Below are 57,671 nucleotides of genomic sequence, written 5' to 3' on the forward strand. Positions count from 1 at the left end.
AGAAGCTACAGATCGTGGAAGCGCTCCAGCGGCGCAACCAATACGTGGCCATGACCGGCGATGGCGTCAATGATGCCCCTTCGCTGCGAAAGGCGAATATCGGCATCGCCATGGGCATCACCGGCACCGACGTGAGCAAGGAAGCGGCGCACATGATCCTGCTCGACGACAACTTCAGCACCATCGTGGGGGCGATCCGCGAAGGACGACGCGTGTACGACAACATCCGCCGCTTCGTCAAATACATCATGACCTGCAACACCGCCGAGATCTGGACCATCTTCCTCGCGCCGCTGCTGGGTCTGCCCATACCTTTGCTTCCCGTACACCTGCTCTGGATCAACCTCATCACCGACGGGCTTCCCGGGCTCGCCCTGTCGGCGGAGAGCGCGGAGCGCAACGTGATGACCCGGCCGCCACGGCCGCCCGGCGAAAGCCTTTTTGCACACGGCAGCGGCTTGCACATCCTGTGGGTGGGCCTCCTCATGGCCGCCCTCGCGCTCGGTACGCAGGCCATCGCCTTGCAGCACGCGCTCCCCCACTGGCAAACGCTGGTGTTCACGACCCTTTCCTTTGCCCAGCTCGGGCACGTGTGGGCCATCCGCAGCGAGGAAGAATTCATCTTTCGCAAGGGCTTTTTCTCCAACCACCCCCTAACCGCCACCCTGGCGCTCACCGTAGGGTTGCAGCTGTGCGCCGTGTACCTGCCGGTGGCTAACAAATTGCTGCACACCCAACCGCTGACGCTGATCGAGCTGTCGGCGAGCGTGGCCGTGGCCGCCCTGCTTTTTCACGCCGTGGAGCTCGAAAAATGGATGAGACGCCTGCGCAGAACCGCCCGGCACAAACGGTAACCACAATCACTGTTTTCCTTTGCCCGCCGTCAGTATTGGACCCCGGCGGAGCGGATAGATTTGGACCATTATGGAACAGATCCTGATCCTGCTCAATGCCAACCGGCCCTCCGCATCCTGCATCCAGTTTGCCTGCACCGTTGCCGGCATGAACCACGCACGGCTCTGCGGCATATTCGTGGAAACCATGCCGAGCGAAGGGTATTATTCGGCTAACGACATCTTCCTCGCGGGGGCGAAGCCGGCACAGGGGTCGGGAGTGGTGACCATGGATCCCGAACAGGCCATCCGGGTATTCACCGACACCTGCCAGCGAGAAGGTGTGCAATCGGAATCCGTACTGATCGATGCCGGCCCGCTTCCTTACGCGGTGCGCGAGAGCTACTTCGCCGACCTGCTCATATTGAGTCCGGACACGGGCTTCACCGGCGACGAGGAAGAAACACCCTCGTCGTTCACGCGCGACCTGCTGCGCACGGCGGCCTGCCCCGTGCTGCTTGCGCCGCTGCAATTCGATGCGTTCAATGAAACCATTTGCTGCTACGACGGAAGTCCGTCCGCCGTCTATGCGCTGAAGACCTGCAGCTACCTGTTTCCGGAGCTGGCGAAAGAGCGGCTCACGATCCTTGAAGTGACGCGCGCTACCGACGCTGTCTACGACGAAAAGCACGGCCGCCTCCTGAAGTGGGCGCGCTGCCATTACGATGAAGTGCTGTTCCAGCCGCTTTCGGGCGATACGGAAGAAGAACTCTTTGATTACCTGTTCCGGAAGCGCGGCAAGCTGGTGGTGCTTGGCGCCTATGGGCGCTCCCTCCTGTCGATGCTGTTCCAGGAAAGCACCGCCGACCGTATCAGCCGTGCGATCGACCTGCCCCTGTTCATCACGCACCTCTAACCGAAATGAAAAAATTCATCGCCGCTTTCGACAGCCTGCAATTCCCCGAAAGCACCCTGGACTACAGCATCAACCTGGCCCGGGACGCGGGGGCGCACCTTGTGGGGGTGTTTCTCGAAGACCCCAACATACATAGCTACGGCGTGACGGAGATGACCGATTATTCGGGTAAAAGTTTCGATCGCCACGTGCAGGAACTGAATCGCATCGACCACCAGAAGCGACAGGAGGGCGTCGATCGCTTCCGCGCTGCCTGCGGCGCCGCCGGCGTCACCTGCTCGGTGCACCGCGACCGGCACGCCCCGCTGCGCGAGCTGCTGCACGAATCCATTTATGCCGACCTGCTGCTGACCGCCAACGACGTTACACCCGGCACGGCCGCCACCGCGGCCCCGACGCCCTTCGTGCGCCACCTGCTGCAGGAAGCCCAGTGCCCCGTCATGCCACTGCCCCCGCACTTCGCACCTATCGACCGGGTGACGCTTTTGTACGATGGCGCACCCGCCTCCGTGCAGGCCCTGCGTGCCTTCAGCTACCTGCTGCCCCACTTGAAGGAACTCGACACCGAAGTGGTCACCGTGAAAGGCTCCGACGACGACGGGCACCTCCCCGACGGTCGGCTGATCAAGGAGTTTGTAAAAAGACATTTCCCGCAGGCACGCTACACCGTGCTGAAAGGCCCGGCCGACGAGGAACTCGTAGCACACGGCAAGCGACAGCCCGGCCCCGGCATCATCGTGCTCGGCGCCTACCGTCGCGATGCCTTGTCGCGGTTGTTCCGTCCCAGTACGGCCGATGTGCTGATGCAGCACCTGCAGGCGCCACTGTTCATTGCCCACTATTAGCCACTTCCAAATGAAAAACCATGGCCACATTCATCAGGTATTATTCAGAATTGGGATTGGCGGATGCGCCTTCCGTCGGCAGCAAGAATGCTTTCCTGGGCGAGCTGTTTCAAACGGTCACTACGCCCGGCATGCAGGTGCCCGACGGCTTCGCCATTACGGGCGACGCCTTCCTCGAGTTCCTGCGCGTCAATAACCTCGAGCCGAAACTGCTGCAGATCCTCGACAACCTCGACCGCCTGTCGTTCGGCAACCTCGCCCGCACCGGCGAAATTGCCCGCACGCTGCTGTTGCAGGCAAAGCTGCCGGAGACGCTCGCCCACGAAGCAATACTAGCCTACCGCGCTCTTGCCGACGGCGACGGGCCCGTGGTAGTGCGGAGCAGCGCCCTTTCCGACGACGATCCGGCGGCCAACTTCGCGGGGCTACACGACTCCTTCCGCAACGTCCGCGGCGAAGCCGCCCTGCTCCAGTCCCTGAAGGCCTGCTTCGCTTCTGTGTTTAACAACCGCGCGATCAAGTACCGCCAGGAAAAAGGATTCCTGCAGGAAAAAATGTCGCTGGCTATTGGCGTGCAGCGGATGGTCCGGGCCGACCTCGGCGGCTCCGGCGTAGCCGTCACCCTTGATCCGGAAACAGGCTTCCGAAATGTCGTGCACATCAGTGCCATCTGGGGCCTTGGCGAGAATATGACCCACGGCTCCGCCACTCCCGACGAATACCGGGTGTTCAAACCCAACCTGGCGCGGGGTTACGACGCGCTGCTCCAGAAAGCACTGGGCGCCAAGGAACACAAGCTTTTCTTCGACAGCGCAGGCACAGCCCGCAACACCCCAACGCCCGAAGCGGACCGCGCGCGCTACGTGCTTTCCGACGAAAGGGCCGAAGAACTCGCCCGCTGCTGCGTGGACATCGAAGCGCGCGTGGGCAGGCCGATGGACATCGAGTGGGCCATCGACGGCAGCGACGACATTTTGTACCTGCTCCAGGCACGGCCTGAAACAGTGCAGTCGGCGCAGAACCCGCACGTCTTTACCGACTACCACCTGGAGCGGAAAGGCCTGTCGCTGATCTCGGGGCAAGCCATCGGCATGAAAGTGGTGTCGGGCAAAGCCCGCATCCTGCAGTCGCAGCGCGAACCGGAGCTGCAACCCGGCGAGATCATCGTGACCGACCTCGTACATCCCGACTGGGAACCGGTGCTCGAACTGGCGGCGGCCATCGTGACCAACAAGGGCGGACGCACAAGTCACGCCTCCATCATGGCCCGCGAGCTCGGCATTCCTGCCGTGGTGGGCTGCGGCGACGCCACTGAACGCATTACCGACGGCGAGTGGATCACGGTGTCTTGCTGCGAAGGCAGCACCGGCAATGTATACCGCGGCGTCATTCCGTATGTTTTGCTGGAACACGATTTTTCGGGTACGCGCCTCACCGCGAAAACGCGCGTCAAGCTCATCGCCGGCGATCCCGACAGCGCCTTCCGGCTTTCGTTTTACCCCAACGACGGTGTGGGACTCATGCGCCTCGAATTCCTCATCGGGCATTTTATCCGCATCCACCCGATGGCCCTGGTGCGCTACGAGGAGCTCTCCGATACCGAACTGCGCCGGCTCATCGATGAACGCACAAAGGGTTATACCGACAAGAAGGAATACTTCGTGGACCAGCTCGCACAGGGAATTGCAGTGATGGCCGCAGCATTCTACCCGAAGGAAGTGATTGTACGCACCAGTGACCTCAAAACGAACGAGTATGCCGGACTCATCGGCGGATCGGCCTTTGAACCGCAGGAAGAAAACCCGATGCTGGGCTTTCGCGGCGCCGCGCGGTACTATCACCCGCTGTACGAAGAAGGCTTTGCCCTTGAATGCGCCGCCATCCGGCGCGTGCGCACGCGGATGGGTTTGACCAACGTCAAGGTGATGGTGCCGTTTTGCCGGACCGTGGAGGAAGCCGCGAAAGTGGTGTCGGTGCTGGCAGGCAATGGCCTCGACCGCTGCGTGGACGAAAGTCTTCAGCTGTATATGATGGCCGAGATCCCCGCCAACGTGCTGCTGGCCGGCGAGTTTGCGCGCCACTTCGATGGCTTCTCCATCGGCTCGAATGACCTCACCCAACTCACCCTGGGCATCGACCGCGGCTCCGCCCTGGTGGCCGGCCAGTTCAGCGAACAGAATGAAGCTACCCGCCTGCTGATCAGCCAGATGATCGCCGCCGGCCACAAGGCCGGCAAGACCGTAGGGCTGTGCGGGCAGGCGCCCAGCGACGACGCCGATTTCGTACGCTTCCTGGTCGAGCAGGGCATCGACAGCATCTCCTTTAACCCCGACAGCCTGCTCAACGGCATCGGCTACGTTGCGCACGCCGAAGCGATGCGTGGGGAACACGATGGGCCCGGCGACCCTTCCCGAATGCCCGGCGGCAGGCGCAAGAAAGAGCAACCCGAACCCTAGTCCCATTTGGGGCGCGGCATTTGCGGCGAAAAGAGCGGCGCTCGCACGCAACAGGTCATCCGGTTCGCGTCCGAAGCTCCTGCTAACCTAATCAACCGAACACCATGTCGCCGCAATCCTTGCCGGATCCGCTCTACCAATTGCCTCCACAGGGAACGCAACGGAACAACTACCTGTCCGAACTTCTCTCCATTGCCGCGCACGAATTCCGGACGCCACTGACCACCATACTTTCCAGCGTGGACCTGATTGAAATCTGCGCACAGCCCGATCAGCAGGCGACGCGGGAAAAGCACCTCGCGCGCATCCGCAATGTCGTCCTGGAACTCAACGGCTTCATCGACGACCTCCTCTCGCTCGACCGCCTCGAACAGGGCTGCGTGGAGGTGCGGCCGGAATTGTTTAACCTGGAAAACTTCCTGCGCGAACTCGTAGCCGAATCCGGCGGTATCGCAAGCAGGAACGGGCAGCAGATCTGTCTTTCCTGCAACGGCGCGCCGGGTATCTGCCAGGACCCGCAGCTGCTGCGCCTCATCCTGCGCAACCTGCTTTCCAACGCACTGAAGTACTCGCGCGAAGGCGGACAGGTGTGGCTGCGCGCCCATGTAAGTTCCCGTGGCTGCCGCGTTTCCGTGGCCGACGAAGGCATCGGCATACCGACCGGAAGCCGGAAGTTGCTGTTCGGCAGGTACTTCCGCGCCGAAAACGCAGTGCATATCCCGGGCACGGGGCTGGGTCTCAGTATCGTAAAGCGCTACGTGGAGCTGCTGGAGGGCCGGGTATCGTTTCGCAGCGTCGAAAACAGGGGCAGCGATTTCGTTGTGCAACTGCCGCACCGCCTGCGCGCCTAAAAAAGATCGACCGTATTTCTACAGCAAGCCCACCCGGAAAGGAGGAGAACCATACAATGAAAAAGATCCTGCTCATCGACGACAACCCGCACATCCGCGAAAACATCGCGGAGCTGCTGGAGCTCTCGCGTTACCGCGTGGTGACGGCCGGTGACGGACGGTCGGGCATCGAAGCGGCGATCGCGGAGAAGCCTGATCTTATCCTGTGCGACATACTCATGCCGGGCATCGACGGCTACGGCGTGCTGCACCTGTTGCAACGTCGTCCCGAGCTGCAGCAGATCCCCTTTGTCTTTCTCAGTGCCAAGTCGGACCAGGCCGAGATCCGGCAGGGCATGTCGCTGGGCGCCGACGACTATATCACGAAGCCCTTTGATGCTACCGACCTGCTGAAGACCGTGGAAAGCCGCCTGCGCAAATCGGAATTGCTGCGCCACAGCCGGACCGCGGGCCTCGACGGCGTTGACGAGCTCATCTCGGTATCGGCCGGCGACGAGGTGCTCCAGGGCTTTGTGCGCGACCGCCACCTGGACCGCTACAAGAAAAAGCAGCGCATCTTCACCGAGGGCAACCATCCCGTGCGGCTCTATTACGTGCAAAAAGGAAAAGTGAAGGTGTACAAGACCAATGAAGAAGGTAAAGAGCTGATCCTGAAGATCGCCAACGAAGGCGACTTCTTCGGGTACATTTCACTGTTGGAGAACACCGTATACCGCGAAAATGCCACGGCGCTGGAAGACTGCGAGATCGCCGCCATCCCGCGGAGCGAGTTCGAGGAATTGATGAATGCCAACCCGCAGGTAACGCGCCGCTTCATCAGCCTGCTTTCGAAAGACGTGCGCGAGAAGGAAGAACAGCTATTGAAGATCGCATATAACTCCCTGCGCCGCAAAGTGGCCGATGCACTCCTGAGCGCACAGGAGCGCTTCCGCGTGGGAGGCGAACGGCAGCCGATCCACCTGACCCGTGAAAACCTCGCCGCCATTGCCGGCACCGCCACCGAATCGCTGATCCGGACGCTTACGGACTTCAAGACCGAAGGCCTCATCGACATTCACGACGGAAGCATCAGCATACTCGACTACGACAAGCTCGAGCGGCTGGTCAACTGAGCAGGGTGGCGCGACGCTCGTTCAGCCACAAATGCTGACCACGGTCAAGGTAGGTGCCGGCGGGCGTCAGCAGATCGGCCGCGGCGCCGTCGGAACTTGTACCCGGACCAAAAGCGAGCACCATGAAAAAGATACTGGCGGCCCTCTCGGAAGAAATTTTCCCGGAAAATGTGTTCCAGTTCCTGGCGGAGCTTCACCGGCGCGCGCCCATTCAGCTGACCATCGTCTTCATCGCCCCATCGATCATCAGCTCCTGGCCCGTCACCGGCGTGCCGCCCGACCCGGTGTGGTTCCCCGCTGTTGAAGAAGTTGACCCGGTGCTGGCGGCGCAAACGCGGCGGCAGGTTTCCGAGCGTTGCCTCGCCCTCAACATTTCATTCCGCATGCACGAACGCACGGGCGACGGCGACATCGGGCAGTTGCGCAAGGAGTCCCGCTTCGCCGACCTGCTCATCGCCGACCATGCACTCTTCTTCGGCTCCACCCATCCCGGCTTCGAGTGGGACCATTTCGCTCGAACGGTACGCGAGCTGGAATGCCCGGTGATCGTGCTGCCGGAGGTCCGCCGCTTTCCCAAACAAAACATCATTGCCTACGACGGCAGCGCCTCGTCGGTATATGCGTTGAAGCAATTCTATTCGGTGCTGCCTGAGCTGGCGGAGAACTCCACCTACCTTGTTTATACGAAAGACGAACCCGGCAACCGCATCCCTGATCTCGATTTCATTGAAGAACTGGCGGCGCCCCACTTCCGGGACCTCGCCATCACCAAGCTGACGGGCACGCGCCCGCAAACCTTCCCCGAATGGATGAACCAGCATTCGGGCCCGATGCTGGTGTGCGGCGCCCTCGGCCGAAATGCGTTCTCCCGCCTCTTTCACCGGAGCTTCTCCTACCAGCACCTCGTGGAGCAAAAGGTGCCGGTGTTCATCGCGCATAAATGAGGCCTCATTGCCCACCTGCGCGCTGCGCCACCAGTGCATTCAGCGTTTGCAGGTTCGCCAGGGCCGCTCCCATCGTGTTATTGAAGTATGCATACACCGCCCTTCCTTCCTTCAGCCAACCCGCGATCCGGTCCGCTTCCCCGGCCAGGAATTCATCCGGATACGAGCCGCGATAGCCACCCTCCGGACCATGGTAGCGCAGGTAGACGTTTCGCTCTGACAGCTGCAGGGGCGGAGTAGCCGATGCCGGCATGTCGTGCGTAACCAATACGGCTTGATAATGTTGCAGCAGGCGGTACACGGAGCGTTCGTACCAGGAGTTGTCCCGTAGTTCTACGGCCAGGGTCCAGCCCGGGGCTTCTTCGCTGAGACTTTGCAGCACGCCCTCGAGTTCTTCATGGCGGTCCCGCTTTGCGGAAGGCGGCAGCTGCAGCAACAAGCAGCCCCTTTTGTCTGCTGCTTCGGCCACCACCTCGGCAAAGCGCTCGATGTCTTCGGAAGCGAATTGAAAACCCTTCGCGTGCGTGACCGTCTTCGGCACCTTGAACGTAAAGCGGAAGCCTTCGGGAACGCTCTCGCTCCACTTGCGCACCGTGGCGCCTTTGGGCAGCTTGTAAAAGGTAGCATTCACTTCCAGCGAAGAAAACAGCGAGGCATAGTACGTAAGCCGGCTGGCACCCCGGAATTCGGGCGGGTACTCCGATTGCCGGTGGGGCACCACGATGTTGCTGGTACCGGAGAAATACGGGAGCATGGGGCGCGCTGTCATGACCATGGCCATTGCAAAAGCTTTGCCTGAAGGCAGTCTTGGTCCAAAGGTGCCCATTAACCGGTTCAGGGTCAAACCATCCCGTTCTGCTGCGCATACTTGATCAGCGTCAGCGGTGTGCGGGCACCGGTTTTCCGGCCGATGTTCTTCCGGTGGGTTTCTACCGTGAATTCGGAGATGAAGAGCGTTTTGCTGATCTCGGGTGTGGAGAGGCCCTGCACGATGAGGCGGATGATCTCCACTTCGCGTGGCGTCAGGCGGCTTTCGGCGCCGGCCGCCTGCTGCTGGCGAACGCTGCGCTGGTAAGCCACCTCGATGGAACGCTGCAGGTACTGCTCGCCCTTCATGACGCGGTCTATGGCCGTCAGCAGCTCTTCCGGCTTCACGTTCTTGAGCAGGTAGCCGCGTGCGCCGGCTTCGAGCAGCGAGCTGATGTGCTGGGTGCTTTCGTGCATCGACAGCACGATCACACGGATGAGCGGGAACCGCTCACCCAGCGTTTTGGTGAGCCATAGTCCCGATTGTTGGCCCATGCTGATGTCGGTCAGCACCAGGTCGGGCTGCAGCCGCGCAATGAGCGGCAGCGCCTCCTCGGCAGACGTTGCCTTGCCCAGCACGGATACCTGCGGGCGGTCCTCCAGGATAGAGCTGATGCCGTCGAGCAGGAGCTCGTGGTCGTCTACCAATACAATGGTCGTTCGTTCGCGGTTCATACGGAGGCCCCTCCTCCTTCGGTCGCTGCAGTTCTCCAAACGTGAATGATGGTCGTGGTTCCCTTTCCCGGGGTACTGTCGATTTGCACGTCTCCGTCGAAGAAGGCAATCCGGCTCCGGATGTTGCGGATGCCGAGGCCGGCCGCCGCCGTGGCGGGGTCGAATCCGCGCCCGTCGTCTTCCACGATCAGCTGCACTTCTTCGGCATCGGCCGACAACTGTATTTGTACAGCCCCGGCGCCGGCATGCTTCAGCACGTTGTTGCACAGTTCCTGAAAGGACCGGTACAGGGCCAGCGACAGCATATCACCAGGCAGTGGCCCCTCGATGTGCGTGAATAGCGTAAACGTGGTTTGCATACTGGCATCGTTCAGCTTCTCCACGGCCTGGGCCAGTGCTTTTTCGAGCCCAAAATGCAGCAGCAGTTCCGGCGTCACCTGGTGCGACAAGGCGCGTACTTCCGAACCTGCCTGTCCGAGCAGATCGTCCACCTTGTCTAGTGTGGCGCTGCCGTCGCGGGCTTTATTCAGCTGCATGGCGGCAGCGGCCAGGGTTTGCGTCACGCCATCGTGGAGCTCACCTGCGATGCGGCGGCGTTCAGCCTCTTCGGCCTCCATCACGGCCAGCGTGCGCCGCCGGTGTTCGCTTAGTTGTTCGAGTGCGAGGCGCGTGCGGTAGCGGCTTTTCATCAGCTTGGAGGCATACACGCCGGAGGCAGCCAGCAGCAACAGTCCGCCACCCAGGGCGAGGAGCCAGCGCTGCTGGTTGCTGTTGCGCAGCCGGGCCTCGAGGTTTTCCTTTTTTAGCCGCAGGTTTTCGGCCGTCTTTTTCTGGGTTTCAAACTGCACCTGCATTTCCGCGAGCGCTTTGCCATAATGCTCTTCGCGCAAGCTGTCGTTTTGCGCCAGCAGCTTCTTCAGGTAGGTGACGGCCATCGGGTGGTTGCCCACCTTTTCGTAGCTCCCCGAGAGCGATTCATAGGCCGCTTTCAGCTTGAGGCGGTTGCCCAGGGAATTGCTCAGCGCCTCCGATTTGCGGGCCCAAGCGATGGCCTGCAGCGGCGCGCCGGTGCGGTTATAAAGGTCGGCGAGCTCCAGGTAGTCGGAGGCCAGCATGCCGGGGTCGGCCACTTTTTCGCGCGTGACAGCGGCGGTGCGCAACATCTCAATGGCTTCCCGGAGACGTCCTTGCTGGTAATAGCTGCGTCCCAGAATGTTCAGCCCGTTGCCCAGGTCAAACTGACTGTTGCTGCTGCGGGCCGTGGCGATTCCTTTGAGGGCGAAGGATTCGGCGCTGCGGTAGTCGCCCAGCGTATTGTAGCAGGCGGCGATGTTGCACAGCAGCACCGCGCGGTAGTCGTATTTTTCTTCGGGATGCAGGGAGAGCACCTCGTCGAAAAAGCGGATCGCCTCGCGCGGCTTTCCATCTTCCATATAAGCCCAGCCGATGCTGATGAGCGTGCTGGTGGCGCTGGCCTTGTCGTTGCGCCTGCGCGCGATGGCTAGGGCCGTGCTGAAGGTCTCGAGGGCTTTGTCGAACTGCGCCTGCTTCACATAGCACTGGCCTTTGAGTATATAAAATTTCACCAGTGCCGTGTCGGTGCCGATGCCTTCGATCTGCTTCAGCGCGCTGTCGATGGAATGAATGACCGTTTCGGGCGGGTTGTGACGGTAGTTGAACCAGGCGTTGAAGAAAACGGACTGGATAATCCCGTGCCGGTGCTTTTCCGCCCGCGCCTTTTGGGCCAGCAGGTCGATCAGGCGGCGGGCCGCGTCGTCGTCGCTGCGCATCTGCGTCGGGATGGCGCGGATGAGCGAGTCGATCGATGGTTCCGCACCCGCCCGGGCAATGGCGCAGAGGCCCCCGGCGAGCAACAGCGACAAGAGCCAGCGCTTCAGGTGGGTACGGTAAGCAGTCATAGTGAACGGTAAGCCGTGGTATTCAGCATACAAAATAGAAAATTTTCCGCTTCCGCCGGGGCAAAGCTCCCGCGCAAGGCACCTAAGGCCAAAGCACTAGCCGCCGTGCGTTGCGGGAGGACCGCGCACATGACTGAACTTTTACACGAACGCCCTTGGCCCGGTTCGACCTTTGCCGGGCTTTTTTATGCGAACCACCAGCCCACCCCTCCCCTCCGCGCTACCGGCGGCTATCAGCATCCGGAATGTCAGCTTTCAACAGGTGCAGCACTACCTCGGGCTGCAGAACGAGCTTTTCTACCTCGCCGACTCCCGCGACCGCCCCGTGAACCGCGCACTGCTGCGGCCGTTCAAGCTGCAGGAATTCTCCGTGCTGTATGTCGACAGCGGCACGCTTACGCTGCGCTACGGCACCGAAACGCTGCAGCTTTCCTCCGGCTCTCTCCTGCTTCGGCTCAACGATTCCGTGCTCCAGGTGCGACAGTTCAGCGCCGACTGCCGGGTGCGGGTGCTGGGCTTCACGCGCGAGCTCGTATCGCGATCGGGGCTTCACAAAAAACACCTGGAAGCACTAGCTTTCCTGTCGGCGCAAGCGCACCCGCACCTTGTACTCACGGAAAGCGAGGCGACGGCCATTGGCGCACTGCTCGACATGCTGCAGGCCAAGAGCCGCCTCACCGGGAAACCGCCGTTCTATGAAGAAACGGTGGCCCACGCCTTTGCGCTCCTGGCGCTGGAATTGGCGGTCAGCCTGCAGCGCGTGCACGGGCGATCGCTGCACGGCACGCAGCGTAGCGGGCACCTCGCCCTGCAGTTTCTCAACCTCGTGCAGGAGCACGTGACGCAGGAGCGCAGCGTTCAGTTTTACGCAGCGCGCCTCAATGTGACACCCAAATACTTGTCGCGCTGCGTCAAGGAAGCCACCGGACGCACCTGCAGCGAGCAGATCGATGAGCTCGTGGTGCTCGAGGCCAAGGTGCTGCTCGACGACCCCGGCCTGAGCATTGCGCAGGTAGCCGACCGTCTTCATTTCAGCAATCCTTTCTACTTCAGCCGCTTCTTCAAAAGCCATACGGGGCTTACTCCGTCATCGTATCGTCATGCAAACTGACGTCGTTTAGCGAAAAGGGAAAAACCGGTATGTTTTGGCGACGTACAGGTATTTGCGCGGGCCTGTCCGCCCGTGAATTTTGCGGCATCAAATCAAAAGTCACGACCATGAAAAAGATGATGGCAGCAGCGCTCGCAGCAGCAGCGCTCACCGCAACGAACGCCCAGGCACAGAAAGGACTTTCCCTTGAAGTAAAAGGCATTCCCCAATTCAGCTTCCTGCAAAACAGCGACGACAACAACAAAAGCGGCATCGACCGCAAAGCGACCTTCGACGGCGCCTTCGGTGTAGGTGCCACCTACGGCATCAGCAGCAAAGCCGGCATTGGCCTTGACGTGCTCTACTCAATCCAGGGACAGAAGTACGAAGTGGCCAACGGAACCAACTTCTGGAAACTCAGCTACGTTAAGATCCCGCTGTATTTCACCTATACGGCCAGCCCCGCCCGCGCTGTATCGTTCACCGCCAAAGTAGGCCCGCAACTGAGCCTGCTCACCGGCGCGAGCATCACCAACGGCGAAGGCCATGACCTGGTCGCCGATATGAAAGACCGCTACGAAGGCGTCACCTTCGGAGCTGTAGCCGGCGCCGGCGCACGCTTTCGCCTCAGCAGCAACCTGTCCCTCAATACGCAGGTGCGCTTCGACTATGACTTCACCAACGCCGAAGACGAGAGCTACGCACAGTACCCCGCCGGCCGCGCCAAGACCTACAACAGCACTGCCGGACTCGAAGTGGGACTGGCTTACCGCCTGAAATAACGACCGGGCAAGGTTGGTAAGAAAGGTTGGCCTGCCACTCGTGTAGGGCATTAAGAAAAGGGAGCGAAAGCTCCCTTTTCTTTTTTCACAGAATAAATGGCACGAGGACAGGGAACCAGTTATTGCCAGCCGCCGCCGAGGCTGCGGTAGATCTGCACCACCGCGTCGAGCTGGTCGCGCTTCGTTTCCACGAGCTCCAGCTTGGCTTCCAGCACATCGCGTTGCGTCATCAGCACTTCGAGGTAGTCGGCGCGGGCGGAAGAGAAGAGCGTATTCGAAATATCGATCGAGCGGGTCAGCGCCTCCACTTCTTTCGACTTCAGCGCATAGCCCTGTTGCAGATTCTGTACCCGCGCCAGCTGCGTAGACACTTCGAGGTAGGCGTTGAGCACGGTGCGCTCGTAGTGATACAGCGCCTGCAGCTGCCGCGCGCTGGCGCTGTTGAATTCGGCACGGATCGCGTTGCGGTTGATCAGCGGGCCGGCGAGGTCGGCGCCGAGGTTATACAACAGCGATTCGGGAAACTTGACGAGGTAAGACGGCTTGAACGCCTGTAGGCCGATCGCCGAGGAAAGCTCCAGCGAGGGAAAGAATTCCTTGCGCGCCACCTGCACATCGAGCTTCGCGGCCGCCAACTCAAGCTCCGCCTGCCGAATGTCGGGGCGTGCGGCCAGCAGCTGCGCGGGGAGCCCGGCCTGCACGGGCGGCGTGCTGCGGTCCAGCAAGCTCACCGGCGCCCGCTCGATGGGCTGCGGGTAGTGCCCCAGCAGGAGGTGAAGCCGGTTCTCGGTTTCGCGGATCTGCTGCAGGATGCCGAACTCGAGGCTTTGCGTGTGGTACACTTCGGCGCTGAACTTCTGCACCGCCAGCTCGGTCACGCGGCTCGCTTCCTTCTGCACTTTCACCAGCTCGAGAGCATTGCCCTGCAGGGCGATGTTCTGCCGCACGATGGCCAGCTGGTTATCGAGCGCCAGCAGCTCATTGTAGGAGGCAGCCACTTCCGCCACGAGGTTCGTATAAAGGAAGTTCCGTCCTTCCACCGTAGACAGGTAGCGCAGTACCGCCGCTTTTTTGGCGGTGCGCAGCTTATTCCAGATGTCCACTTCCCAACGGGCATAGACCGACGCCGTAATGTCGGTGAGCGGGTCGGGAACTTCCTTTCCGTCCACGATCTCGGTGGAAGCGTCGCCGGCGCCCTGGCTGGTGTAGCGGCCTACCTTTTCAACGCCGAGACCGAGGCGCGCGCCTACGGTGGGGCGAAGCGCTCCCTGGCGGAAGAGGATATCGCTCTTGGCGATCTGGATTTCCTGGAAGGTGCTGAGCACTTCCTGGTTGCGCACCAGCGCGGTGTCGATGAGGCGCTGCAGGTAGGGATCGGTAAAAAACTGGCGCCAGCGCGTCTGCGCGCTGTTCGTTGTATCGTTGCCGCCGCCGGCATAGGCAGCCGGCACGGCGCGATTGGGTGTGACCTCCACGGCGGCGGGCACTTTACAGGCCGCTGCCGCAAGTGCCAGCGCGGCGATCGGTCCGTATTTCTTCAGTCTACGCATAGGTATCAACTTTCTCGTGGTGATGAGTAACTGCTTCGGTAACGGGATTTTCTTCCTCGTCGGGAACCATCGGCTTCTTCTCGGAAATTTTGGCGAACAGGTAATAAAGGCCGGGAATGATCAGCACACCGAAGAGGGTGCCGAAGAGCATGCCGCCCGCGGCTGCGGAGCCGATGGTGCGGTTGCCCACCGCGCCGGGCCCGGAGGCGAACAGCAGCGGGATCAGGCCGGCGATAAACGCGAAGGACGTCATCAGGATCGGTCGGAAACGCTGCGCCGATCCTTCGATGGCGGCCTGCAGCACCGACTCGCCCGAGCGGTGCTTCTGCACAGCAAACTCCACGATCAGCACCGCATTCTTGCCCAGCAGGCCGATGAGCATCACCATCGCCACCTGCGCGTATATGTTGTTTTCAAGACCCATCACCTTCAGCAGGAAGAAGGTGCCGAAGATCCCCGCTGGCAGCGACAGGATCACCGGGAAGGGCAGCAGGAAGCTCTCGTATTGCGCCGCCAGCAGCAGGTATACGAAGCCGAGGCAGATGAGGAAGATGTAGATCGCCTCGTTGCCGCGGGCTACTTCGTCGGCCGAAATGCCGGCCCAGTCGATGCCAAAGCCGCGGGGCAGCGCGGTCTTCGCCACTTCATTCACCGCGTCGATGGCCGTGCCGGAGCTGTAGCCCGGCGCGGGCGCACCACTGATCTCCGATGCGTTGTACAGGTTGTGCCGCGTGATCTCCGACAAGCCGTACACTTTTTCCAGGTGCATGAAAGCGGAGAACGGAACCATCTCGCCTTTGTCGTTCTTCACATACAGCTTGAGGATGTCTTCGGGCAGCGCGCGGTATTGCGGCGAGGCCTGCACCATCACCTTGTACTGACGATCGTACTTGATGAAGCTCGTTTCGTAGTTGGAGCCCACGAGCGTGGACAGCGTGCTCATTGCATTGTCGATGGTGACGCCCTTTTGCTGCGCCACGTCGTTGTCGATGCGCAACAGGTATTGCGGGAAGGAGGCGCTATAGAATGTAAACACCGACGACAGCTCGGGACGCTTGCTCAGCGCGGCCACGAAGTCGTGGCTCACCTTTTCCATCTTTTTATAATCGCCCGAGCCGCCCTTGTCGAGCAGGCGCAGCTCGAAGCCGCCCGCGGCGCCGTAACCGGGCACGGCCGGTGGCAGGAAGAATTCGATCGTGGCACCGGGGATGGCCGCGGCCTTGGCTTCGAGCGCCTCCATTACTTCGAGGGCGGAATGCTTGCGGGCTTCCCAGCTTTTTAGGTTAACGAGGCAGGTACCCGTGTTGGCGCCGGTGCCTTCGGAAAGGATCTCGTAGCCCGCGAGCGCAGACACCGACTGCACGTCGGGGATCTCCTCGGCGATCTTCTGGAGCCGCTCCGAGGCCGCGTTGGTGCGCTCCAGCGTGGAGCCCGGCGGCGTCTGGATAACGGCGTAGAACATGCCCTGGTCTTCGTTCGGAATGAAGCCGGCGGGCACGCGGCCGCTCATGAACCAGGTGCCGGCGCAGAAGGCGATCAGCAGCCCGAACGTGATCACGCGGCGGTTGACGATATAGCCCAGCACCTTGCGGTAGCGGCCCGTAACACGGTTGAACCAGCTGTTGAAGCCGTCGAGCGTGCGGTTGATCACGCTGCGGCGGCGTGGCTGGCCGTGGGTATTCTTCAACATCATCGCGCACAAGGCGGGCGTCAGCGTCAGTGCCACGAGGCCCGAGAGGATGATGGCCGTGGCCATGGTAATGGAGAACTGCCGGTAGAAGATACCTACGGGTCCGGACATGAAGGCCACCGGTATGAATACGGCCGCCATCACCAGCGTAATGGCGATGATCGCGCCGCTGATCTCGTGCATCGCTTCTTCAGTGGCCTGCAGGGGTGGCAGGTGCTTGATCTCCATTTTAGCGTGCACCGCCTCGATCACCACGATGGCGTTGTCGACCACGATACCGATCGCGAGCACAAGGGCAAACAGCGTGATGAGGTTGAGCGTAATGCCGAAGATCTGCAGGAACAGGAAAGTACCCACGAGCGACACAGGTACGGCAATGGCGGGGATGAGCGTGGAGCGCCAGTCGCCGAGGAACAGGAACACCACGATGCCTACGAGCAGGAAGGCCTCAACGAGTGTGTGGATCACCTTCTCGATGGAGGCGTCCAGGAACTTCGAAACGTCGTAGGAGATCTCGTAGTCGATGTCTTTGGGGAAAGAAGCCGCCTTGATCTCGGCGAGCTTAGCCTTTACGTCGGCGATGACCTGGCTGGCGTTGGAGCCGTAGGATTGCTTCAGCACAATGGCCGCCGAAGGGCGCCCGTTCAGGTTGGAGTAGAGATCGTACATCGACGAGCCGAACTCGATATCGGCCACGTCCTTCAGGCGAAGCAGCTCACCGTCGCCGCTGGCGCGGAGCACGATGTTGCCGTATTCTTCCTTCGTACTGTAGCGGCCCGGGTATTTCAGCACGTATTCAAATGCTTCGGAACGTTTGCCCGATGCTTCACCGGCCTTGCCGGGCGAGGCTTCGAGGCTTTGTTCGTCGAGGGCTTTCATCACTTCGTCGGCCGAGATCTTGTAGGCGAGCATACGGTCGGGCTTCAGCCAGATGCGCATGGCATACTCGCGGTTGCCGAGGATGTCGGCGTAGCCCACGCCGTTCACGCGCTTCAGCTCCGAGAGAATGTTGATGTCGGCGAAGTTGAAGAGGAACTTCTGGTCCATCTTCGGGTTCTTGCTGTACAGGTTGATGTACATCAGCATGCTCGACTCTTCGCGGGTGATCTTGACGCCTTCGCGCACCACCAGCGGCGGCAGTTTGTTCACCACCGAGGCTACGCGGTTCTGCACGTTCACCGCGGCGATGTTGGGGTCGGTGCCGAGGTTGAACACGACCTGGATGGTGGCTTCGCCGTCGTTGCCGGCGTCGGAGGCCATGTATTTCATGCCCGGCACGCCGTTGATGGCGCGCTCCAGCGGGATGAGCACCGCCTTGGTCATAAGCTCGCCGTTGGCGCCGGGGTATTCGGCCACCACGTTCACCTTCGGCGGCGAGATGGAAGGAAACTGCGTCACCGGCAGCTTCAGCATGGAGATCACCCCCAGGAACACAATGAGCAGGGAGATGACGATGGACAGGACGGGCCTGTGTATGAATTTGTTGAACATAGAATGTGTTTTTGCGTGAGGCGTGAACCGTGAGGCGTGAACCGTGAGGCGTGAACCGTGCGCCGCAAAGCGCTCACGCCTGACGCCTCACGCCTCACGAAGGGTTACTCCGCTTTCAGTCTCAGATCATTAATCACCTTGCGCGGCTCGACGTAATCCGCCTCGATCTTGTTGTCTTCCTTTACTTTCTGCACCCCTTCGAGCAGGATCTTATCTCCTTCCGAAAGGCCGCTGCTCACCACGTAGAGGTCGGGCATGGTGCCGGCCAGGGTGATGTTGCGGGCGTGCACGATGCCGCCTGCGTCGACTACGTACACGAAGGTTTTGTCCTGGATCTCGTAGGTGGCTTTCTGCGGGATCAGCAGCGCGCCGCGCAGCGGCACGGTCATGCGCACCTTGCCGGTCTCTCCGTTACGAAGCAGGCGCTCCGGGTTCGGAAAGCGCGCGCGGAAGGCGATGTTGCCGGTTTCATTGTCAAACTCGCTTTCGATCGTCTCTACCTGGCCGGCGTACTTCAGCGCCTCGTTGTTGGCCAGCAGCAGGTTCACGCGGGCACTGCCGCGGTTCTGCGTATTGCTTTTGTAATCGAGGTATTCAGGCTCCGACACGTTGAAGTAGGCAAACACCTGGCTGTTGTCGGAGAGGCTGGTGAGCAGCTGGCCCTCGTCTACAAGGCTGCCCAGCTTCAGCGGGAGGCGGTCGATGGTGCCGTCGAAGGGCGCGCGGATCTCGGTGAAGGAAAGGTGCAGCTTCGCCAGCGCCATCTCGGCGCGGGCGCCGTCCAGCTTCGCCTTGGCGAGCGACAGCTCGTTGGGCGAAACGATCTTTTTGTCGGCCAGCGTCTTCGTGTTCTGGTACTCGATGACCGCGGCGTCGGCCTCGGCTTTCGCCTTCAGGAATTCGGCCTCGTATACTTTGGGCATGATGCGGAACAGGAGCTGCCCGGCATGCACGGCCTGGCCTTCATCCACGAAGCTGCTCTGGAGGTAGCCTTTCTCCTGGGCGCGGATCTCGATGTTGCGCACCGAGCGGATCTGCGATACATATTCCTTCACGAAGGACGTATCCATCTTGAGCGGCGTGGTGACCGCGTATTTGGCGGTCTCTTCTTTTTCTTCTTTGACGGAGGAACAGGCGGTCCAGCAAAGCAGGACACACAGGCCCGGGAGCAGTGCAAGTTTTTTCATGATATGACGGGAGTTAAACGACGATACAGTGGTTCAGCCCGCGGCGGCCGGCGGGCGTGGCTACGCGCAGGGCGCGGCGGGGGGAGCAAAGTTGTCTTACAGGCGCAGGCTGCACAGCGCGAGGTAGCGCCGCGCATCGCCGCCAAGGAAAGGCGCGTTCGGCCGGATGGTCGGCCGGGTGCGGCTTCCGGCACGGGCAGCCAGCAACCCAAAGAAGCCGCCGAGGGAATAGCCCAGCAGCAGGAAGGCATCGGGATGACTGTCCTCCTCATCGTCTTCCAGGTCGAAAAAAGAGGAAGTGGAGGTATCCATTTCTGCCGAAAAAGCAGCTGCAAAAGCGGTTCGGGGGGAAAGCCGTTGGGCGGTGGTGGCCGTTCGGGTACCTGCAGAAGCCGAAGGCCGGAGCGCACGGGCCTCGCTCCTGCCGCACAGCAGGAACAGGAATAAACCGAGGCAAAAGTAGACGGCGGCTTTCATCGGCGGCCCAAAAGTAAATGTTCCCGTTGGCCGCCGCGGCAGCACACACCTTAACGCCCGGTTAATGACGTTCACTGGGAACGCTTGGAGTCGGTCTTTTTAACGCGAAGCAAATGAGAAAGGACTTCGACGCCGAGGAGACGAAGATGCAAACGACGCTTTATCCCCAGAATGGCCCATCTGCCGCTCACCGCAGGACGCATCCTGGTTCAGGAATGGTCAAAAGCCCTCAGCGACGGCTGCGGGCTTTTTTCTTTTTCAAGGTCGATTGGACTTTAGCACGGGGCGCCTTGCTGGCGGAAAGTTTCGGCGAGCCGTTCACATAGGGCAGCGGGTTCACCCAGTGGCCGCTTTGCTTGACGCCGAAGTGCAGGTGGGGCGGCGTGCTGCGGGCGTTGCCGGTATTGCCTACCGTTCCGATCACCTGTCCCTTGCGCACATGCTGGCCTTCGCGCACCAGCTGCTTGTCGAGGTGGGCATAGTAGGCGGTCCAGGGCTGGCCGGCGGGCTTCAGCCAGAGCGTCTTGCCACCTACCGGCATCCGCGCGCGCTCCGTGATGATGCCATCGGCAAGGGCCACCACCGGCGTGCCTTTGCGGGCGTGAATGTCGATCCCCTTGTGCCGGCGGATGCCGCCACCACGGCTGGCGCCCCACTTGTCGCGGATGCGGCTGCCGCCGGCCACCGGGAACACCAGCGAGCGGCTTACCGAGCTCCGGCGGGCCGTGCTCTTTTTCCCCGGCCTGGTGGTGAAGGACAAGGAAATGGCTGCGATCGCAAAAAGCGCGAGCAGGGGCAGGAGGGTTTTTCTCATCGGGGTGGATTTACCCCCATAACTGCCCGGCCGCCGATTTATTTTACGGCAGCTGCTAAAAGAATCTTAATACCGGCCTCAGGATCGGTCCACCAGCTTCCAGGACGCTTCATCGTATCGATCGCCCACATCCGGGTAGCGGTCCAGCAGTTCCTGCACGCGGCGCAGCTGCGCCGCATTCAGCTCCAGGTCGGGGGCGCCGGCATTGTCGGCCAGGTTTTTCCGCTTTTTGGTGCCGGGTATCGGGATGATGTGCTCGCCCTGCGCCAGCAACCAGGCCAGCGCCAGTTGCGCGGGCGTGCAGCCCAGCTCGGTGGCCAGCGCCGCAAAGGCCGCCGCCAGGCTTTCATTGTTCTGCTGGTGCGCCTCCTGGTAGCGGGGCAGCTTTTTACGGAAATCGGTATCGGGCAACTCCGACAGTTTCAGTGTGTTGGTCATAAGCCCACGGGCCAGCGGGCTGAACGGCACAAAGGCGATCCCGAGCTCCTTGCAGGTGGGGATCACGTCCCGTTCGGCATCGCGGGTGAGCAGGGAGTACTCGCTTTGCACGGCGGCAATAGGATGCACGGCATGCGCCTTCCGGATGCTGTTGGCGGAAACTTCCGACAGGCCAATGTGGCGCACCTTCCCGGCCTGCACCAGGCCCGCCATCGCGGTGACCGTTTCCTCTACCGGCACATTCGGATCGATGCGGTGGGCGTAATAGAGGTCGATGGTTTCGATCCCAAGCCGCTTGAGGCTGGCCTCGACTGCTTGCTGCATATAAGCCGGCGAACCGTCGAAGATCATCCCGCCGGGTGTTTGCGTGAAGCCGAATTTGGTGGCGATAAAAACCTTGTCGCGGTTGGGTGCCAGCACCTTCGAAAGCAACTCCTCGTTGCGACCCGAGCCATACACATCGGCAGTGTCCCAGAAGTTGATACCCAGCTCGAGGGCCAGGTTCAGCGTTGCGATGGATTCGGTGTCATCGGGTGTGCCGTAGGCATGGCTCATGCTCATGCAACCCAGTCCGATGGCGGATACCGGCTCGTTTCCCAACAGGCGCTTTTTCATATACAGGCTTTCACCAAAAGTAGCAGCGGGCCAGATGCCTTATCGCTGCACAGGTGCGCTCCGGAGGCCTTTTCGCGCCCGCCCTTTTTTCGCCGCTTCCCTAGCGTTCCTGATGCGTTTCCAGGTGCTGTTGTCGCTGTCGAACACCGTGTTGAGGCCCTGCTCTTCCATCGGCGGATCGCCCATATAGTCATCGCCGGGCTTCCAGAATACCTGCCCGGGAATGGGACGCGCGCTGCCGCCGAAGGCCCAGAAGTTGACGCCGGCAATAGGGCCGTCGCTGGCGGCGCTCCGCAGCCATTGGTCAAGCAATAACCCGAAGTACTGATCGCGCAGCCGGGTGCTTGAAGCGGGATCAAACGATTGCCCGTCGCGGGGCAGTCCGAACTCCTCCAGTACCAGCGGCTTGCGTAAACGGGTTGCGATCTTCCGGTGAGCGTCGAGGTAGGCCATCGTTTTATCGATCACCTGCCGGCGGTCTTGTTCCATACTGTCGGGCCGGAACCAGCCCCAGTTTTTAGGCCAGATATGAATGGTGAGATAATCCACGTTCGGGTCGCGGTGCACGGTTTCATAGAGCGCGGTATCCTGCGTGCCAATATAGCCTTCGTGGCCGAGCGTCACCAATTGCCGGGGCGCGCGCGCCTTGATAAAAGCAGCGGTTTCGCGGCACCACTGCACATAAGCTTCGTTGGAGGAGGGGCGCATCGGCCGCGGTTCGTTGGCCAGCTCCCAGGTCATGATCGTGGGGTCGTCTGCATAGCGCTTGCCGTTGATCCGGTTCGTCCGTCCAACTAAGTGGTCCACCTGCTGCTGATAGGCCGTAACGCACGGTGCGCAGGTATAGAAGCGGCTCACCTCGTCGCGCAGCTCGTCCCAGGAAAGCCTGCGCTGCAGCGTCGAATCGGGTAATCGTCCGTTCCAGTTCAGGTACTGCAGGAAGCCGCCGCTCCATTCCCAGTTATTGCTCAGCATGATGACGGCTTTCATCCCGCGCTTGCCCATTTCGGCCAGCAGCACATCGAGGCCCTCCAGCACCGCATCGTCGAAAACGCCCTGCTGCGGCTGGAGTGGCGGCCCCACGCGGCGTACACCATTCACCAGTCCGCTGCCTTCGGCGCCGCCGAGCAGGCGCAGGTTGGTCACGCCCCGGCTCCTTAAGAAATCGAGCTCCCTGCGCAGCCGTGCCCTACCCTGCTTCTTACCGGCACCCTGGCCCAGCAGGGAGCCATACCAGTAGTTGGCGCCCAGGTAGTAATACGGTTTCCCGCCATAATGCAGCTGGCCGTTGCGTGCCTGTACAAAAGACTGCGCGGGCAGGGAAGTGGAAATGGCCAGCAGCAGAATAACCGGCGCGCACGAAACGAGACGTGTAAGGAGGAACATGAACGGGAGCATTGAGTGCTCCCTAAAGGTGCCGGTTTTCCGGTGAAAAATCAAGCATTGACGATCCGGATCACGCGGAGCTTGTGCAGTGCCTTAATGATCGGGTAGCACAGGTCGAACTCACCCTTCTTTGTGGCGAAGTTGCTCCGCGACGGGTGCACGTGGTGGTTGTTGTGGTAGCCCTCGCCCATCATCAGAAGGTCGAGCTTGAAGAGGTTCTTCGAGGTGTTGTCGGTCTCGTAGTTCACATGCCCGTATTTATGTGCAAACCAGTTGATGATGACGCCGTGCAGTGGGCCCATCACTACCTGGAAGGGCAGCAGTAGCCAAAGCCACCAATGGTCGGCCCAAATGGCGTAAATCCAGACATATATGCCGATCCAGAGCAGGCGCGACACTGTACTGTTGGCCCACAGGTCGAAGGGGCGCCAGTCGGGCACGTTGCGGGTGAATTTCGGGTCGACAGCAATTTCCTTGTGAAGGATGCCCGAGTAGGTTTTCTTGGTGCGCCACATCATGGCCAGGAGCGTTTTGTCGTAGGCCGGTGAATGCGGGTCGAGCTCCGTATCGGTGTGGGCGTGGTGAATGCGGTGCATGATGCCGTAGGCCCAGGGGCTCAGGTAGGACGATCCCTGCGTGATGTACGCAAAGATGAAGAAAAAGCGCTCCCAGCCTTTGCTCATGGTAAAGGCCTTATGCGCCGCATAGCGGTGCTGCATGAAGGTTTGCGAAAACAGGGAGAGGTACCAATGGGCGACGAAAAAGCACAGGATCACGATCACGCGGGGGAAAATTTTCGGAAAGCTCGGTCATTGCGGCTCCGCCACCGCGCGCAGAGCTTCTTTTGGCGCGCTTTTGACCAAACTTTAGGAACAATCGACGAGCGCCGCGTAAGCAATCACCCGTAGAATTTGTGGTAATTTCCGGGCCGGATGACGACGCCCGAATGGCCCATCAGCAGCATCAACCAGTTGTATCGCTTCAGCTGGGCCCTCGAGGATTTCCTCGTGACCGACGAGCGCTACACGGTGCTGCGCGAGCGCGAAGCCTTTCGTGTAGACGGCTTTATCATCGGCATCTGCCTCGAAGGCAGCATCGAGCTCCAGGTGGATTCGGTCTGCTACAGCGGCGGCCCGGGCTCCATGCTCCTTGCGCGGCCGCTGCAGCTGCTGCAGTTCCTGCGCCTTAGCCCAGATTGCCGCCTGCGTTTCATCCTCTTCTCGCAGCGCTTCCTCGTTTCCAACAACATCCACCAGCGTGTGCTCCAGGGCTTCCGCTTTTCGCAGCCGGCGGCGCTGCCGGTCATCCGCATCACAGCGGCCGAGTCGGACCGGATCGTGGGGGAATTCGCCCATATCTGGGGCCGCTTCAACGATGTGCAGCATCCCTTCCGCAAGGAGTTGGTGGGCAACCTGTTGCTCGTGCTGCTCTACGATTTCGAGGCCATATACCGGCAGCACTTCGAGCTCGCCGGCACCGGCCGCAGCAGCGAACTCGTGCACCGTTTCATCGACCTGGCGCAAAAGCAGTTCCGCACACAACACGCCGTGGAGCACTATGCGCGGCACCTGCACGTGACGGCCAAATACCTGTCGGCGATGATCAAGGAGGCGACCGGCCGCACCGCCGCCGCCTTCCTGAATGAGCTCCTGTTGCTCGAAGCGCAATCGTTGCTGCAAACAGCCGGCAGCTCGGTAAAAGAAGTGGCGCATGCCCTCGGCTTTCCCGACCAGTCGACCTTCGGTAAGTTTTTCAAGCGCGCCGTGGGCCGCACGCCGCGGCAGTATCAAACCGGGCAGCAAGGCGCCGGCAACTGAGGAAAAGCTACTGTCCCGAATGGCATTGTTTTGGTGCGCCACCATCCAAACTCCGATTATGGCAAACAGCAACAACCGCGGCAATAACTCAAGCCGTGAAAACGAAGGCAACAAGCCCGGCTCGAAGAGTCGCAACGTCAGCAGCGGTCGTCCTCAGACCCCCGATACCGGCGGCCAGAGCGGCGGCGGCACGCCCCGCACCGAAGACCGCGACCTGAACACCGGTGGCACGCGCGGACCGAACAAAAAAAGCCGTTAAGAAACCGGCCCCGCCCTGCGGGGCTTTTTGTTCGGGGAAGGACACCTTGCGGGATCGATACGATCGAAGCAGCTCTTTTTAAAGCAAATCACAGCACTCCCGCTGATTGTATTTATACGATCGCCGGGTAAGAAACCAGTCAGTACAACTTATATGAGACCACACGTTACGTGCCATATGCTCGGCTCCGTTGACGGGCGCATCAAGCAAAACATCTGGGGCTACAAAGACGCCGCAAAGTATTTCGAAGAACCGGCATCGAAGATCAAGGCCGACGCCTGGCTCGTGGGCCGCGTGACCATGCAGGAATTCTCCAGCAAGAAAAAGCACCCGCGCAAGAAGGGCGCCCGCATCCCGAAAGAAGACTTCGTGGGCGAATACCGCACGAAGACCTTCGCCGTGGTGATCGACCCATCGGGCAAGTGCGAGTGGGACAGCAACATGACCTCCACCGAGCACGTCATCGAAGTGCTCACCGAAAAAGTGTCCAGCGGCTACCTGGCGCACTTGCGCGAAAAAGGCGTGTCGTACCTCTTCGGCGGCAAAAGTGAACTGGACCTGAAGCTGGTGCTGGAAAAACTGAACCGCCTTTTCGGTATCAAAACCGTGCGTATCGACGGAGGTGGCCACGTGAACGGCTCCTTTCTCAAGGCCGGCCTCATCGACGAATTCAGCCTCGTGCTCGCTCCCGTGGCCGACGGCACGATCGGCGCGCCTTCCCTTTTTGAAGCCGAAAAAGGCTTCGGACGCCGCAAGGCCACCCGCTTCAAATTAAAGTCGGTGAAGAAAATTTTCGACGACTTTCTCTGGATCCGGTACGAAGTGCTCCGGTAAAGAAAAGCAAGTGACAGTGCCCGCTTCACAAACGAAGGCAAGCGAAGGACTTGCACAGGAGCGTTAACCGCTGAATTTCGTCACTTCTCTTTCTTTCCAAAAATCTTCTGCAACCAGCGCCCGACACGGCTTTTCTTTTTAGGCGCCTCTTCCACCGGTGGCGCAGCCGTCGGCGGTGCAGCCGCGAGCGAATCCTCCACACGCTTGCGCGCGAGCGCATTGCGGTCGGTGTATTGCGCAGTGCCGTACACAAGCCGGTGTTGGGCATTGTCGCGGTACACGGGCTGCTTCGGGTTTTCAATCGTCACGGCTGCGCCGAGGGCGGCCTCCTGGTCAGGGTCCAGCCGGGGCTTGCGGTGCCACTGCTGCTCCACCGTATCGAAAAGCAGGTACTGGTGCTGGTCCTGGTCGAGGTACACGTTGCTCCGCGGGTAATACAGGATGCGGGACCCCTGTTCGTACCGCGCGTTACCCGGATCGCTACAGGCTGCCATCGTCAGCAGGAGCAGCAGCGAAAAGCAAAGGGGCCTCATGGGTTGTTCCCTCCACTGTTGCCGGTGCTGTCGCCGGCCTGGATCTCGTTGGCGAGCCGGCGCGCGGCTTCGTCGCCCTGAGCGGCTGCCTCCAGGAGGAGCTGCGTGCCTTTGTACACATTCCGGTCGTAGCTGCATCGGTTGTAGTTATTCACCCGCAGCGCTTCCGGGTTGTCGGCAAATACATACAGAAACCCAAGGGTCCGCTTGGCCGGAACATACCCTTTGTCGCTGGCCTGCATCACGAGCTCCAGCGCGCGGCCGCAGTCGATAGCGTTGTGCCGGCCCTGCAGCGCCAGGTTCCCGTATTCATACTGGGCTTCGGGTACGTCCTTACCGGCGAGGAATTGATACAGGAACAGCGCCTCCTGCAGCTGGCCGTTGTCGAGCTTGCTGCGGGCGTCGGCGAGCTGCCGGTCGATCTCCGCTGCGGTCAGCTGGGGCTCCGCGGCCTGTTGCTGTTGCTGCTGCGTATTCCATTCCTCGAGCGTCATCAGGTCGCGCTTGCGGAGCCAGCCCTTCGAGCGCTGCCCGCGGTTGTTGGTGAAGTCGGTGTAGACGAAGTCGTTTTCTTCCTTCGTCGTGTTCACCACGTCCGACGAAGGCACCATATAGGCGCCGCGGCGTTTCGTGGCATCGGGTGCATCATAGAAATAGGCACGCGCCGCCTTCACCATATACTGGCCGGCTACGAGGTTCGACGGACGCTCCGCTGACGGCTGTTCCTGCGACTTGCTGATGCCCGGCTTCCGGATCACGATCCAGGCAGCCACACCCAGCACGGCCAGCACCAACAGCACCGCCCAAATGTTTAGGCCGCGCTTGCGCGCCGGGGCGCGGGTCTCGGGAGCCGCCGCCGCGGCCAGGGGCGCAGGCTCACGTTCCTGCAGCACCTGCAGACGTTTGCGCAGCTGCTCGTTCTCCTGCCGCAGGCGCGTTACTTCGGCCTCCAGCGCGGGATCGGGCACCGGCACGAAGGCGGATGGCGCTTCGGACTTCTGCGTACTCCGTAAAATGATATGATCGTGCAGCATCGTACCGTCGGCGAAACGGCTTTGCGGCGCCTTTTGCAGGCAGATGTACACCGTGTCGATGAGCCATTGCGGCACCTGCAGCTCGCGCGCGCGCTTCTCTTCGCTCCAGCCCGCGGGCAGGTGCTTCCGCCGCAGCTCCATCAGGTCGGGCGGAGGCGTTTCGCGGTGGGCCAGCATCACCTGCGAGCGGGCCGTCTCCCCGCGCTCGCTGGGCGGGAAGGGCACTGTGCCGGCCAGCAGTTCAAACAGGATCACTCCGAAGCTGTAGATATCGGTTTGAAAAAGGATCGTGCCTTCGTTCTGCTCGGGCGCCATGAACTCGATGGCGCCGGCGTGCCGCAGGCTTGTGCGCCGTTGCTCGTCCGACATGATGGCCATGCCGAAGTCGAGCAACACGTAGTTGCCCGTCTGCACGTTATACTTGACGTTGTTGCTCTTCACGTCGCCGTGCTTCACGCCCACGCGGTGGCAATGCGCCAGTGCATTCGACAATTGATCGGCCACGCGTACCGCTTCCTTGACGGTAAACAACGGCTCGTGCGGTGGCTGCAACAGTTCCTCGAGGTCGGGGCCTTCGACGAATTCCATTTCAATAAACGGGAAAGACCCGCTCTCGGTAAGCCCGGAGCTGAGAATGCGCACCACGTGCGGGTTGGGCACTTCATTGACCTTGCGCAGCTTGGCTACTTCATTCTGAAAGGCCATGTAGTGCTTGTCCTCGGTTGATTCGGAATGGATCGGTGTCGGCAGCAGTTTCACCGCCGTGATGATCGCGCCGGTGCGGCGCCCCTTGTATACGGAGCCCTGGCCGCCGGTCTTCAGCGCGCCCATGTTCTCGAGGCCGGAGGTGATGGTAAAAACCTTACCCATGGACGCTGTTTTGTTCGGTGTTGAATTCCAGTAAGGCAGATGTGCCGAGCATGATCTGGTCGCCGTCGCGCAGCTGGTGCGGCACCTCGGCACTCTGAAGCTTTACGGCAACCTCCTCGCCACGGCCCTTGACCTTTGTCTTATTGTGAGGTGGCAAACCGCCCGCGTCGGCAAAAAGCAGGTATTGACCCAGGGCCGCATCATACCGGATGTGGGCATGCTGCCGCGATACGAAGCGGTTGGCCTCCTCTGGACTGTCGCCCAGGAAGGCGACCGTATTTATACGGACGAATCCGTCGGGAAGCTGCACTTGCCGCTCGCGGCCGATGGTGATGCGTTCTCCGCCGGGTTGAAGCGGGTAGTCGGCCTGTTCAGCCACGCCGCAGAGCACGCGCAGCCGCGCCTTTTGAACGGCCGGCGCCGAGCGTCGGCCCGCGGCGATCCAGATGCCGGCGGGATGTCCTTCCACCGGCGTCGCTTCGGCAGGAAGGGCAGCGCAAAACTCGGTGCGCAGGTCCCAGCCCGCGGGCAGTTCGAGGTGGTAATCTTCCGCCTGCCGCTCCACCTCCGCGCGGAAGCGCTTGGGCTCATGAGCTTGTATGGCGGCCTCGTACGCTGCACGCAGTGTATCGTCCGGCGCCAGGAAAAGCGTGATGCTCCGCAGCCCGCCTGCCTCGTTGCCCTGGAAGGCAGACAGGCGCGTCCTCAAGGCATAAAGAAGGTCGGCGCGGATGGATTTCGCGTCGGTGCTATCGTTCTTAAATCGGTCAAATAATCCCATGGTTGATTTATTGATTGGGCGGCAGGGGCCGGATGCGGATGACAGAATCGGTGGTCGCGCCTCCATCGCTGAAGCCGCGGATGTACCCGCGCCGCTGCAGCTCCGGTATTACTACCCGGCCCGCCAGCCGCACCGCGTCGCTGGAACCTTTCGTGGCTTCGATGCGGATGCAGCAAACGATATGTCCTGCGCCCTGTGCCGAAGGTGCAAAAAATACGTACCAGCCGTCATTGATGCGCTGCCCCCGCAAAATTCGCTCCGGAGTTCCGGTCTTGCCCGCCACCTGCAGGCCTAGAATGGATCGCTTGCCGGCACTTTGCGCTTTCATAAAACCGGTAAGCAGTGTGCTGAGCTCCGGGCTCCGCGCGATGGAAAGCGCCGCTTCCGGCAGCGTGGCCGAGTCGGCGATCTTCAGCACGTAGCGATGCGGCACGAGTTGCCCGCTGTTGGCGATGCCTGCGGCGAGGCGTGCTATGGACGCCGGGGTAGCCGTCAGCTCACCCTGGCCCCAGGCGGCGCCCGAAATGCCGAGACCGCGCGTGCGGCGGATGTCGGCCGGGTTGTAGCGGCGCAGGCTGGTGAACTCCGTCTTGCGCCAGAGCGCGCGCCAGGATTCCTCCCGAGCGTCGTTGTTGGCGGGCCGCTCGTAAAAGTAGCCGCCCACGCCCCGCCAGAACATGCCGGTCTGCAGGTAAAGCGTCGCCATCTCTTCTTCAAGTCGCTGCTCGTTGGCGAGCTTGATAAAATAACTGTTGTTGGAATGAACGATCGCCCGCTGCATATCGATGTAACCGGCCTCGTCGGGCTCGGCGCTCCGGATGCGGATAAGGTCCTGCGAACGGATGAGCAGTTTCTTTTGCGCCAGGTCGGCACCGTATTTATTCAGTCCGGCGAGTGCCGTGGCCAGCTTGGCCGTAGAGCCGGGTTGCGTGGCGTGGGTAAAGCCCAGGTCGCGGAGCGTAAGCCAGCCAGGGTGCCGCGAAGCCTCGCGGGAGGTCATCGTGAGCAACTCCCAATCCTCGGTGGGAGGCAGCGGCCAATTGGCGGAGGCCAGCACGTCACCGCTTTTGTCGGCGAGCACCACCACCGACACGCGCTTGTTGCGCAGCGAATCGTCGAGCGAAAAGGCTCGTTGCAGGGCCGTTTGCAGCGCCGCATCCATACTCAGCTGAACATCGCGGTTCCGTTGTTTGAACTCCGCCACTTGGTGGCTGTTGATGCCCGCCAGCAGCAGGGGCGCCAGCGCACTGTAGTCGCGGCCCACCACGGTCATCTCCCGTTCCGTCGAAGGCAGGTACCGGCTTTCGCGAAAGCGGTGCGCCGGCACATCGTAGGCGGTTTCCGGAGTAGCGAAGCCGCGCAGCTCAGCGCCCATCTCATATTCACCAAACCAGCCATTCAGCGCACCGGTGAATACACCGGTGTTGGCGTCACCGGTCCAAAAGAACAACTGGTCGCCATAGGGATAATAACGGTCCAGGCGGCGGTGCGACAGACGCGTGAGGTCGGTGCTGGTAACGCCGCCGGCGAGCAGCGTGTCGCGTTGCTGCAGCAGGCGCTCCTTGCGGCTCGTGGCCAACAGGCGGCCCGCGCGGTCATAAAGCGCGCCTGCCTCGAGGCGGTTCATCAGGATGGCAATACGTGGGTTGTAACTGAACATGCGTGCCCCGGCGCGGTCGGCCACCAACGCGGGCTGCACCACCCAGCGCGCCGGGTTAAACAGGTAGCGGCCCAGGTTAACCGAAAGCGCTACTACTCCAAGCGTAGCGACGGCCATTGCCGGCACGAGGTTGCCGTCCTGCCGCTTCCGCACATATTCCAGCTGTGCTTCCGAGCCGCGTACAAACGAAGCCGAAAGCAGGAAGCCGGCGGCCAAAAGATTGATGATGAGCGACGAGCCGCCGTAGCTGATAAAAGGCAGCGTGATGCCCGACAGCGGCAGCGCGCCGGTGGAGCCGCCGGCGATGAGCAGGAACTGCACGAAGGTGCTGATGCCGATGCCGGCGCAGAGGTAAAAAAGAAACGGGCGACCCGTTTGCCGGCCGATAAGGAGGGCGCGGTGCAGGAAGACAAGGAACAGCAGGAACAGGCATACCACGCCCGCCCAACCCAGTTCCTCCCCGATCGCCGGAAGGATCATATCGGTATGCGCTTCGGGAATGGTCTTGGCAAACCCTTCGCCGATGCCCTGGCCGCTGGGGCCGCCGGAGGCCATGGCCCAAAGCCCGTTGGCGATCTGGTCGCCGCCATATACTTCGTTGTCCCAGGGATTCTGCCAGATGGCCTTCCGGTCTACGAGGCGCTGCACGGGCCCGGGAAATACGCGGTCGAGCCCGGGCACCTGGTCGAGGAGAAGGAAACCCGCCAGCACTACGAGCGCCATCACCGACGATTCGGAAAGCCGCCGGTAGCCGAAACGCAGGTAGGCCGCCAGTAGAACTACGGTAACGCCGGTAGCGATCCATACGTTGCCCGCGATCCAGTTGGCGATTACATACAACGCCACGGTGGCGGCCATGACCCAGAAGTCGCCGCGTGAGAAGGAGAACAAGATGATAAAGGTGAAGCAAACCACCAGCGCGGGGCCGAGGTCGCCGAGCATCAGGAACAGGAGGATCGTGGCCAGCACGGCACCCAGCGCGGGGTAAAAGAAATTCCAGCGGCGGCGGGCCGTCGCATATTCCGAAATAAAGCGCTCGTTGGCGGCAAAGAAGCCGGCCAGCGCCAGCACAATGAGGAAGCGGATGCCTTCACTGGGCTGGAAGCCGAAGAGGTTCACCTTCACACCACTGCCCTCCGGGCCGGTACCCAATAGTATGGTAGCGAGCAGCAGCAAACCGGCGGCCGCGCCCCACTGCAGCCCCTTCTCCCCTTTTCGACCCCTCACCACGAACAGCCGGTATAGGGCGGCATCCGGTGTGAAGCGCCGCAGGTCGAAGAATTGCAGCAGGAGCAAACCGGCCATGCCGGCGAGAAAATACCAGAAGGTGCTGCGCGCCAGGAAGCGGTCGCGGAGCGGGTCCTGAAGGCTTAGGAGCGCCAGGAAGGAGATGCCGGTGAGCAACATCAGCACGGGCAGCAGGAAGGGATCAGAGCCTTTAAGCTTCCGGCTCAGGAAGGCGTGGATGAGCCAGAAGCCAAGCAGGAAGCCGGCAGCGATGATGCCGTACCAGCGGCGTGCTTCCTCAGGTGTGCGCACGATAAGCGCGCCCTCGCGCTTGAGGTTGTTGAAATCGCGGCCGGCGAAGAGGCGCAGCGTATGCGGGCTTTGCACGAAGTCGCGACCGACGTTACCCTTCAAGGCCCCCACTCCTTTCGGCGCGCCGAAATAAAATCCCGGCTGCAGCGGCAGCACTTCCCAGGCGCCGCCTTCGGGCAGCCCGCTGAATCGGTAACGACCGGAAGCATCCGTGCGGGCATAGGCCGCCACGAGTTCTTCGGGCGCGCCGGGGCGCTGCCGGTAGCGGAAGCCGGCTGAAACGCGGTCGCGCTCCGCCTCTACATCAGTGCTGCTCGTATCGGCGGGCAGCACGCGCTCCAGGCGCAGCAGCACGCCGGCCGCCGCACGACCTCCGCGATCACGGACAGTACCGGCCAGCACGCTCCTTCCGCCGGTAAGCCGTTGCTCTGAAGGCAGTTGCGGCGGTGCACTTTTCTCCTGGTCATAACGGAGCGTATCCGGGCCATCGAAGCCGATGAGCCGGTAAGAAAGGCGTGCCCGCTGCTGCAGCGAAACACCGCCGCGCGACAGCGCATCCTCGGCGGGAAGCAGGAACGGGCGTTTGTTGAGGGCACCGGTATTGTCGAAGGAGGTTCCGTTGCGCAGCCCATTGGCCACCGCTTCCTGCACGAGGCGGATGTCGCGCGGGTCTTCGAGGTAATATTGTTGCGCCAGCAGTCGGGCGAGCGCCTCGCCTTTCGGGTCGGTGTTGAGGTTGACGATGCTGCCTTCCTGCAAACGTTGCGGCACGTCGGCCAGGTCTTTCTGCAGCCCCTGGTACAGCAACATAAAAAGACCACCGAGCACGAGCGTGGCGGCGGCCAGCAGGATGCGTTCCAGTACGCGCTTATTCATGCCCTTTCCCTCCTTTTGCCGGCGCGCCGTATAGCACACCCGATACGATCGTATCGTGGAAGCGCACCGGGTTTTCAATACCGATCGACACGTTGACGAGGCGCACGCTGTCGAAGCGGATAGCGTTGACGTTGCTGCTGCTGATGCGGATCTCCGCGTCGTTGAGCACGAGGTGCGACCATTGAAGCAGGCGCACGGTCGGCGCCACCTGCCACACGCTGTGGCGGTTGGCCGCCACCATCGCCGATCCTTTGCCGCTGATCACCAGGGTATCGCGCGCCACGAACAGCGAGTCTGGTTGCAGAAAGACGTCGCCGGGACCCAGGTGCAGGCTGTCAGCGGGGAAGGTCATCGTCTTCGCGAAGGGCTGGCGGGGCGCGTCTTCGACCACCACTTCAGGCGGCCTGTTGTGGCGCTGCAGCCACCATCCGGCGGCCCCGAGGAGCAGAAGCAACAGGAGCAGCCAGGGCCAGACCGGGCTCCTTTTCCCCTGCCGGACGGTAGGTGCCTGCCGCACCGCGGGCGGCTCCGGCCGTATTTCTACAACCGGCTCAGCCGCGCGCGGCGCCCCCACGGGCCGGGTCTTTGTGCGCGAAGTGCTGTGTACGGCCAGCACTACGGTAATGTTGTCTTTACCTCCTGCCTCGTTGGCGGCGGCCACCAGGGCGGCGGCTTTCTGCTCCAGCGGGTCGGGGTGTTGGAGGATCGCCTCGATGGCGGCCCGCGGCACAAGGTCGGTCAGGCCATCGCTGCACAGCAGGAGCCCGTCGCCGGGCAGGAAAGGCGAGGAACCGGTGTCTACGGATTCATCGGGCAACGAGGTGCCGAACCCCAGGGCCCGGTCGATCTCGTTGCGCTTGGGGTGCGCCATCGCTTCGGCCTCCGAAATACGGCCGCTGTCTTCCAGCAGTCCCACAAAAGAATGATCACTACTGATCTTCACCAGCGATCCATCCCTGTATAAATACAAGCGCGTGTCGCCGATATGCGCATAATGAAAGCGCCCTGCCTTTTCGTCTACCAGCGCGGCAGAGAGCACGCAGGCCATCTGCGCCAGCCGCGGATCCGCTTTTTTGGCGATCGTGATGGCCTCCTGGATCGAGGCACATACGCGGAGGAAGCTGGCGCCGTCGCTGAGGGTGCCCGCATGGGCGGCCTGCTCCAGCGCTTCCTGCGCCAGGGCCGCGGCCACTTCCCCGCCTTCATACCCACCAACGCCATCGATCACGCACAGCAGCAGGCGCCCATCGGGCAGGCTGCGGGCCACGAACGCGTCTTCGTTATTAGCGCGCTGCCGCCCCGTATCGGTCAATCCGTAAAAGCGCTCAGTCATGGTTTCGGTTTGAATGACGTACATCGCGGAAGTGCAACAGCGTGATGCCGGTGCAAAGCGCCAGGAGCAGCAGGGAGAAAAGGGCAGACATGGACTCAGGATTTATAAAAGTTCAGGCCAACGATGCCGTTGAGCACGATCCGCGAGTTGAGCGGCAGCTCCGTCCAGTCGGGTTGCTGCGGACCGCTGCGGGCCACTTCTTTTTCGTTGAGCATCGTTTTCTCTCCGAATGCGCTGAGGTAAAACCGGTCTTCGCCACGGGCATAGCGGATGCGGAGGTGCGGTGTGTCCACCCATTCGGAGGGCACGCGAAACACGTCGACGCCTTCGCGGTTGTCGGCGGGTCCCGACACGGTGAGCTCGTCGCCCGTCATGCGGAATTCGATCTTCTTGCCGGCGTAGGCTTTGTCGGGCACCACGGCCTCAAGCCGCGCCAGGCCGCCACCGGCGGTGGTTGCAGCGGCAGCGCTTCCGCCCGGCGAAGGTTCGAGGCGGAAGGGCAATTCGTAATAGCCTTCACTATAATAGGTAAAGGCCGACAGGGTGTCGATGCTCATTTCGGAGGTCTCGGCCTGGCCGGTCTGGCGCGGAATATAGGTGACGCGGAGGTTGCCTTCGGGCGCGCGGCCGCTGCCTTCGGGCAGGAGCTTCCCGATAAAGCCGAGGTCGCCGGGCGCATAGCCGGGATGCGACACAAAGCGGAACACCCACTTGTTGGCGGCGGGCACTACCGTGCGGCCGCTGCGGGCAGCCTCCTGCAGGCGTCGGGTAAACTCCGCCACACATTCCTGCGCGATCATCCCCAGTAATCCTTTTCGGTGCTCCTGGAAATCGGCGTAATCGGCCGGGTGAAACACGACAATGTATTCGTGGTAGAACACGACGCGGCTGGCAAAGGAAAGCGCCCGCACGGAGGCTTCGAATTGCTGGAGGATGTAGGCATAGATCGTATCGGGCGTCAGGGCCGCGCGGTCGCCGGTGGGTGCCGACTCGGGCTTGTTAACGAACCAGTCATGCAGGCCGAGGCGCTGCCAGAAGTTGGGCTTTTCACTCATGGTTGCGGGTTGGGGCTTAAAAGTAACCATTTACAATTCTTTAGCAGACTCTTCCGGAAACGAACGGATTTTCGGCACCGTTATTGCTTTTTATAGAATCTCACATAAGCAGACAATTTTCTCATAAGCAGTTAGTTTTGGTTGCGACCCCTGTTTCCACAGGGGTTTACTTTTTTTATAAGCTTCCCGGGAGAGAAAGAACGCTGGTTTTTTATGATTTTTAGGATGAACGCAGATTTCCTTTGCTCTATCGGGGAAGAGCTTGAATGGCCTGCTGCTGTTTTTTGTTCGGTACTAATATGATTTTTTGTAGGACTGAATCGTATCTCAATCAGAAAGATCCTCTATTCGGTTAGAGGCTGTCTAAAAATAAATCGTTGAATGTGCGCTAGTAGCGAACCGTCCCGACGGGACGGAATATCGGTAGCCCCGGGTGCAACCCGGGGTTAAATGCGGGTAGGTTAACCGCGCACCCTGTAGGGGTGCCACCGCGTAGAACGGGCCCTTCCGGAGGCTTAAGCCTCCGGGATAAAGTGGCGCCCCTACAGGGCGCGCCTGCTCACCCCGGCTCACGCTACCCCGGGTTACACCCGGGGCTACCAACATGCTGCCTCTTCGAGGCAGTACTTACCATCAGGTAATCAACCACTTAATTTTAGACAGTCTCTTAGCGGTGCGCGATCGAATGAATCGGATGTATTCGTTGCGCCGTCGTATCGTTGCGAACGAAGGCCGCTTGCGGCCGCCGCTGCCGGCTGCACGCAAAAAAGCCTCCCGCCAGGCGGGAGGCCTCGTTACATCCGGGCAAATGTCAGGCGATGTCGATCTGGCGGCGCTGGCGCTGCGCTCCTTCTTTTTTCGGCAGGCTCAGCCACAGCACGCCGTTTTCGTAACGGGCGCTGATCTTAGCGGCATCGACCATGCTGTCGTCGATGTTGAAGCTGCGGGAGAACGATTGCATGCGGTATTCCTGGCGCAGGTAGTTCTTCTCCGATTCGTTGCGCTCCTCTTCCTTGTGTTCGAAGGAAATGGTCAGCGTCTTGTCGTCGAGCTGTATGCGGAAATCTTCCTTGCGCAGTCCCGGCGCTACCAGCTCGAGCTCATAGCTCTTGTCGGTCTCGCGGATGTTGACCGGGATCGAGCGACGTCCGTCATAGCCGAGGAAATCATCGTCGAAGAAGCGACTGAGGACACCATTCATCAAACCATTGAACGGCAGGGCCTGGCCGGCGCTGCGCTGCATGCCCGAATTGTCTCCATTTCTTTTCATGATGCTGCTCATAAAGACCTCCTTTTTTCTTTTTTGCCACAAGTTTTATGCAAAGGCACGCAGACCGGAAATTCTGGCGCAGGTCGCGAAAAAATTGCAGGAGAGCCCATCCGCTCCTGTCAAAATGAACGGGGACTTTGCTCAGCTCCCGCCAACGCAAAAGCCGCGCTGGCGCGGCTGCGGAGCGGTCGCCCCTCCAGCGCAACGGCACGGCGGCACCGCGGCCCGCAGGCACGACAATCAGGAAAAAAATCGTTGTGTCGTTGTGCTGTTGCGTCGTTGCGAAAAAAGGCCGCCTGCGGCCGCCCCTGGCTACTTGCCCCGGGGAAATAGCCCCAAGCCCAACGTTTACGGTAACCGAAAAGACCGGAACTTTAGGGAGACAAGCAGCTCCGGCTGTCCCCTTTCCTCGTACGCCAACCGCTACGCCATGAAAACGATGCTCCTTCCCATCGACTTCAGCCCTACCGCCCGCAACGCGGCCGAATTTGCACTGCACTGGTGCCGGCGCTACGGCTACGACCGCGTCATCCTCGTGCGGTCGCTGTTCCACTCCTATTTCGAAGACATGGCCACCTCGGCCGAATACATGCTCCTGAGCCAGCAGGAAAAGGGACGCTTTTATGAAGAAGAAAAGGAAGTGCTCGACTCCCTGTGCAAAGAGCTGACGACCGCCGCCGGGCCCGGCATCCGTATTTTTACGGCCCTCAGCGACCAGCCCCTCGTGCGTACCCTGCTGCAGCTCGTGGAGCAGGAATCCCCGGACCTGATCGTGGCCGGCAGCGACAACCAGGAATACGAGAGCGACTCCTTTGTATCGGCCAAACTGATCGAGCTCGCCCGCGCCAGCCCGGTGCGCGTGCTGGTGGTTCCGGCGGGTTGTGCTTACCAGGAGCTCCGTTCGGTACTCGTGCCCTGCAACCTGGCGCAGACCGACAGCCTCGGACGCCTGCCCTGCCTCAGCCAGGCCACGCAGGGAGGCGACCTGCAGCTCGAAGTATTGCACGTGGATACCCCCGGCCGCGGCTCAAAGCCCGCCAACGAGGCGAAGGCCCTGGAGCACCTGCAACGCTTTTTGAAAGATCGCCCCTACCATTTTCACCGCATCTCCGCACCCACCGAGCTCGCGGGCATTCTTCAATTCGCCGCCGGCACGGACATACAACTGATCGTGGCCCTGCCCCGGCGCCACAGCTTCCTCTATGCCCTCACGCATAAGAGCGTGTCGGAGGCCCTGTACCGCAATACGCAGTACCCGGTGCTGATCTTGAAGTAGGTGCCGTGTAAAGTCGCAAAGTCTCTGACCGACGTCGGATTGGAACTGTGCGCGTACGCCATGGTGGGTAAGAAACGCTTCGAGCGTATGGGCCCCAGGCGCGCAAAGCCCCGGAATGTCATCCCGTTCGCTTCGGCCTCCACCAAGGCTCCGGCCGACGGAGTGCGAACGGGAGCTCGCCGCATCGAGGCGCCGGTTTGTGCAACGCGAAGCGTCATTACTGCTCCGCCAGCTGGCGGATCGCAATGACAAGCATTTGCCCGTCACCATCCGGGAACCAACCGCTCCCCTTCCCTTTGGAAAGGGGCCGGGGGATGGGTCAGAGCCCTCCCAACGAAAAAGGGAAGCTTGCGCTTCCCTTTCGTGTTTTATCATCTGTCAGCAACGCCTTTCTTGTTCAAGGCCAGTCATAGGAATAACTAGATATGCGAGGGGTCGAAGCCATGCCCCGCCGCCTCGGGCGACAGCGGCTCGTAGTCGGCCACCATCAGCTGCCCGATGGGCTGCGGTTGCTTGCCGCGCGCGGCTTTGGCGATCAGCTTGTCAAAGATGGCGTACATCACCGGCACCACCACCAGCGTCAGGAACAGCGAAGAGATCAGCCCACCGATGATGACCCAGGCAAGGCCGTTCTTCCACTCGGCGCCGGCGCCGGCAGCCAGCGCAATGGGCAGCATACCGATCACCATCGCGATGGTGGTCATCAGGATCGGGCGCAGGCGCGCATGGTTGGCATCCAGCAGGGCCTGGTACGTCGTGGCGCCCTCGGCCTTCCGTTGGTTGGTGAAGTCCACCAGGATGATCGCGTTCTTCGCCACGAGGCCGATCAGCATGATGAGCCCGAGGATGGTGAAGATGTTGAGCGAGTTGTTGGTCAGCGCCAGCGCCAGGAAGGCGCCGATGATGGCCAGCGGGATCGAGAAGAGCACCACCAGCGGGTATACGAAGGAGTTATAGAGCGCTACAAGAATGAGGTACACCAGCACGATCGCCGCCAGCAGGGCAATGCCCATCGAGCCGAAGCCTTCCGACTGGTTTTCCATATCGCCCCCCCACACCCAGCTCACACCGGTGGGTGCATGCAGGCCTTCGAATTTCTTCTGCCACTCGGCGGCGATGGAGCCCGTGGGGCGGCCCACCGACTGGGCCTGCACCGTTACCGAGGCGCTCTTGTCGCGGCGCTCCAGCTGGCTCGGGCCCGAGCCTTCGCGCACGGCCGCAAACTGGTTGAGGCGGATGACCTGCCCCCCGTTGTTGATGAACTGCAGGTTGCCCACGTCTTCCACGCTCTGGCGGTTGAAGGAGCCGTAGCGGATGTTGATGTCGTATTCGTTTTGTCCCTGGCGAAACTTCCCATTGTTGTTGCCGCTGAAGGCGGTCTGCATCGTCTGACCTACGGTGGCGAGGTTGAGGCCGAGGGCGGCCATCTTGTCGCGGTCCACCTGCACGCTCACTTCGGGCGTACCGGTCTCTACGGACAGGCGCATCTCGGTGGCGCCGGGTACGGTGCGGAGCTGGTCCAGCGCCGCGTTGGCAAACAGCATCGCGCTGTCGAGGTCGGGGGCCGTCACCACGAGGGCGATGGGCGCCTGTTCGGCCGAGCCGAGGATGCTCACGGGTACGGTCTTTACCTTGGCGCCTACCAGCAGCGGCTCCAGCTCGCGCTTTATTTTTGCGGCAAACACGTACGAGTCGTCGGCGCGCTTCGCCTTCTCCACCAGCTGCACGTTGATCTCGGATTTATAGGGGGTCGATTGCGTGGCGCCCATACCGTCGCTGGACTGGCCCACGGTGGCGATGGTGCGCGTAACGCCTTCTTTTTTCTGCAGGAAATCCTCGGCTACCTGCGTCAGCGCGTTGGTGCGTTCGATGGAGGCGTCCTTGGGAAGTTCCAGCTGCACCAGGAACTCACCGCGGTCGCTCTTGGCGAAGAACTCGGCGCCCACGAAGCCGGCACCTACCAGCCAGAAGGATGCTACCAGCAGCGCGAACACCACGCCCAGCGTCGTCTTCTTGTGCGCCAGCGCCCACTTCAGCAGGCCCGTCACCCAGTTGGTAAACTTGTTGAGCCCGCGCTCGAAGGCCAGAATGATCTTGCCGAAGAAGGTCTTGCCGGTGATCTTTTCCAGGCGGCCGAAACGCGAAGACAACCAGGGCACGATGGTGAACGAAGAGAGCAACGACAACAGCGTAGCGATCGATACCGTTACGCAGAACTGTTTCAGGATGTCGGCGGCGAGGCCCGTGCTGAGGGCGATGGGCACGAACACCACTACGATCACGAGCGTGATGGAGGTGACCGTAAAGCCGATCTCCTTCGTGGCGTCGTAGGCGGCGCGCACGCGGTTCTTGCCCATCTCCATGTGGCGGTAAATGTTTTCAAGCACCACGATGGCGTCGTCCACAAGAATACCGACCACCAGCGAGAGGCCGAGCAGCGACATGAGGTTGAGCGTGTAGCCCATCAGCGCCATGCCGATAAAGGTGGCGATGAGCGAGGCGGGTATGGCTACCATCACGATGAGGGCGTTGCGCACGCTGTGCAGGAAGAACAGCATCACGAAGGCCACGAGGATAATGGCGAGCACCAGGTCGTGGATCACGGCGTCGGCCGACTGCAGCGTGTAGGTGGAGGCGTCGTTGGCCACGTTCAGCTGCAGACCGCTCCTGGCGTAGTCGGCTTGTAATTTAACGAGCGAAGCGCGCACCTGCTTGCTCACTTCCACACCGTTGGCGTCGGACTGCTTCACCACCTGGAGGGCGATGGCCGACTGGCGGTTCACGCGGGCGAGCTTGTCCACGTCCTTCTGCGCATCCTGCACGTCGGCCACGTCCGCGAGGCGTACCTGCGCCCCTTCACGGGTAGTGGCCACTACGAGGTTGCGCAGCTCGTCCACCGTCTTGAATTTACCCGACAGGCGAATGAGGATGTCGCGGTCGCGGGTCTGCAGCGAGCCGGTAGGGAAGTCGAGGTTGGACGTGAGTACAGCCTGTTGCACCTGCAGCAGTGTGAGGCCGTAGCCCTGGAGCTTATTGGCATCGAGCGACACCTGGATCTCGCGCTCCTGGCCGCCCACGAGGTTCACCTTGGCCACGCCTTCGGTGCGGGCGATCACCGGCGCCACGCGCTGGTCAACGAGGTCGTAGAACTCCGATTCAGAGAGCTTCGCCGAAGCCGAGATGGTCATCACCGGCAGGTCATCGAGCGAAAACTTGTTCAGCGTCGGCGGGTCGAGGTCTTCGGGCAGGTCTTTGAGGATGGCGTTGATGCGGCGCTGCGCGTCATTGAGCGCATAGTCCACATCAGAGCCGCTCTTCAGCGTAATAGTCACGATCGAAACGCTCTCGTACGAGCGCGCCTCGAGCTTCTTGATGTTCTCCATCGCCGACACGGCATCTTCCACCTTTTTAGAAACGGTGTTCTCCACCTCCGAGGGCGAGGCGCCCGGGTATACCGACACCACCGACACCACCGAGGGCGCGAACTTGGGCAGCAGCTCGTAGCCCAGCGTGCTGTAGCTGAGCAGGCCACCCAGGATTAATACGATAAAAAGCACGATCACCAGCGTGGGCCGCTTGATCGATATTTCTGCGAGTTTCATGTTCGTTGTTTTGTTGCTCCTTACGGAAAATTGTTGTGTTGGCGCTGGCGCCCACTGCGCCCTTTTTTGAACGTCATTGCGAGCGCAGCCACTTGGAGCCCGTCATTGCGAGCGCAACGAAGTGGAGCGAAGCAATCTGCTACACGTCCACGTTGCAGCCAAAAGGATCGGCAGAGCCAGCGAGGAAGAGATTGCTTCGCTTTGCTCGCAATGACGGGACCGTAGTAGCTTCAGGCCTCCGTTTCACTGCAGCCTTCGCAATGACGGTTTCAAAGAATTACTTGATCGGCGTCACCGCGCTGCCCTCATGCAGGTTGATCTGGCCGCTGGTGATCACCTGCTCGCCTTCATTGAGGCCTTGCAGGATCTCCACTTGCTCGCCGATGGTGCGGCCGGCCACCACGTTGCGGAGGTGCGCTACGTTGCCCTTGTCGAGCACAAACACCTGGTTGGAGGCCGTGCTGCCCACGAAGGCGCCGCGCGGCACCACAAGGGCCGCGGCCTGCTGCGGGAACCGGAATACGGCGGTGCCGTACATCCCGGCGCGCAGCACGTTGCCCGGGTTGGCGGCCAGCGTGATCTCTACGGGGAAGTTGAGCGAGGCGTCGGCCTTGGGCGCGATGAAGGTCACGTTGCCGGCGAAGGTCTTATCGGGAAACACGGAGGCTTTCACGCTGACCGGCGCGCCGATGCGAAGGTTGGCTACCTGCGCTTCGTTGACGGTGAGGGCCAGCTTGAGGCGGGCCACATCCACCAGCTCGAAGAGCGCGGTGCCGGGGTTCACCACCATGCCGGGCTCCACCATGCGCTTGTTCACGATGCCGCTGATCGAGGAGCGGACGGCCGCATTACCCACACGGATGCGGGCTTGTTGGAGGCGCGATTTAGCCGTGCTGGCCTGCAGGCGCGCCTGGTCGAGCTGCTGCTGCGTGACACCGCCGGTCTTGTAGGCGTTCTCGAAGCGCTGCTGGTCGCGCAGGGCGCTTTGGTAAGCCGCCTCGGCGCTTTCGGCGTCGATGTTGAGCTGGTCCATCTCGATTACGGCGAGGGTCTGGCCCACCCGCACGTAGCTGCCTTCGTCCACCAGCACGCGGGTGACGCGGCCGGCGTTCTCGGCGGCGAGGTTCACCTGCTGCGCCGGTGCGAAGTTGCCGTTGGCGTTGAAGTCGGCCTGCAGGGCCTGGCGCGTCACGGCGCTTACGCGCACCGCTACGTCGCCGCTCACCTGCGACACGACAGCCGTCTTTTCCGCGTTTTTTTTCTTGTTGCGCGTCAGCACGGCCGCGATGCCGCCGAAGGCAATGATGACGGCTACCAGGGTGACCACGATGCGAAGGATCTTGTTCTTTCTCATGATACTTTTCTTGCGTTGGTTATTGTGCTAATGTTTGTAGTTGACCGCGGGCCTTCACCAGCTGGATCTCCGACACGCGGTAGTTCAGCAGCGCCGACGACAGGTTGCTGCGCGCTTCGGTGAGCGAGCGCTCGGCGTCGAGCAGGTCGGTGAGGGTGGCCAGGCCGTTGTTGTAATTATTCTGCGTGTTGCTGAACACCTGCTCGGCGAGCCGCACGTTGGCGCGCTGGTTACTCAGTGTCAGGATGTTGTTGTTGATCTGGGTGCGGGCATTTTCAAAAGCGAGGTTGAGCCCCAGCGACGCATTGTTGATGTCTTCGTTGAGCTTGCGGATGCTGATGTCGGCCTGGCGGATGCGCGCCTTCGTGGCCCCGCCGTTGAAGATGGGCACACGCAGGTTGAGCGATACCGCCGCGGCGGGAAACCAGTTGGCGCCCCCGCTTTGCCCCTTGAATACCGGGAACGTGTTGCCGGTGCCCTGGTACGAGTAGTTGCCGCCGAGCGACAGCGTGGGAAAATATTCGTTGCGGTAGTTCTCTTTCTGCTGCTCCAGCAGCTCGCCCTGCTTGCGCAGCACGAGCACCTCGGTGCGGCGCGTCAGGTCCACCGAATCGGTGGCGGGAACGGCCTGCGGCGCGATGCGGGCTGGGTCTACGTCCGGGATGCGTACCGGCGTGCCGATGGGCATGCCCATATAAAGCTTCAACTGGTTCTCCAGCAAGGCAACGCCATTGAGCACCTGCTGACGCTGCGTTTCGAGGTTGGAGATGTTCACGTTGATGCGGTCCACGTCGATCTTTTTGGCGAGACCGTTCTGGTAAAGGCTTTGCAGCACGCCGGCCACCCGGCGCGTGTTGGCGAGCGACGAATCGACCACCGCCACCTGCTGGCGCTGCACGAGCACCTGGTAATAGTTGGTGGCTACCTGCTCGATCACCTGTTCCTCGGTGAGCTGGGCATTGAGCTGGTAAAACTCGCGGCTGGTGCGCGCGGCCTTCAGGCCGGTGAAAACCGACTTATTGAACAGGTTCTGCTGCACAGCGATCCCGGCGTTGGCGTTCCACTTCTGGCCGAAGGCCACGAGGATCGTTTCGTTGGGATTTGGGTTGGCGCCGAAGATGTTGGGCAGGGCCGACTTCTGGAGCAATGGATTATAGGTGAGGGCCGACGTGCCCGTCACCTGCGGCAGCGCGCTGGCGCGCACTTCGTCGACGCGGTACTCGGCGTTTTCCACGTCGAGGCGCGCCTTGCGCGCGTCGGAATTGGCCTTGAGCGCATAAGTGACGGCGTCTTTGAGACGGAGCTCCTGCAGCGCCGCCGGCGCCTGCGCTACCGCGGACAGCGAGCCCGCCGCGAGCAGCAGCAGGGTCCCGAGGACCGGCTTACTTCTTCTTGTTTTTTCCTGGTTCATCGTTATCGTTGAAATAGTTGGAGATCAGTTTGCGGCCCTTTTCATTGGTGATCGAATAGCCGTAAAAAAGGGTCAGCTGGCGCATGAGCGCCGGGCCGGGCAGCAAGGCACCGAAAGCACCGGGCTGCAGTGCCGTGCGCAGCTGGTGGATGCGCAGTTCGGCGGTGAATTCCCGGTTCAAAGTCGTGCGGTAGGTTCCTTCTTCTATCCCGCGTTCGAGGTTACGGAGTACGGCTTCCTTCAGGTCGCCGCGGCTGTACTGCTGCAGGCGCTGCCAGGCTTTGGGAAAAGCTTTCTCGAGCTCATAGAAAAAGGTCCAGTTGATCCCGGCGAGGAGGCAAAACGGTCCGCTCAGGAGCAGGTCGAGTTCTTCCACAGCGTTGCGGGCCGCGGCAGCACTAGCGCGGCTGGCAGTGGCATGGTCCGACAGTAGCGATTCCAGTACGGTGTCCACCAGCGTTTCGCGGTCGGCAAAATGCTGGTACAGCGTTTTCTTGGAGATGCCGCACTGGCGGGCAACATCGTCCATCGACACACTTTTCAGCCCGAAGCTGAAAAAGAGGGTGCGGGCCCTATCGAGGATCAGTTCTTCCATGGCTTATTTCCAAGTCCGTTATAAATAAGGGTAATGAGGGCACGCTGCTTTTCTTCCAGCGCCGCAAAAACTTTTTCATCGGGCGGGCAGCCGCGGTTTACCCGGCCCAGCATCGTCAGGGTATCGAGCAGCGTGCGAACGGCGGTCCGGACGTCCTGCGTGCGTAGCTCGCCAAGCGAGACGCCCCGCTCGAGGCGCGCTTCGAGGAGTAGTTGCTCGCGACGGGCGAGGCGCAGCAGCGTGGCCTTGGCGGCCCGGTTGAACCATTGGCCGTCGTGCTCCAGCTGTGTAAAAAACAGGTAATACTGCCGCGAAAAGCGGCCGCGTAGGCCTACCAGCTCCAGGAGCGCCTCGTGCACGGACCCATTCGCTTTGAGCTGCTGCTCCAGTTGTTCGAGATACTGACCGAGCAGCCCGGCCGTCACCTCGCGGATGAGCGACTGCTTGTCGGGGAAATAATAACTCAGGGCCTGCTTCGTCAGGGCCAGGTCGTCGGCGATCTCGGTCAGCGACGTCTTGGCGATGCCGAAATGGGCGAAGCGCCGCTTCGCCGCTTCCAGAATCCGTTCACGCTGTCCTGTCTCCCTCATTCCTTACCTTTTGACTGTTTGACTTTTTTGTTTGATAAGTCAAAGGTAAGGACAAAAAAAATGCGATCAGCGATCGCAGGTAAGTCCGTTCAGAAAGATTCGTGAAAATTCCTTTTCCCGCCGGAGGATGGCGCTGAACTGCTTTTTTTCGGGAAAGATGTTGGGCTGTGCCGACAGCTGGGCGACGCGGAACCCGTCGAGGAAGTCGAAATACAGCTCGGCGCTCTTCCGGGCATGATCGATCTTAAAGAGCCCGGCGGCCCTGCCTTTTTCCATAATGGCGGAAATCCGGTCGAGTTCGTTGCGGCGTAGTTTATCAAAGATCCGCAGGAGCGGCTCCGGGAGCGTGGCGGGGCTAAAAGCTTTGAGGTGTTCGAGCACCTGGTAATATTTCAGGATGAAGTCGGTGCGGATGTCTAGGTAGCGTTCCAGCGCGCGCATGGGGTCGCGCTCCTGCTCCAGCTCGGAATCGTGCCGGGCGCGGTCCAACTCGCTGATGTGCTCCAGCACGGCCGCGTAAAGGCTCATCTTGTCGGGGAAATAATAATACAGCAGGGCCTTGGAGATCGAGAGGTCGGCCGCGATCTCGTTCATGGTGGTCTTCGCCACACCGAAGTGGGCGAAGCGGCGGATCGCGGCTTCCAGGATGCTCTCACGTTTCTGATCGGTGGCCATTAATCTGGTCGCTAGTTAGTGAAAAAATGCACGCGCCCGGCGAAATAGCGAGGAAAAGGATTCAGGCGCCCAGGCGAACGTACACATTCTTGACATTCTTGTCGCTCGACTTCCGCTCGTCTACTTCGAACTCCGGCAGGCTCTTGACCAGCGGAAGCATTTTCTTGAACCCATAGTTCCGTGGGTCGAAATCCGGGCTTTTCTTGATGAGCAGGCTTACCAGCGCACCCAGGAATACCCAACCGTTCTCATCGGCGCCGTCGCTGATCGATTCAGAGATCATACGGACCAGCAAGTCGCGGTCCGGTGTGACAGGAGATTCCTTGACATGCTCTGCCCGGCCTTTTACACCGGGAGCGCTGTGCGCCGGGTGGGCCGGGGTACGGGGTTCCTCTTTCAGGATCTCGATATAGATGAATTTATTACAGGCTTTGATCAGCGGCAGCGGCGTTTTCCGTTCGCCGAAACCGAAAACGATCTTGCCCGACTCCCGGAGGCGGGTGGCCAACCGGGTGAAATCACTGTCGCTCGACACAATGCAAAAGCCGTCCACGTGCCCCGAATACAAAATATCCATGGCATCAATGATGAGGACGCTGTCGCTGGCGTTCTTTCCCTTGGTATAGCTGTACTGCTGCATCGGCGTCAAGGCATTGTCGAGGATCACCTGCTTCCAGGACGCCAGGGCGGTCTTCGACAGGTCGCCATAGATCCGCTTGTAGGTGGGGGTGCCGAAACGAACGATCTCCTCGAAGATCCCGGTCATATAGCTGCTGGGGATATTCTCGGCATCGATCAACACCGCCAGTCGCAAATCTTTATGTGCATCCATCATGGCAATTTAAAAAATAAATATTCAACGGAAGGCGGCCTGCCGCCCCTGAAATGTCGTTACTTCGAAAGCATGAAGATCGCCACCTACAACATCAACGGGATCACGGCGCGCCTGCCCGTGCTGCTCCGCTGGCTGGAAGAAAAAGCGCCCGACGTGGCCTGCCTGCAGGAACTGAAAAAGCCCCACGATGCGTTTCCCGAAGAAGAGCTCCGCGCCGCCGGCTACGAAGCCGTGTGGCATGGCCAGAAAAGCTGGAACGGCGTGGCGATCCTGTCGCGCGTGGGCGCGCCCGTAGAAATACGGAAAGGCCTCGATGGCGACCCCGACGATGAGCAGAGCCGCTATATCGAAGCCGACGTGGCCGGAATCCGCGTGTGCTGCCTCTACCTGCCCAACGGCAACCCGGCCCCGGGACCGAAGTTCGACTACAAGCTGGCCTGGATGAAGCGCCTGCACGACCACGCCAAAGGCCTGCTGAAAAGCAAGAAACCCGTACTCCTCACCGGCGACTTCAACGTCATTCCCACCCCGCAGGACGCTTACAAGCCCGAGCGCTGGACCGGCGACGCACTCTTCTTCCCCGAATCGCGGGAGGCCTTTGCGCAATTGGTCAAACAGGGCTGGACCGATGCGCTGCGGCACCTCTACCCCGACGAGACGATCTATACCTACTGGGATTATTTCCGCAGCGCCTTCAGCCGCAATGCCGGTATCCGCATCGACCACTTCCTGCTGAGCGACGAGCTCGTGCCGCGCCTGCGGGCCGGCGGCGTGGACCGCGACGTGCGGGGCTGGGAAAAGACCAGCGACCATGCGCCGGTGTGGATCGAATTGCAGGATTGATCAGTCGCGGGGCAGGGCTTCCATGAACGTGCGCGCGGCGGTATAGCTTTCCTCGTCTGGCGTCCGTAAGTGCCAGAAATACAGCATCTCGCCTTCTTCGAACAGGATGTAAAAAACCAGTTGCGGCCCGGCGAGCCGCCACTGCAGCGTCAGGGGCTCGTCTTCGCCGTGCTCCCACGTATTGCCCATCGGGCTGGCGAAAAACCCGTTGAAGGTGCGCATCAGCTCGTCCTCGTCATACTCGGCGCCGATGTAGGCGGCGATGGCCGGCAGGTGGCGGAGGTAAAAGCCCATATGGGCGCAGCCGCTGACGATGTTGGGCCGGACCACGTTCTTCTGATCCACTACGGGTCGGTCCACCAGCGCCTTCAGCCGGTGGTTGTAGATCTGGTGCGCTCGCTGCGCCCCGTCTTCGGCGAAGGTTTTGAGCTCGATCAGCAGGCCGTGGCTCCAGCATTCCGTGCGGGCCAACTGGCCGTTTTCGAAATACTGCGTTACCGACCAGCCGTTGGCGGGCGCACCGTTCTCGATGCGGCGGATGGAGCAGAGCGCCCCGGACGGATACCGTTCTTCCTGCAGGTGCATATCCGATAAAGATAAGCCCCGCTTCCGGCGGGGCCATTTGTTTCCGGCAACAAACAGGTTGGATCAGGCGGCTGCCCGCAACGTTTGCAGTCTTCGTGCGCTCCGGGAATCGCTCCCTCCCATCCGCATTAAAAAAATACACGCTTATCACGCCCGTTCCCCTGGGGCCGGTTCGCACAACGGGGGACACCGTATGCTTGCCTAACGTTTCGCGATCCGGTACAGCAATCCCGGGCTGCCATCGGTAACGGCATAGAGGGCCCCGTCGCGGCCCTCGGTGATGGCGCGCCAGCGATGCTTTTCTCCCTCCAGCAGGCGCTCCTCCCCAACCACGCGGTCGTTGACGATCACGAGGCGGGCGATGTGCTGGCTGTTGAGGCCGCAGAGGAACAAATTGTTTTTCCACTCGGGCAGGGCGGCGCCGCTGTAAAACGTAATGCCGCTCGGCGAGAGCACTGGGTCCCAGTAATACACCGGTTGCTCCATCCCGGGTGCCTGCGTAGCCCCCGGCCCCACCTTCGACCCGTTGTATTCAATGCCATAAGTGATGGCCGGCCAGCCGTAATTTTTCCCCGCTTCGATCCGGTTCACTTCATCGCCGCCGCGCGGCCCCATCTCGGATTCCCAGAGCGCGCCGGTTTCGGGATGCAGGGCGAGCCCCTGGATGTTGCGGTGTCCGTAGGAATACAGTTCGGGGAAAGCGTCCTTTTGATTGAAGAAGGGATTGCCCGGGGCCGGCTGCCCGTCGCGGGTGATGCGGAGCACCTTGCCCAGCGCGGAGTTGAGCCACTGCGCCTGCGGGCGCGTAGCCAGGTCGGAGCGCTCCCCGGTGGACACAAAAAGGTAGCCGGCGCTGTCCACCACGAGGCGGCCGCCGTAGTGCAGCGTACCGTCGTAGGCCGGCCGTGCCCGGTAAATGACCGTCGCCCCTTCCATGCGGCGCTCGTCGGCGGACAGCTTGCCCTTGCCCACGGCGGTGAGGTTGCCTTCGGGAAGGGCTTCGGAAAAGGTCCAGTAAACGAAGCGGGTTTGTGCAAATGCGGGATCGATGGCCACGTCGAGCAGGCCGCCTTGTCCGGCGTCGTTGACGGCCGGCAGTCCCGTGATGGGCGCGCTCAGTGTTCCGTCGGTACCGGCGATCCGCATCGTGCCGCCCTTCTCCGTAATCAGCAGCCGCCCGTCGGGCAGTACCGTCAGGCCCCAGGGCCTGGAGAGCGCCCGCGTCAGCACTTTGGCTTCCCAAGGCGTTTTGCTGTGCACACCCGGCGCCCGCGTCTGCCCGGCAAAGGCGGGTCGGTAATCCGAGTTGGGCTTCCGGGTTTCCACCGGCGTCGAATCATTCGTCGGCGTGGAGCCGCTGTGCATGGCGCTGTTGCCGCACTGCGCGCCGGCAACCGCCGTGATGCCTGCGCACAGGATCAGGATCGTATGGTTCATGGGCTTTGTTTTACCCTCCTAAAGTAAGTGCGGGCCGGTCACGAAAGACCCTGGTCCCGCCGACGCAAACCGTTCGTCATTGCGAGGGGATCCCGACGGAACGGTCGGGGTCCTCGAAGCAATCTGTTGCACGCCCAGTCGGCAGCCAGGAGGCAGCAGCCTCAGCGAGGGTGAGATTGCTTCGCTATGCTCGTAATGACGGCTGGAATATTCTATAAAGGTTCCGGATGCCCATTGAGCGCAGCCTGCAGGCGTGCATCGTTCACGGCGCCTTCGCTGCGGCCGATGATCACCGTGGCCACGGCATTGCCGATGAAATTCACCAGCGCGCGGCCCTCGCTCATGAAGCGGTCCACGCCCACCAGCAGGGCAAGCCCCTCGATCGGGATGATCTTGAGCGCGCCCAAGGTGGAGGCCAGCACCAGCAACCCGCTGCCGGTGACGCCCGCGGCACCCTTGCTGGTGAGCAGCAGCACGCCGATGACGGTCAGCTGCTCCGCGAGGCTCAATGAAATGCCGTACGCCTGCGCAATAAAGATGATGGCCATACTCAGGTAGATGGCCGTGCCATCGAGGTTGAAGCTGTAGCCGGTGGGCACCACGAGTCCGACCACTTCCTCGTCGACACCCGCGCGCCGCATTTTCTCCATCAGCGACGGCAGCACGGGCTCGCTGCTGGAGGCGCCCAGCACGATGGCCAGCTCGGCCCGGATGTAGCGCAGCAACTTCAGGAACGAAAAGCCATACGCGCGGCACAGCAGTCCCAGCACCACGAACAGGAACAACAAGCCGGTGCCGTAAAAAGTGGCCATCAGTCGGCCCATCGCCGCCAGGCTGCCGGCGCCGTACTTGCCCACGGTAAAGGCCATACCGCCAAAGGCCCCGATCGGGCTGACGCGCATCACCAGGTGCAGGATGCGGAATAATACTTTGTTGAATGTATCGAACGTAACGAGCAGGCGCCGGCCCGGCTCGCCCACGGACCGGAGGCCTACGGCAAAGAGCACGCTGAACAGCAGCACCTGGAGGATCTCGCCGCGGGCGAAGGCATCGAGGATGTTGGCGGGAACGAGGTGGGTGAAAAACGAGGGCCAGTCCATGGCGGCGGCTTTTTGCGTCAGCTCCTGCACCTGTCCGTTGCTGCCCGCGAGGTGCGCGGCGCCGCGCCCCGGCTGCAGCAGGTTGGCCATTACCAGCCCCAGCACAAGGGCCAGCGTGCTCACAATCTCGAAGTAGATCAGCGCCTTCAGCCCGATGCGCCCCGCCTGCCGCAGGTTGCCGGCGCCTGCGATGCCGGCCACCACCGTAAAGAAGATCACCGGCGCAATGACCATGCGGATCGCATTGATGAACAATTCGCTGATCAGTTTGGCTACCGGCGCGAAGCCAGGGAAAAAGAGCCCGGCCAGCACGCCGAGGGCGATGCCGATCAGCACCTGCACGTAGAGCAGTCGTACGATTTTCATGTAGAATTTTTGAAAGCGGCCGCGCTAAATGTAGAATTATTTCTAGCTTAACCGGGCCAACACTATGGACGACACCTGAAACCAACTTTAAAAAACGTCGTTTATGAAAAAAGTCCTGCGTTACCTGGGCATCCTCCTTTTCGGATTGGTCGTCATTATCGGCCTCTTTGCCTCTTTCGTCGCCATCCGCGGCATCCCTTCCTACAAAGCCGGCACCGTACAACTACAAGTGGCGTCCTCGCCGGCGCGCATTGCGCAGGGCCAGAAGCTGGCTTCCATGCTGTGCCGCAGCTGCCACCTCGACCCGAACACCAACCGCTTTACCGGCCGCCGCATGGACGAAGTGCCGCAATTCGGAACCATCTATGCCCGCAACATCACGCACGATAAAGCGCACGGCATCGGCAACTGGACCGACGGGCAGCTGGCTTACCTGCTCCGCACCGGCCTCAAGCCCGATGGCACCTACCTCCCGCCCTACATGCCCAAGCTGGTGCACCTCTCCGACGAAGACCTGCAGTCGGTGATCGCCTTTCTCCGTTCCGATCATCCCTGGGTACAGGCCGACGCGACGGAGCAGCCTCATACGGAGCCGTCCTTCCTTACCAAGTTCCTGAGCAACATCAAGGTGCTGAAGCCCTTCCCCTACCCGGCGGCGGCGATCCCGGCGCCCGATACCAGCAATGCCGTGGCCTGGGGCCGATACATCGCCGTGGCCCAGCTCGAATGTTTCAGCTGCCACTCCCGGGACTTCGCCAGGAACGACTACTTCAACCCCGAAAAGTCGCCGGGCTTCTTCGGCGGCGGCAACGAGATGTATACACCAGGCGGCAAGAAGATCGTGTCGCGCAACATCACGATGGACCCCGAAACGGGCATCGGCAAATGGGACGAAGCAGACTTTATCCAGGCGGTGAAATTCGGCAAGCTGCCCCATGGGCAGGATGCGCTCCGCGAGCCCATGCAGCCCTACTCGCAACTTACCGACAACGAGCTGCGCGCCATCTGGGCCTACCTGAAGACCGTCCCCGTGCAGCAGCACCGGGTGGAGCGGGCGCCGTGAGAGAAAGAACGCAGATCCCGCATGCGGGATACGCGGACTTATTAAGATTCGTTATGATTTGCTGACGCACGCAAAAAAGTAAAACTGCGTTAATCGTAGAAATCATATAAAACCTGCGTTCTTTCTCTTCCAGGGTGCAGTTCATACAAACGATCCCACCGTTCAACGGGCGCAATGGCAATACAGCCAACTGTGCGGCAGGCATAGCCGAAAAGAGCGCAACTTGCCGCAAGCCAACCACGAACACCAATGGACCAGCAAGAATGGAAAGCCTGTGCCTTTCCGCATCCTGAAAAATACAAGCGGCGCTTTCTCATCCGCATCAACGAAAAGCTGATCCCGATCGGCGTGGAAGACATCGCCTACTTCTTCGTCGACAACAACATCACCTTTATCCGGACCACCGACGACAAGCGCTACGTGCTGGAGCATTCGCTCACCGAGCTGCAATCGCTGCTCGACCCGGCGCAGTTCTTCCGCATCAATCGCGCGCACCTCATTTGCTTCAACGCCATCACCGGTATCACCGTGCACCACAGTGGCCGCCTGCGGCTGACACTCGTGCCGCCCTTCCGGGAGGAAGTGTTCGTCAGCCGCGACAAGGTGCCCGACTTCAAGCGCTGGATCGGTGGCTGAAACGGAAAAAGGCGCCCGGAGGCGCCTTTTCAAATCATTCTGTCGGATGGTGACCGTCGGCCTTAGCAAGCAATGCGGCGTTGTTGGTTTTTCCTGGATCGAATGATTTTCCGGCTTTCAAAGGATCATGGATGGTTTTTCAAGGATACCGGACGTTTTCATAGGGGGAAGAACACACACATTCTTCGAGCCCGCAAAAAAGGTTGTTTTGACAACGATACAAACCCGACTTCCGTCAACCGGCGAAAGCGGTTCGTAAATCGCCCCTTTCTGCAGGCTAACGGGGCCGGCTCCCCGCTTTTACCACGGTTTGTTGCCACAGCGGCGCCCCCGTTGCATCCGAGATGCGGAGCAGCCAGGCGCCCGGGGCCAGCGTGCCCGACGGCAGATCTACGGTACCGCGCCGCAAGGGCGCGCGCGTATGCAGGGCTTCACGTCCGTCGATGGCGGTCCAGGTAGCGTCCACTGCCCCGTCGGGGCGGCCGGGCAGCGCCACCCGTACTACTACGGTGCAGGGATTGGGATACGCTCCTTCCGCCGGCGCCGCGGCGCGCTGCGGCTCGGCGGGCGGCGTCAGCGACAGCAGCATCGTAGACGGCGGCTTGCGGATACGGAGCACCGTACCCTGCGTTTCATCGCGGAAGGAATTGAAGAAGCCACCCACCACGAGGCTGTCGTCGGTGCCCTGGTACAGCAGCTTGTTCACACACTGGTCGAAGCCGGTGCCGGTGATGCAGGTGGCGTCGTACGAGCCGTCGGTATTGAGACGGGCAACGCGGTAGGCCGTGTTGCCCTGGCAGGACGTGAAGTTGCCGCCCACGATCACCTTGTCGTTGCTCATGAAGGCCAGCGAATGGACCTCCACGCCCTGCGTGCAAAGCGCGGTGCCGCTGCCCGAAAAGCCGGCGCCCACGTTGAAAGTGGCGTCCCAGGAGCCGTCGGCGTTGAGGCGCGCGAGGCGCCCCGAATTGTTGCCGCGATACTGCGTGAAAAAGCCGCCTACGTAGATCTTCCCTTTGTACACATGCACCGAGGTGACCGTGCTGTTGAACCCGTCCCAGCGGCCCGTCCACAGCGTATTGTCGGTGCTGCCGTCGCTGTTGAAGCGGGCGAAGCGCCATACCTCGCTGCCGTTCACTTTATAGAACTCTCCGCCCGCCAGCAGCTTGTCGTTCGCATCGAGGGCAAGGTGGTTCACGGCGCCTTCCACGCGGGGCGAGGTGGCGGCGTCGAGCGACCCGTCGGTAAAGAGCTGCACGAGCCCGCCGCCGCTGCCGCCGGCGATGGCCGTGCCGTTGTAGTAAGTGAATAGTCCGCCGGCAATGATCCGCCGCTTCGTGGCGTCCGTAGAATTACGGATCACCACCGAGAGGATGATGAGGTCGCCGGCCCAGCCGCCGGAGATGCCGCTGCCGGGGTTGAAGGTGGGGTCGAGCGCCCCCGAGGGCAGCAAGCGCGCGATGCCGCTGCGCGCCACCCCGTTGACGGTGGTAAAGCCGCCGGCGATGACGATCGCGCTGTCCCAGGGCTGGATGGCCACGCAGTTGACCCGCCCGCCGGCGATCGTGGGCACGGTGAACGTAGGATCGGGCGCGCCCTGCGGCGTGAGACGGAGCACCTTGCTCCTGCCGAGCACGGAGCTGTAGGCGTGGAACTCGCCGGCGATGAGCAGGCGCTTGTCCTTGTACAGCGCGATGTCGCGGACGTTGATGGTAGCCGTAGGCAGGTTGTAGTTGAACAGGTTGTCGCGGATGTACGATTGTGCCTGCGACAGGGCACCGGCCGCCAGGGCCAGGCACAGGAGCCAGAGCTTTCTCATAGGAACAGAATAGAATTGGATTCGGCGCTAAAAAAGGAAACGCCGCGCAGACGGAGAAAGCAATGTGGGCGAACCGTGGATCCGGACTGCTGAACCGTAGAACTACGGCTGCGAATGGTTTTAGCACAAAGGGCCCGCTCTGCAGGCTCTTTGTCACCGGGAGCGAAGCGAAGGGTCTGTGGATGGAAGGTTTTAGAAAGGTCGCCTCCGTTAGTAGCGCTGCAAGTCAATCCGACGAATGAAACCGCAGCCCCGTCTCCTCATCCAGCTCCACGCCGCCATTGAACTGATAGGCACGGGGCAGCTTGTTCAACGCCTTGGCTGAGATCCCCGCCATTTGCAGCCCGAAAGAATAGTAGCTCTGTTCCTGCAGCAGCGGGCCCGTGTAGTGCTTCACCGTCCACCCGCAGCTTGCGCAATCTTGCAATAAAAAACCGTACAAATACGCAGCAAATACCGTACAGGTACGCAGGGGTCCACGTCCCCGGCGCGGTACCTTGATGGGGTTATCTGATTCTTCATTCAAAACCCCATTTTTATGATCGAGAATCTTTCCAACCAGGCCATTCCCGTAGACGTACAGGCCGCCGCTGCCACCAAGCTGGAAGAGCTGAAGCAGATCCTGGCCCCCTGGCTGTTTACGCTCTCGGCCGAGCAGCGCGCGGCGATGAACCGCATGGGCGATCGCTCCGAGCACTTTGTTTTCAAGGGTGCCGAGCACGCCAAAGCACACCCGGAGCTGGTGCCCGGCATCGTGGACGCGCGGGAATTGCAAATCGACGTAGACAACGTGCGGGCCTACCGCCCCCTGCTGCAGCTGGCCCGACAACTCTGCGCCGGCCTCGAGGACGGCTTTGCCCTGTCGGGCGCCGAGGCACTCGAAGCCACGCTCCTCTTTTACGGGTCGGTAAAAACGGCGGCCGACAAAGGGGTGGCCGGTGCCCAAGGCATCTACGACGACATGGTCACCCGCTTTCCCCAACGCGGCCGGCGCAAGAAGCCGGCACCCGCCACCGGCGCCTAAGCGCCCCTAACTGCCTGAGAAACACCTCGTTACCGACCGCGTCCCCTACGGACGCGGTTTTATTTGGCCCTACCTTGTCCCTGGCCACCCGGTTCTGCTTCCACCCTAATTTTTTCTGTCCGGGCACGAACCGGTTCCTCCTTTTGAGGAACCGGTTCGGTCCGCAAGGGGAAACTTTTCTGTCCGGACCCGAAAACGTTCCCCAAAGTGGGGAACGTTTTATGTTTCGAGGGGAACGTTTTATGTTTCGGATAGAACGTTTTCTGTTCCGTGGGGAATGGGTTTGGGTGCGCGGGGAAACTTTTCTGTCGCGGTACGAAAGCGTTCCTCCTTTTGGGGAACGGGTTCTGGTTGGCGGGAAAAGGGCGCTCTGGGAAAGGGAAGTTCGTTGCGTCGTCGTGCCATGGTGCCATTGTGAAGCGCCGCAGTCGCAAAGACCGCCCTTGGGCGGTCAGGAGGCGGCCGCAAGCGGCCTTGCACGCTACGGCAGGACGGCGCAACGGCGCTACGATTTGTACCAAGGCCCGGCCCCGGCGGCGCACAAAAAACGCCTCCAGGAAGGGAAGCGTTGGTAATAAGATAGGGCTCACTTAAAGACCCTGGTATCCGCCGACAGGATAGCTGCGGCCATAAAGGCGGGCTTTTTCCTGCAGCGCCAGGATCTCCTGCTCACTGTGGTAAGCGACCGTGAGCGGCCGGGGTTCCTGCTTCGGTACCAACGTGAGCGGCTGCTGCTCCGGCTTGCGTACGTGTGGGGTCTTGTCCATCTGGCGGGTGGTTTTTGGTGAGTAATGGCCGGGCTCCCGGCGATGGATATAAAGATACTTCACCCATATGGGGGCAACAAGCACAACAAGGGTCCTCACTGGTATCCCAAACCGAACCGGCTTAAGGCTTAAACCCCCGCCCCGTAAGGGTTTACGCGCAGCCGCAATCGCATCGCCAACGCATTAAACTGTTTGTTAAAGTGACGGCTCTTCCCCTTCCAGCCGCGTATGCCGCGTTTCGCGCATCCGCAGATAGACGACGCCCGAGATAGCGATGCAGGCCGTCACGTAGGCGTAAAACCAGGACTCATGACCGGCTTTCTTGGCCCAGAGCGCGAGGTATTCCGCCGTGCCGCCGAACACCGCCGCCGTCAGCGCGTAGGGCAGGCCCACGCCCAGGGCCCGGATGCGGGCCGGGAAAAGCTCCGCCTTCACCACGGCATTGATGCTGGTGTAGCCGCTCACCAGCAGCAGCCCCGCCATGAGGATGGCAAAGGCCGCCCCGGGGCTTCGTACGTCCTCCAGGGCCCGCAACAACGGGTAGGTGGCCAGGGTGCCGCCGATGGCGAAGGTGAGCAGCAGGGGCCGCCGACCGATGCGGTCCGACAGGGCGCCGAACAGGGGCTGCAGCGCCGCGAACAGCAGCAGCGACCAGAACGACAGCTGCGTGGCCGCCGGCACGCTCAGCTGCACCGTATTGACAAGGAACTTCTGCATGTATACCGACCAGGTGTAAAAGGCCACCGTGCCGCCGAGGGTGAGGCCGACCACGGTCCACACGGCCCGGGGGTGCCGCGCCAGCTCGGCGATGGAGCCTTTCTTAGGTCCGTCCCCCGACTGCCGGAAAGCTTGCGTTTCCTCGAGGCGCCGCCGCAGGTAAAAGGCCACCACCGACAGGGCCGCGCCTACGGCAAAGGGAATGCGCCAACCCCAGCGCTCGAGCTCCCCTTTATC

The 57,671-nt window shown here is 61.4% G+C and carries 49 protein-coding genes (2 of these 49 cut by a window edge); 17 read left to right on the plus strand and 32 right to left on the minus strand.

Features of this window, described 5'->3' with window-relative positions:
- From E0486_RS06620 to E0486_RS06650, 7 genes are all read left to right on the plus strand, one after another.
- Window positions 1-854: the 3' end of a cation-translocating P-type ATPase gene (locus E0486_RS06620; protein ID WP_131851360.1), read on the plus strand. 1,711 nt of this gene lie to the left of the window's left edge; 854 of the gene's 2,565 nt are visible here — the last part of the coding sequence; its start codon lies off the left edge, out of view; it ends in the stop codon at window positions 852-854.
- Between the two features lie 70 nt (window positions 855-924).
- A complete protein-coding gene (locus E0486_RS06625) occupies window positions 925-1,749 on the plus strand; it encodes a universal stress protein (RefSeq protein ID WP_131851361.1) in 825 nt (274 codons plus the stop codon).
- Between the two features lie 5 nt (window positions 1,750-1,754).
- Entirely contained in the window at window positions 1,755-2,594 is an 840-nt protein-coding gene (locus E0486_RS06630; RefSeq protein ID WP_131851362.1) for a universal stress protein, read from the plus strand.
- A 20-nt stretch (window positions 2,595-2,614) separates the two neighbouring features.
- Window positions 2,615-5,050 (plus strand): phosphoenolpyruvate synthase, encoded by a 2,436-nt coding sequence (ppsA, locus tag E0486_RS06635; RefSeq protein WP_131851363.1) that lies wholly within the window; start codon window positions 2,615-2,617, stop codon window positions 5,048-5,050.
- Between the two features lie 104 nt (window positions 5,051-5,154).
- Entirely contained in the window at window positions 5,155-5,901 is a 747-nt protein-coding gene (locus tag E0486_RS06640) for a sensor histidine kinase (protein WP_131851364.1), read from the plus strand.
- 56 nt (window positions 5,902-5,957) lie between these two features.
- Window positions 5,958-7,013, plus strand: a complete 1,056-nt coding sequence (locus E0486_RS06645) for a response regulator (RefSeq protein WP_131851365.1) — start codon at window positions 5,958-5,960, stop codon at window positions 7,011-7,013.
- 122 nt (window positions 7,014-7,135) lie between these two features.
- A complete protein-coding gene (locus E0486_RS06650; protein ID WP_131851366.1) occupies window positions 7,136-7,957 on the plus strand; it encodes a hypothetical protein in 822 nt (273 codons plus the stop codon).
- Window positions 7,958-7,961: 4 nt separating this feature from the next.
- Here E0486_RS06650 and E0486_RS06655 read toward each other — a convergent pair whose 3' ends face one another.
- The 3 genes from E0486_RS06655 to E0486_RS06665 all read right to left on the minus strand — a co-directional run bounded on the left by E0486_RS06655 (window position 7,962) and on the right by E0486_RS06665 (window position 11,358).
- Window positions 7,962-8,732 (minus strand): DUF72 domain-containing protein, encoded by a 771-nt coding sequence (locus E0486_RS06655; RefSeq protein WP_207906211.1) that lies wholly within the window; start codon window positions 8,730-8,732, stop codon window positions 7,962-7,964.
- A 65-nt stretch (window positions 8,733-8,797) separates the two neighbouring features.
- The gene (locus E0486_RS06660) at window positions 8,798-9,439 is read right to left on the minus strand and encodes a response regulator (RefSeq protein WP_131851367.1); all 642 of its coding nucleotides are present in this window, start codon (window positions 9,437-9,439) and stop codon (window positions 8,798-8,800) included.
- Complete coding sequence (locus E0486_RS06665; RefSeq protein ID WP_131851368.1) at window positions 9,436-11,358, minus strand: tetratricopeptide repeat-containing sensor histidine kinase; 1,923 nt, start codon at window positions 11,356-11,358, stop codon at window positions 9,436-9,438. Before E0486_RS06665 ends, E0486_RS06660 begins: the two co-directional genes overlap by 4 nt.
- 187 nt (window positions 11,359-11,545) lie before the next feature.
- On the opposite strand from E0486_RS06665, the gene E0486_RS06670 reads away from it, so the two are divergent.
- A complete protein-coding gene (locus E0486_RS06670) occupies window positions 11,546-12,469 on the plus strand; it encodes a helix-turn-helix domain-containing protein (RefSeq protein WP_131851369.1) in 924 nt (307 codons plus the stop codon).
- Window positions 12,470-12,576: 107 nt separating this feature from the next.
- Window positions 12,577-13,230 carry an outer membrane beta-barrel protein gene (locus tag E0486_RS06675; RefSeq protein WP_165917220.1) on the plus strand — a complete coding sequence of 218 codons (654 nt, stop codon included), beginning with the start codon at window positions 12,577-12,579 and terminating at the stop codon, window positions 13,228-13,230.
- Between the two features lie 119 nt (window positions 13,231-13,349).
- Here the strand turns inward: E0486_RS06675 and E0486_RS06680 are convergent, their stop codons facing one another.
- From E0486_RS06680 to E0486_RS06715, 8 genes are all read right to left on the minus strand, one after another.
- The gene (locus E0486_RS06680; protein ID WP_131851371.1) at window positions 13,350-14,780 is read right to left on the minus strand and encodes a TolC family protein; all 1,431 of its coding nucleotides are present in this window, start codon (window positions 14,778-14,780) and stop codon (window positions 13,350-13,352) included.
- On the minus strand, window positions 14,773-17,961 hold the full coding sequence (locus tag E0486_RS06685; RefSeq protein WP_131851372.1) for an efflux RND transporter permease subunit: 3,189 nt from the start codon (window positions 17,959-17,961) through the stop codon (window positions 14,773-14,775). Before E0486_RS06685 ends, E0486_RS06680 begins: the two co-directional genes overlap by 8 nt.
- A 104-nt stretch (window positions 17,962-18,065) precedes the next feature.
- Window positions 18,066-19,148 carry an efflux RND transporter periplasmic adaptor subunit gene (locus tag E0486_RS06690; RefSeq protein ID WP_131851373.1) on the minus strand — a complete coding sequence of 361 codons (1,083 nt, stop codon included), beginning with the start codon at window positions 19,146-19,148 and terminating at the stop codon, window positions 18,066-18,068.
- A 96-nt stretch (window positions 19,149-19,244) separates the two neighbouring features.
- Window positions 19,245-19,625: a hypothetical protein gene (locus E0486_RS06695; RefSeq protein ID WP_131851374.1), complete on the minus strand. Its 381-nt coding sequence runs from the start codon at window positions 19,623-19,625 to the stop codon at window positions 19,245-19,247.
- A 229-nt stretch (window positions 19,626-19,854) separates the two neighbouring features.
- Entirely contained in the window at window positions 19,855-20,439 is a 585-nt protein-coding gene (locus E0486_RS06700) for a M23 family metallopeptidase (RefSeq protein WP_131851375.1), read from the minus strand.
- Between the two features lie 78 nt (window positions 20,440-20,517).
- Window positions 20,518-21,492, minus strand: a complete 975-nt coding sequence (locus E0486_RS06705) for an aldo/keto reductase (protein ID WP_131851376.1) — start codon at window positions 21,490-21,492, stop codon at window positions 20,518-20,520.
- Window positions 21,493-21,531: 39 nt separating this feature from the next.
- Window positions 21,532-22,878 (minus strand): glycoside hydrolase 5 family protein, encoded by a 1,347-nt coding sequence (locus tag E0486_RS06710; protein WP_131851377.1) that lies wholly within the window; start codon window positions 22,876-22,878, stop codon window positions 21,532-21,534.
- 50 nt (window positions 22,879-22,928) lie between these two features.
- The gene (locus E0486_RS06715) at window positions 22,929-23,660 is read right to left on the minus strand and encodes an acyl-CoA desaturase (RefSeq protein WP_243697396.1); all 732 of its coding nucleotides are present in this window, start codon (window positions 23,658-23,660) and stop codon (window positions 22,929-22,931) included.
- Between the two features lie 150 nt (window positions 23,661-23,810).
- On the opposite strand from E0486_RS06715, the gene E0486_RS19270 reads away from it, so the two are divergent.
- The 3 genes from E0486_RS19270 (at window position 23,811) to E0486_RS06730 (ending at window position 25,788) form a co-directional block, all read left to right on the plus strand.
- Window positions 23,811-24,695: a helix-turn-helix domain-containing protein gene (locus tag E0486_RS19270; RefSeq protein WP_131851378.1), complete on the plus strand. Its 885-nt coding sequence runs from the start codon at window positions 23,811-23,813 to the stop codon at window positions 24,693-24,695.
- Window positions 24,696-24,753: 58 nt separating this feature from the next.
- Window positions 24,754-24,954 (plus strand): hypothetical protein, encoded by a 201-nt coding sequence (locus tag E0486_RS06725; protein ID WP_131851379.1) that lies wholly within the window; start codon window positions 24,754-24,756, stop codon window positions 24,952-24,954.
- Between the two features lie 153 nt (window positions 24,955-25,107).
- Window positions 25,108-25,788, plus strand: a complete 681-nt coding sequence (locus E0486_RS06730) for a RibD family protein (protein ID WP_131851380.1) — start codon at window positions 25,108-25,110, stop codon at window positions 25,786-25,788.
- An 80-nt stretch (window positions 25,789-25,868) separates the two neighbouring features.
- Here E0486_RS06730 and E0486_RS06735 read toward each other — a convergent pair whose 3' ends face one another.
- The 7 genes from E0486_RS06735 to E0486_RS06765 all read right to left on the minus strand — a co-directional run bounded on the left by E0486_RS06735 (window position 25,869) and on the right by E0486_RS06765 (window position 36,739).
- Window positions 25,869-26,321 carry a hypothetical protein gene (locus E0486_RS06735; RefSeq protein ID WP_131851381.1) on the minus strand — a complete coding sequence of 151 codons (453 nt, stop codon included), beginning with the start codon at window positions 26,319-26,321 and terminating at the stop codon, window positions 25,869-25,871.
- Window positions 26,318-28,225 carry a protein kinase domain-containing protein gene (locus E0486_RS06740; RefSeq protein ID WP_131851382.1) on the minus strand — a complete coding sequence of 636 codons (1,908 nt, stop codon included), beginning with the start codon at window positions 28,223-28,225 and terminating at the stop codon, window positions 26,318-26,320. The genes E0486_RS06735 and E0486_RS06740 overlap by 4 nt, the downstream gene beginning before the upstream one ends.
- A complete protein-coding gene (locus E0486_RS06745) occupies window positions 28,218-29,006 on the minus strand; it encodes an FHA domain-containing protein (protein ID WP_165917221.1) in 789 nt (262 codons plus the stop codon). Before E0486_RS06745 ends, E0486_RS06740 begins: the two co-directional genes overlap by 8 nt.
- 7 nt (window positions 29,007-29,013) lie before the next feature.
- Entirely contained in the window at window positions 29,014-33,081 is a 4,068-nt protein-coding gene (locus E0486_RS06750) for an FtsW/RodA/SpoVE family cell cycle protein (protein WP_131851384.1), read from the minus strand.
- Complete coding sequence (locus E0486_RS06755) at window positions 33,074-34,414, minus strand: PP2C family protein-serine/threonine phosphatase (RefSeq protein WP_165917222.1); 1,341 nt, start codon at window positions 34,412-34,414, stop codon at window positions 33,074-33,076. Before E0486_RS06755 ends, E0486_RS06750 begins: the two co-directional genes overlap by 8 nt.
- A 95-nt stretch (window positions 34,415-34,509) precedes the next feature.
- Window positions 34,510-35,469, minus strand: a complete 960-nt coding sequence (locus E0486_RS06760) for a hypothetical protein (RefSeq protein ID WP_131851386.1) — start codon at window positions 35,467-35,469, stop codon at window positions 34,510-34,512.
- Between the two features lie 811 nt (window positions 35,470-36,280).
- On the minus strand, window positions 36,281-36,739 hold the full coding sequence (locus E0486_RS06765) for an Hsp20/alpha crystallin family protein (RefSeq protein WP_165917223.1): 459 nt from the start codon (window positions 36,737-36,739) through the stop codon (window positions 36,281-36,283).
- A 430-nt stretch (window positions 36,740-37,169) separates the two neighbouring features.
- On the opposite strand from E0486_RS06765, the gene E0486_RS18780 reads away from it, so the two are divergent.
- Complete coding sequence (locus E0486_RS18780) at window positions 37,170-38,015, plus strand: universal stress protein (protein WP_165917224.1); 846 nt, start codon at window positions 37,170-37,172, stop codon at window positions 38,013-38,015.
- Between the two features lie 419 nt (window positions 38,016-38,434).
- Here E0486_RS18780 and E0486_RS06775 read toward each other — a convergent pair whose 3' ends face one another.
- From E0486_RS06775 to E0486_RS06805, 7 genes are all read right to left on the minus strand, one after another.
- Window positions 38,435-41,617, minus strand: a complete 3,183-nt coding sequence (locus E0486_RS06775) for an efflux RND transporter permease subunit (protein WP_131851389.1) — start codon at window positions 41,615-41,617, stop codon at window positions 38,435-38,437.
- 277 nt (window positions 41,618-41,894) lie between these two features.
- Entirely contained in the window at window positions 41,895-42,971 is a 1,077-nt protein-coding gene (locus E0486_RS06780) for an efflux RND transporter periplasmic adaptor subunit (protein WP_131851390.1), read from the minus strand.
- A 19-nt stretch (window positions 42,972-42,990) separates the two neighbouring features.
- Window positions 42,991-44,382: a TolC family protein gene (locus tag E0486_RS06785; protein WP_131851391.1), complete on the minus strand. Its 1,392-nt coding sequence runs from the start codon at window positions 44,380-44,382 to the stop codon at window positions 42,991-42,993.
- Window positions 44,354-44,977, minus strand: a complete 624-nt coding sequence (locus tag E0486_RS06790) for a TetR/AcrR family transcriptional regulator (protein WP_131851392.1) — start codon at window positions 44,975-44,977, stop codon at window positions 44,354-44,356. Before E0486_RS06790 ends, E0486_RS06785 begins: the two co-directional genes overlap by 29 nt.
- Window positions 44,965-45,567: a TetR/AcrR family transcriptional regulator gene (locus tag E0486_RS06795; RefSeq protein ID WP_131851393.1), complete on the minus strand. Its 603-nt coding sequence runs from the start codon at window positions 45,565-45,567 to the stop codon at window positions 44,965-44,967. The genes E0486_RS06790 and E0486_RS06795 overlap by 13 nt, the downstream gene beginning before the upstream one ends.
- A 66-nt stretch (window positions 45,568-45,633) precedes the next feature.
- Window positions 45,634-46,242: a TetR/AcrR family transcriptional regulator gene (locus tag E0486_RS06800; protein WP_131851394.1), complete on the minus strand. Its 609-nt coding sequence runs from the start codon at window positions 46,240-46,242 to the stop codon at window positions 45,634-45,636.
- A gap of 61 nt (window positions 46,243-46,303) precedes the next feature.
- The gene (locus tag E0486_RS06805; protein ID WP_131851395.1) at window positions 46,304-47,074 is read right to left on the minus strand and encodes an NYN domain-containing protein; all 771 of its coding nucleotides are present in this window, start codon (window positions 47,072-47,074) and stop codon (window positions 46,304-46,306) included.
- 72 nt (window positions 47,075-47,146) lie between these two features.
- Here E0486_RS06805 and xth point away from each other — a divergent pair, with 72 nt between their 5' ends.
- A complete protein-coding gene (gene xth, locus E0486_RS06810; protein ID WP_131851396.1) occupies window positions 47,147-47,920 on the plus strand; it encodes an exodeoxyribonuclease III in 774 nt (257 codons plus the stop codon).
- Here the strand turns inward: xth and E0486_RS06815 are convergent, their stop codons facing one another.
- From E0486_RS06815 to dctA, 3 genes are all read right to left on the minus strand, one after another.
- On the minus strand, window positions 47,921-48,505 hold the full coding sequence (locus tag E0486_RS06815) for a toxin-antitoxin system YwqK family antitoxin (RefSeq protein ID WP_131851397.1): 585 nt from the start codon (window positions 48,503-48,505) through the stop codon (window positions 47,921-47,923).
- Window positions 48,506-48,706: 201 nt separating this feature from the next.
- Entirely contained in the window at window positions 48,707-49,942 is a 1,236-nt protein-coding gene (locus tag E0486_RS06820) for a PQQ-dependent sugar dehydrogenase (protein ID WP_131851398.1), read from the minus strand.
- Window positions 49,943-50,154: 212 nt separating this feature from the next.
- Window positions 50,155-51,408 (minus strand): C4-dicarboxylate transporter DctA, encoded by a 1,254-nt coding sequence (gene dctA, locus E0486_RS06825; protein ID WP_131851399.1) that lies wholly within the window; start codon window positions 51,406-51,408, stop codon window positions 50,155-50,157.
- 103 nt (window positions 51,409-51,511) lie between these two features.
- On the opposite strand from dctA, the gene E0486_RS06830 reads away from it, so the two are divergent.
- Together E0486_RS06830 and E0486_RS06835 are read left to right on the plus strand one after the other, a co-directional pair.
- Window positions 51,512-52,471: a c-type cytochrome gene (locus E0486_RS06830; RefSeq protein ID WP_131851400.1), complete on the plus strand. Its 960-nt coding sequence runs from the start codon at window positions 51,512-51,514 to the stop codon at window positions 52,469-52,471.
- Between the two features lie 249 nt (window positions 52,472-52,720).
- Window positions 52,721-53,107, plus strand: a complete 387-nt coding sequence (locus E0486_RS06835) for a LytR/AlgR family response regulator transcription factor (protein WP_131851401.1) — start codon at window positions 52,721-52,723, stop codon at window positions 53,105-53,107.
- A 277-nt stretch (window positions 53,108-53,384) separates the two neighbouring features.
- Here E0486_RS06835 and E0486_RS06840 read toward each other — a convergent pair whose 3' ends face one another.
- Together E0486_RS06840 and E0486_RS06845 are read right to left on the minus strand one after the other, a co-directional pair.
- Window positions 53,385-54,926 (minus strand): delta-60 repeat domain-containing protein, encoded by a 1,542-nt coding sequence (locus E0486_RS06840; protein ID WP_131851402.1) that lies wholly within the window; start codon window positions 54,924-54,926, stop codon window positions 53,385-53,387.
- 226 nt (window positions 54,927-55,152) lie between these two features.
- Window positions 55,153-55,452 carry a hypothetical protein gene (locus tag E0486_RS06845; protein ID WP_131851403.1) on the minus strand — a complete coding sequence of 100 codons (300 nt, stop codon included), beginning with the start codon at window positions 55,450-55,452 and terminating at the stop codon, window positions 55,153-55,155.
- A gap of 12 nt (window positions 55,453-55,464) precedes the next feature.
- Between E0486_RS06845 and E0486_RS06850 the strand changes: the two genes are divergently transcribed.
- A complete protein-coding gene (locus tag E0486_RS06850) occupies window positions 55,465-55,950 on the plus strand; it encodes a hypothetical protein (protein WP_131851404.1) in 486 nt (161 codons plus the stop codon).
- Window positions 55,951-56,540: 590 nt separating this feature from the next.
- Here the strand turns inward: E0486_RS06850 and E0486_RS18785 are convergent.
- Together E0486_RS18785 and E0486_RS06855 are read right to left on the minus strand one after the other, a co-directional pair.
- Complete coding sequence (locus E0486_RS18785; protein ID WP_165917225.1) at window positions 56,541-56,717, minus strand: hypothetical protein; 177 nt, start codon at window positions 56,715-56,717, stop codon at window positions 56,541-56,543.
- 195 nt (window positions 56,718-56,912) lie between these two features.
- Window positions 56,913-57,671: the 3' portion of an MFS transporter gene (locus E0486_RS06855; protein WP_131851405.1), read on the minus strand. It continues 543 nt past the right edge of the window; 759 of the gene's 1,302 nt are visible here — the last part of the coding sequence; the start codon falls outside the window, past its right edge; the stop codon is at window positions 56,913-56,915.

It is taken from the genome of Flaviaesturariibacter aridisoli (assembly GCF_004343705.1).
Lineage (GTDB): Bacteria > Bacteroidota > Bacteroidia > Chitinophagales > Chitinophagaceae > Flavisolibacter > Flavisolibacter aridisoli.

Bases quoted from the DNA above. Each gene is read 5' to 3' on its own strand.
- E0486_RS06625 (WP_131851361.1), top strand. From the start codon at position 925: ATGGAACAGATCCTGATCCTGCTCAATGCCAACCGGCCCTCCGCATCC.
- E0486_RS06630 (WP_131851362.1), top strand. From the start codon at position 1,755: ATGAAAAAATTCATCGCCGCTTTCGACAGCCTGCAATTCCCCGAAAGC.
- ppsA (WP_131851363.1), top strand. From the start codon at position 2,615: ATGGCCACATTCATCAGGTATTATTCAGAATTGGGATTGGCGGATGCG.
- E0486_RS06640 (WP_131851364.1), top strand. From the start codon at position 5,155: ATGTCGCCGCAATCCTTGCCGGATCCGCTCTACCAATTGCCTCCACAG.
- E0486_RS06645 (WP_131851365.1), top strand. From the start codon at position 5,958: ATGAAAAAGATCCTGCTCATCGACGACAACCCGCACATCCGCGAAAAC.
- E0486_RS06650 (WP_131851366.1), top strand. From the start codon at position 7,136: ATGAAAAAGATACTGGCGGCCCTCTCGGAAGAAATTTTCCCGGAAAAT.
- E0486_RS06655 (WP_207906211.1), bottom strand. From the start codon at position 8,732: ATGGTCATGACAGCGCGCCCCATGCTCCCGTATTTCTCCGGTACCAGC.
- E0486_RS06660 (WP_131851367.1), bottom strand. From the start codon at position 9,439: ATGAACCGCGAACGAACGACCATTGTATTGGTAGACGACCACGAGCTC.
- E0486_RS06665 (WP_131851368.1), bottom strand. From the start codon at position 11,358: ATGACTGCTTACCGTACCCACCTGAAGCGCTGGCTCTTGTCGCTGTTG.
- E0486_RS06670 (WP_131851369.1), top strand. From the start codon at position 11,546: ATGCGAACCACCAGCCCACCCCTCCCCTCCGCGCTACCGGCGGCTATC.
- E0486_RS06675 (WP_165917220.1), top strand. From the start codon at position 12,577: ATGAAAAAGATGATGGCAGCAGCGCTCGCAGCAGCAGCGCTCACCGCA.
- E0486_RS06680 (WP_131851371.1), bottom strand. From the start codon at position 14,780: ATGCGTAGACTGAAGAAATACGGACCGATCGCCGCGCTGGCACTTGCG.
- E0486_RS06685 (WP_131851372.1), bottom strand. From the start codon at position 17,961: ATGTTCAACAAATTCATACACAGGCCCGTCCTGTCCATCGTCATCTCC.
- E0486_RS06690 (WP_131851373.1), bottom strand. From the start codon at position 19,148: ATGAAAAAACTTGCACTGCTCCCGGGCCTGTGTGTCCTGCTTTGCTGG.
- E0486_RS06695 (WP_131851374.1), bottom strand. From the start codon at position 19,625: ATGAAAGCCGCCGTCTACTTTTGCCTCGGTTTATTCCTGTTCCTGCTG.
- E0486_RS06700 (WP_131851375.1), bottom strand. From the start codon at position 20,439: ATGAGAAAAACCCTCCTGCCCCTGCTCGCGCTTTTTGCGATCGCAGCC.
- E0486_RS06705 (WP_131851376.1), bottom strand. From the start codon at position 21,492: ATGAAAAAGCGCCTGTTGGGAAACGAGCCGGTATCCGCCATCGGACTG.
- E0486_RS06710 (WP_131851377.1), bottom strand. From the start codon at position 22,878: ATGTTCCTCCTTACACGTCTCGTTTCGTGCGCGCCGGTTATTCTGCTG.
- E0486_RS19270 (WP_131851378.1), top strand. From the start codon at position 23,811: ATGACGACGCCCGAATGGCCCATCAGCAGCATCAACCAGTTGTATCGC.
- E0486_RS06725 (WP_131851379.1), top strand. From the start codon at position 24,754: ATGGCAAACAGCAACAACCGCGGCAATAACTCAAGCCGTGAAAACGAA.
- E0486_RS06730 (WP_131851380.1), top strand. From the start codon at position 25,108: ATGAGACCACACGTTACGTGCCATATGCTCGGCTCCGTTGACGGGCGC.
- E0486_RS06735 (WP_131851381.1), bottom strand. From the start codon at position 26,321: ATGAGGCCCCTTTGCTTTTCGCTGCTGCTCCTGCTGACGATGGCAGCC.
- E0486_RS06740 (WP_131851382.1), bottom strand. From the start codon at position 28,225: ATGGGTAAGGTTTTTACCATCACCTCCGGCCTCGAGAACATGGGCGCG.
- E0486_RS06745 (WP_165917221.1), bottom strand. From the start codon at position 29,006: ATGGGATTATTTGACCGATTTAAGAACGATAGCACCGACGCGAAATCC.
- E0486_RS06750 (WP_131851384.1), bottom strand. From the start codon at position 33,081: ATGAATAAGCGCGTACTGGAACGCATCCTGCTGGCCGCCGCCACGCTC.
- E0486_RS06755 (WP_165917222.1), bottom strand. From the start codon at position 34,414: ATGACTGAGCGCTTTTACGGATTGACCGATACGGGGCGGCAGCGCGCT.
- E0486_RS06760 (WP_131851386.1), bottom strand. From the start codon at position 35,469: ATGAGTGAAAAGCCCAACTTCTGGCAGCGCCTCGGCCTGCATGACTGG.
- E0486_RS06765 (WP_165917223.1), bottom strand. From the start codon at position 36,739: ATGAAAAGAAATGGAGACAATTCGGGCATGCAGCGCAGCGCCGGCCAG.
- E0486_RS18780 (WP_165917224.1), top strand. From the start codon at position 37,170: ATGAAAACGATGCTCCTTCCCATCGACTTCAGCCCTACCGCCCGCAAC.
- E0486_RS06775 (WP_131851389.1), bottom strand. From the start codon at position 41,617: ATGAAACTCGCAGAAATATCGATCAAGCGGCCCACGCTGGTGATCGTG.
- E0486_RS06780 (WP_131851390.1), bottom strand. From the start codon at position 42,971: ATGAGAAAGAACAAGATCCTTCGCATCGTGGTCACCCTGGTAGCCGTC.
- E0486_RS06785 (WP_131851391.1), bottom strand. From the start codon at position 44,382: ATGAACCAGGAAAAAACAAGAAGAAGTAAGCCGGTCCTCGGGACCCTG.
- E0486_RS06790 (WP_131851392.1), bottom strand. From the start codon at position 44,977: ATGGAAGAACTGATCCTCGATAGGGCCCGCACCCTCTTTTTCAGCTTC.
- E0486_RS06795 (WP_131851393.1), bottom strand. From the start codon at position 45,567: ATGAGGGAGACAGGACAGCGTGAACGGATTCTGGAAGCGGCGAAGCGG.
- E0486_RS06800 (WP_131851394.1), bottom strand. From the start codon at position 46,242: ATGGCCACCGATCAGAAACGTGAGAGCATCCTGGAAGCCGCGATCCGC.
- E0486_RS06805 (WP_131851395.1), bottom strand. From the start codon at position 47,074: ATGGATGCACATAAAGATTTGCGACTGGCGGTGTTGATCGATGCCGAG.
- xth (WP_131851396.1), top strand. From the start codon at position 47,147: ATGAAGATCGCCACCTACAACATCAACGGGATCACGGCGCGCCTGCCC.
- E0486_RS06815 (WP_131851397.1), bottom strand. From the start codon at position 48,505: ATGCACCTGCAGGAAGAACGGTATCCGTCCGGGGCGCTCTGCTCCATC.
- E0486_RS06820 (WP_131851398.1), bottom strand. From the start codon at position 49,942: ATGAACCATACGATCCTGATCCTGTGCGCAGGCATCACGGCGGTTGCC.
- dctA (WP_131851399.1), bottom strand. From the start codon at position 51,408: ATGAAAATCGTACGACTGCTCTACGTGCAGGTGCTGATCGGCATCGCC.
- E0486_RS06830 (WP_131851400.1), top strand. From the start codon at position 51,512: ATGAAAAAAGTCCTGCGTTACCTGGGCATCCTCCTTTTCGGATTGGTC.
- E0486_RS06835 (WP_131851401.1), top strand. From the start codon at position 52,721: ATGGACCAGCAAGAATGGAAAGCCTGTGCCTTTCCGCATCCTGAAAAA.
- E0486_RS06840 (WP_131851402.1), bottom strand. From the start codon at position 54,926: ATGAGAAAGCTCTGGCTCCTGTGCCTGGCCCTGGCGGCCGGTGCCCTG.
- E0486_RS06850 (WP_131851404.1), top strand. From the start codon at position 55,465: ATGATCGAGAATCTTTCCAACCAGGCCATTCCCGTAGACGTACAGGCC.
- E0486_RS18785 (WP_165917225.1), bottom strand. From the start codon at position 56,717: ATGGACAAGACCCCACACGTACGCAAGCCGGAGCAGCAGCCGCTCACG.